The sequence below is a fragment of the Mycolicibacterium gadium genome, from assembly GCF_010728925.1.
In the GTDB taxonomy this organism is placed as follows: domain Bacteria; phylum Actinomycetota; class Actinomycetes; order Mycobacteriales; family Mycobacteriaceae; genus Mycobacterium; species Mycobacterium gadium.
In genome coordinates this window covers 5,868,468-5,925,481 of the sequence record NZ_AP022608.1, presented here as the reverse complement: position 1 = coordinate 5,925,481, position 57,014 = coordinate 5,868,468, and the positions used below count along the sequence as shown (strand labels likewise).

53 protein-coding genes, 2 tRNA genes and 1 pseudogene (2 of these 56 cut by a window edge) are annotated in these 57,014 nt (G+C 64.9%); 27 read left to right on the top strand and 29 right to left on the bottom strand.

Annotation, left to right across the window (positions count from 1 at the left end):
• A pseudogene (locus G6N36_RS30055) lies at positions 1–892 on the top strand (long-chain-fatty-acid--CoA ligase) (its annotated part extends 644 nt beyond the left edge of the window); the annotation flags it as partial.
• Between the two features lie 30 nt (positions 893–922).
• On the top strand, positions 923–2,527 hold the full coding sequence (locus G6N36_RS30050; RefSeq protein WP_372512368.1) for an AMP-binding protein: 1,605 nt from the start codon (positions 923–925) through the stop codon (positions 2,525–2,527).
• On the opposite strand, the gene G6N36_RS29180 is transcribed toward G6N36_RS30050, so the two are convergent.
• The 4 genes from G6N36_RS29180 to G6N36_RS29165 all read right to left on the bottom strand — a co-directional run bounded on the left by G6N36_RS29180 (position 2,524) and on the right by G6N36_RS29165 (position 5,674).
• Positions 2,524–2,676 carry a hypothetical protein gene (locus tag G6N36_RS29180; protein ID WP_163690255.1) on the bottom strand — a complete coding sequence of 51 codons (153 nt, stop codon included), beginning with the start codon at positions 2,674–2,676 and terminating at the stop codon, positions 2,524–2,526. The two genes, G6N36_RS30050 and G6N36_RS29180, sit on opposite strands and share 4 nt — an antisense overlap.
• Before the next feature lie 125 nt (positions 2,677–2,801).
• A complete protein-coding gene (locus G6N36_RS29175) occupies positions 2,802–3,626 on the bottom strand; it encodes an ATP-binding cassette domain-containing protein (protein WP_163690254.1) in 825 nt (274 codons plus the stop codon).
• A 3-nt stretch (positions 3,627–3,629) separates the two neighbouring features.
• A complete protein-coding gene (locus G6N36_RS29170) occupies positions 3,630–4,688 on the bottom strand; it encodes an ABC transporter permease (protein ID WP_163690253.1) in 1,059 nt (352 codons plus the stop codon).
• Positions 4,688–5,674 (bottom strand): substrate-binding domain-containing protein, encoded by a 987-nt coding sequence (locus tag G6N36_RS29165; protein WP_163690252.1) that lies wholly within the window; start codon positions 5,672–5,674, stop codon positions 4,688–4,690. Before G6N36_RS29165 ends, G6N36_RS29170 begins: the two co-directional genes overlap by 1 nt.
• A 156-nt stretch (positions 5,675–5,830) precedes the next feature.
• Between G6N36_RS29165 and G6N36_RS29160 the strand changes: the two genes are divergently transcribed.
• Complete coding sequence (locus G6N36_RS29160; protein ID WP_163690251.1) at positions 5,831–6,619, top strand: TIM barrel protein; 789 nt, start codon at positions 5,831–5,833, stop codon at positions 6,617–6,619.
• An 88-nt stretch (positions 6,620–6,707) separates the two neighbouring features.
• On the opposite strand, the gene G6N36_RS29155 is transcribed toward G6N36_RS29160, so the two are convergent.
• Entirely contained in the window at positions 6,708–7,439 is a 732-nt protein-coding gene (locus G6N36_RS29155; RefSeq protein WP_163690250.1) for a GntR family transcriptional regulator, read from the bottom strand.
• Positions 7,440–7,592: 153 nt separating this feature from the next.
• On the opposite strand from G6N36_RS29155, the gene iolC reads away from it, so the two are divergent.
• From iolC to G6N36_RS29110, 9 genes are read left to right on the top strand one after another with little or no spacing between them, the layout of a single operon-like run.
• Positions 7,593–8,564: a 5-dehydro-2-deoxygluconokinase gene (iolC, locus tag G6N36_RS29150; RefSeq protein WP_163690249.1), complete on the top strand. Its 972-nt coding sequence runs from the start codon at positions 7,593–7,595 to the stop codon at positions 8,562–8,564.
• A complete protein-coding gene (locus G6N36_RS29145) occupies positions 8,557–9,450 on the top strand; it encodes a Cgl0159 family (beta/alpha)8-fold protein (protein ID WP_163690248.1) in 894 nt (297 codons plus the stop codon). The genes iolC and G6N36_RS29145 overlap by 8 nt, the downstream gene beginning before the upstream one ends.
• A 2-nt stretch (positions 9,451–9,452) precedes the next feature.
• Positions 9,453–10,346: a 5-deoxy-glucuronate isomerase gene (gene iolB, locus G6N36_RS29140; RefSeq protein WP_163690975.1), complete on the top strand. Its 894-nt coding sequence runs from the start codon at positions 9,453–9,455 to the stop codon at positions 10,344–10,346.
• Positions 10,347–10,349: 3 nt separating this feature from the next.
• A complete protein-coding gene (gene iolD / locus G6N36_RS29135; protein WP_163690247.1) occupies positions 10,350–12,299 on the top strand; it encodes a 3D-(3,5/4)-trihydroxycyclohexane-1,2-dione acylhydrolase (decyclizing) in 1,950 nt (649 codons plus the stop codon).
• Positions 12,300–12,311: 12 nt separating this feature from the next.
• Positions 12,312–13,217: a sugar phosphate isomerase/epimerase family protein gene (locus G6N36_RS29130; protein WP_163690246.1), complete on the top strand. Its 906-nt coding sequence runs from the start codon at positions 12,312–12,314 to the stop codon at positions 13,215–13,217.
• An 8-nt stretch (positions 13,218–13,225) separates the two neighbouring features.
• Positions 13,226–14,245 (top strand): Gfo/Idh/MocA family protein, encoded by a 1,020-nt coding sequence (locus G6N36_RS29125; RefSeq protein WP_163690245.1) that lies wholly within the window; start codon positions 13,226–13,228, stop codon positions 14,243–14,245.
• A gap of 1 nt (position 14,246) precedes the next feature.
• Positions 14,247–15,137 (top strand): sugar phosphate isomerase/epimerase family protein, encoded by an 891-nt coding sequence (locus G6N36_RS29120; protein ID WP_163690244.1) that lies wholly within the window; start codon positions 14,247–14,249, stop codon positions 15,135–15,137.
• Between the two features lie 9 nt (positions 15,138–15,146).
• Entirely contained in the window at positions 15,147–16,658 is a 1,512-nt protein-coding gene (locus G6N36_RS29115) for a CoA-acylating methylmalonate-semialdehyde dehydrogenase (protein ID WP_163690243.1), read from the top strand.
• 11 nt (positions 16,659–16,669) lie between these two features.
• On the top strand, positions 16,670–18,055 hold the full coding sequence (locus tag G6N36_RS29110) for an aspartate aminotransferase family protein (protein ID WP_163690242.1): 1,386 nt from the start codon (positions 16,670–16,672) through the stop codon (positions 18,053–18,055).
• Between the two features lie 13 nt (positions 18,056–18,068).
• Here the strand turns inward: G6N36_RS29110 and G6N36_RS29105 are convergent, their stop codons facing one another.
• From G6N36_RS29105 to G6N36_RS29070, 8 genes are all read right to left on the bottom strand, one after another.
• Positions 18,069–19,415 (bottom strand): MBL fold metallo-hydrolase, encoded by a 1,347-nt coding sequence (locus tag G6N36_RS29105; protein ID WP_163690241.1) that lies wholly within the window; start codon positions 19,413–19,415, stop codon positions 18,069–18,071.
• A gap of 20 nt (positions 19,416–19,435) precedes the next feature.
• Complete coding sequence (locus G6N36_RS29100; RefSeq protein WP_163690240.1) at positions 19,436–20,209, bottom strand: sulfite exporter TauE/SafE family protein; 774 nt, start codon at positions 20,207–20,209, stop codon at positions 19,436–19,438.
• A 36-nt stretch (positions 20,210–20,245) separates the two neighbouring features.
• Complete coding sequence (locus G6N36_RS29095) at positions 20,246–20,659, bottom strand: DUF302 domain-containing protein (RefSeq protein WP_163690239.1); 414 nt, start codon at positions 20,657–20,659, stop codon at positions 20,246–20,248.
• 63 nt (positions 20,660–20,722) lie between these two features.
• Positions 20,723–21,412, bottom strand: a complete 690-nt coding sequence (locus G6N36_RS29090) for a peroxiredoxin (RefSeq protein ID WP_163690974.1) — start codon at positions 21,410–21,412, stop codon at positions 20,723–20,725.
• Positions 21,413–21,458: 46 nt separating this feature from the next.
• On the bottom strand, positions 21,459–21,638 hold the full coding sequence (locus tag G6N36_RS30045) for a DUF8730 family Cys-rich protein (protein WP_163690238.1): 180 nt from the start codon (positions 21,636–21,638) through the stop codon (positions 21,459–21,461).
• Between the two features lie 26 nt (positions 21,639–21,664).
• Positions 21,665–22,027 (bottom strand): thioredoxin, encoded by a 363-nt coding sequence (gene trxA, locus G6N36_RS29080; protein ID WP_163690237.1) that lies wholly within the window; start codon positions 22,025–22,027, stop codon positions 21,665–21,667.
• Between the two features lie 48 nt (positions 22,028–22,075).
• Positions 22,076–23,278 (bottom strand): NAD(P)/FAD-dependent oxidoreductase, encoded by a 1,203-nt coding sequence (locus G6N36_RS29075; protein ID WP_163690236.1) that lies wholly within the window; start codon positions 23,276–23,278, stop codon positions 22,076–22,078.
• Between the two features lie 21 nt (positions 23,279–23,299).
• Positions 23,300–24,679: an MBL fold metallo-hydrolase gene (locus G6N36_RS29070; RefSeq protein WP_163690235.1), complete on the bottom strand. Its 1,380-nt coding sequence runs from the start codon at positions 24,677–24,679 to the stop codon at positions 23,300–23,302.
• Between the two features lie 206 nt (positions 24,680–24,885).
• Between G6N36_RS29070 and G6N36_RS29065 the strand changes: the two genes are divergently transcribed.
• From G6N36_RS29065 to G6N36_RS29055, 3 genes are all read left to right on the top strand, one after another.
• Positions 24,886–25,473 carry a rhodanese-like domain-containing protein gene (locus tag G6N36_RS29065; RefSeq protein ID WP_163690234.1) on the top strand — a complete coding sequence of 196 codons (588 nt, stop codon included), beginning with the start codon at positions 24,886–24,888 and terminating at the stop codon, positions 25,471–25,473.
• A 5-nt stretch (positions 25,474–25,478) separates the two neighbouring features.
• Entirely contained in the window at positions 25,479–26,354 is an 876-nt protein-coding gene (locus G6N36_RS29060) for a sulfite exporter TauE/SafE family protein (protein ID WP_163690233.1), read from the top strand.
• A 74-nt stretch (positions 26,355–26,428) separates the two neighbouring features.
• A complete protein-coding gene (locus tag G6N36_RS29055; RefSeq protein ID WP_083125148.1) occupies positions 26,429–26,698 on the top strand; it encodes a metal-sensitive transcriptional regulator in 270 nt (89 codons plus the stop codon).
• Between the two features lie 116 nt (positions 26,699–26,814).
• Here the strand turns inward: G6N36_RS29055 and G6N36_RS29050 are convergent, their stop codons facing one another.
• Positions 26,815–28,989 (bottom strand): glutamine synthetase III family protein, encoded by a 2,175-nt coding sequence (locus G6N36_RS29050; RefSeq protein ID WP_163690232.1) that lies wholly within the window; start codon positions 28,987–28,989, stop codon positions 26,815–26,817.
• A 211-nt stretch (positions 28,990–29,200) separates the two neighbouring features.
• Here G6N36_RS29050 and G6N36_RS29045 point away from each other — a divergent pair, with 211 nt between their 5' ends.
• The 4 genes from G6N36_RS29045 to G6N36_RS29030 all read left to right on the top strand — a co-directional run bounded on the left by G6N36_RS29045 (position 29,201) and on the right by G6N36_RS29030 (position 34,589).
• The gene (locus G6N36_RS29045; protein ID WP_163690231.1) at positions 29,201–30,607 is read left to right on the top strand and encodes an HNH endonuclease signature motif containing protein; all 1,407 of its coding nucleotides are present in this window, start codon (positions 29,201–29,203) and stop codon (positions 30,605–30,607) included.
• 81 nt (positions 30,608–30,688) lie between these two features.
• A complete protein-coding gene (locus G6N36_RS29040; RefSeq protein WP_163690230.1) occupies positions 30,689–33,052 on the top strand; it encodes an FdhF/YdeP family oxidoreductase in 2,364 nt (787 codons plus the stop codon).
• Entirely contained in the window at positions 33,052–33,876 is an 825-nt protein-coding gene (gene fdhD / locus G6N36_RS29035; protein WP_163690229.1) for a formate dehydrogenase accessory sulfurtransferase FdhD, read from the top strand. Before G6N36_RS29040 ends, fdhD begins: the two co-directional genes overlap by 1 nt.
• A gap of 86 nt (positions 33,877–33,962) precedes the next feature.
• Positions 33,963–34,589: a TetR family transcriptional regulator gene (locus G6N36_RS29030; RefSeq protein ID WP_163690228.1), complete on the top strand. Its 627-nt coding sequence runs from the start codon at positions 33,963–33,965 to the stop codon at positions 34,587–34,589.
• Positions 34,590–34,626: 37 nt separating this feature from the next.
• Here G6N36_RS29030 and G6N36_RS29025 read toward each other — a convergent pair whose 3' ends face one another.
• Both G6N36_RS29025 and G6N36_RS29020 read right to left on the bottom strand, forming a co-directional pair.
• Positions 34,627–35,697 carry an NAD(P)H-dependent amine dehydrogenase family protein gene (locus G6N36_RS29025; protein WP_163690227.1) on the bottom strand — a complete coding sequence of 357 codons (1,071 nt, stop codon included), beginning with the start codon at positions 35,695–35,697 and terminating at the stop codon, positions 34,627–34,629.
• A gap of 77 nt (positions 35,698–35,774) precedes the next feature.
• The gene (locus tag G6N36_RS29020) at positions 35,775–36,278 is read right to left on the bottom strand and encodes a nuclear transport factor 2 family protein (RefSeq protein ID WP_163690226.1); all 504 of its coding nucleotides are present in this window, start codon (positions 36,276–36,278) and stop codon (positions 35,775–35,777) included.
• Between the two features lie 153 nt (positions 36,279–36,431).
• On the opposite strand from G6N36_RS29020, the gene G6N36_RS29015 reads away from it, so the two are divergent.
• On the top strand, positions 36,432–37,736 hold the full coding sequence (locus tag G6N36_RS29015) for a nucleotide disphospho-sugar-binding domain-containing protein (protein ID WP_163690225.1): 1,305 nt from the start codon (positions 36,432–36,434) through the stop codon (positions 37,734–37,736).
• Positions 37,737–37,941: 205 nt separating this feature from the next.
• On the opposite strand, the gene clpX is transcribed toward G6N36_RS29015, so the two are convergent.
• The 6 genes from clpX to G6N36_RS28985 all read right to left on the bottom strand — a co-directional run bounded on the left by clpX (position 37,942) and on the right by G6N36_RS28985 (position 42,838).
• A complete protein-coding gene (clpX, locus tag G6N36_RS29010; RefSeq protein ID WP_163690224.1) occupies positions 37,942–39,222 on the bottom strand; it encodes an ATP-dependent Clp protease ATP-binding subunit ClpX in 1,281 nt (426 codons plus the stop codon).
• Positions 39,223–39,512: 290 nt separating this feature from the next.
• Positions 39,513–39,839, bottom strand: a complete 327-nt coding sequence (locus tag G6N36_RS29005) for a hypothetical protein (RefSeq protein ID WP_163683914.1) — start codon at positions 39,837–39,839, stop codon at positions 39,513–39,515.
• A 121-nt stretch (positions 39,840–39,960) separates the two neighbouring features.
• Positions 39,961–40,608 carry an ATP-dependent Clp protease proteolytic subunit gene (locus tag G6N36_RS29000; RefSeq protein ID WP_163690223.1) on the bottom strand — a complete coding sequence of 216 codons (648 nt, stop codon included), beginning with the start codon at positions 40,606–40,608 and terminating at the stop codon, positions 39,961–39,963.
• On the bottom strand, positions 40,605–41,207 hold the full coding sequence (locus G6N36_RS28995; protein WP_179964975.1) for an ATP-dependent Clp protease proteolytic subunit: 603 nt from the start codon (positions 41,205–41,207) through the stop codon (positions 40,605–40,607). The genes G6N36_RS29000 and G6N36_RS28995 overlap by 4 nt, the downstream gene beginning before the upstream one ends.
• 107 nt (positions 41,208–41,314) lie before the next feature.
• The gene (gene tig, locus G6N36_RS28990; protein WP_220096934.1) at positions 41,315–42,715 is read right to left on the bottom strand and encodes a trigger factor; all 1,401 of its coding nucleotides are present in this window, start codon (positions 42,713–42,715) and stop codon (positions 41,315–41,317) included.
• A gap of 49 nt (positions 42,716–42,764) precedes the next feature.
• Positions 42,765–42,838, bottom strand: a tRNA-Pro gene (locus tag G6N36_RS28985).
• Between the two features lie 119 nt (positions 42,839–42,957).
• Here G6N36_RS28985 and G6N36_RS28980 point away from each other — a divergent pair.
• A tRNA-Gly gene (locus G6N36_RS28980) sits at positions 42,958–43,031 on the top strand.
• Between the two features lie 343 nt (positions 43,032–43,374).
• On the opposite strand, the gene G6N36_RS28975 is transcribed toward G6N36_RS28980, so the two are convergent.
• The 3 genes from G6N36_RS28975 to G6N36_RS28965 form a co-directional block, all read right to left on the bottom strand.
• A complete protein-coding gene (locus tag G6N36_RS28975) occupies positions 43,375–44,823 on the bottom strand; it encodes a hypothetical protein (protein WP_163690220.1) in 1,449 nt (482 codons plus the stop codon).
• A gap of 83 nt (positions 44,824–44,906) precedes the next feature.
• Positions 44,907–45,287: a hypothetical protein gene (locus G6N36_RS28970; protein WP_163690219.1), complete on the bottom strand. Its 381-nt coding sequence runs from the start codon at positions 45,285–45,287 to the stop codon at positions 44,907–44,909.
• A gap of 110 nt (positions 45,288–45,397) precedes the next feature.
• Positions 45,398–45,907 (bottom strand): hypothetical protein, encoded by a 510-nt coding sequence (locus G6N36_RS28965; RefSeq protein WP_163690218.1) that lies wholly within the window; start codon positions 45,905–45,907, stop codon positions 45,398–45,400.
• Positions 45,908–47,076: 1,169 nt separating this feature from the next.
• On the opposite strand from G6N36_RS28965, the gene G6N36_RS28960 reads away from it, so the two are divergent.
• Complete coding sequence (locus G6N36_RS28960) at positions 47,077–47,445, top strand: hypothetical protein (RefSeq protein ID WP_163690217.1); 369 nt, start codon at positions 47,077–47,079, stop codon at positions 47,443–47,445.
• A gap of 55 nt (positions 47,446–47,500) precedes the next feature.
• Here G6N36_RS28960 and G6N36_RS28955 read toward each other — a convergent pair whose 3' ends face one another.
• Positions 47,501–48,742: a PP2C family protein-serine/threonine phosphatase gene (locus G6N36_RS28955; protein ID WP_163690216.1), complete on the bottom strand. Its 1,242-nt coding sequence runs from the start codon at positions 48,740–48,742 to the stop codon at positions 47,501–47,503.
• A 147-nt stretch (positions 48,743–48,889) separates the two neighbouring features.
• On the opposite strand from G6N36_RS28955, the gene G6N36_RS28950 reads away from it, so the two are divergent.
• A complete protein-coding gene (locus G6N36_RS28950) occupies positions 48,890–50,020 on the top strand; it encodes a hypothetical protein (RefSeq protein WP_163690215.1) in 1,131 nt (376 codons plus the stop codon).
• 74 nt (positions 50,021–50,094) lie between these two features.
• Positions 50,095–50,850, top strand: coding sequence for a DUF1542 domain-containing protein (locus G6N36_RS28945; protein WP_163690214.1), 756 nt, complete (start codon positions 50,095–50,097; stop codon positions 50,848–50,850).
• 19 nt (positions 50,851–50,869) lie between these two features.
• Here the strand turns inward: G6N36_RS28945 and G6N36_RS28940 are convergent, their stop codons facing one another.
• Both G6N36_RS28940 and G6N36_RS28935 read right to left on the bottom strand, forming a co-directional pair.
• A complete protein-coding gene (locus G6N36_RS28940) occupies positions 50,870–51,664 on the bottom strand; it encodes an Fpg/Nei family DNA glycosylase (RefSeq protein WP_163690213.1) in 795 nt (264 codons plus the stop codon).
• A 3-nt stretch (positions 51,665–51,667) separates the two neighbouring features.
• Positions 51,668–52,147: a ribose-5-phosphate isomerase gene (locus tag G6N36_RS28935; RefSeq protein WP_179964889.1), complete on the bottom strand. Its 480-nt coding sequence runs from the start codon at positions 52,145–52,147 to the stop codon at positions 51,668–51,670.
• Here G6N36_RS28935 and G6N36_RS28930 point away from each other — a divergent pair.
• Positions 52,146–53,858, top strand: coding sequence for a molybdopterin-dependent oxidoreductase (locus tag G6N36_RS28930; RefSeq protein ID WP_235690201.1), 1,713 nt, complete (start codon positions 52,146–52,148; stop codon positions 53,856–53,858). The genes G6N36_RS28935 and G6N36_RS28930 overlap by 2 nt on opposite strands.
• 34 nt (positions 53,859–53,892) lie before the next feature.
• Here the strand turns inward: G6N36_RS28930 and G6N36_RS28925 are convergent, their stop codons facing one another.
• Complete coding sequence (locus tag G6N36_RS28925) at positions 53,893–54,504, bottom strand: mycothiol-dependent nitroreductase Rv2466c family protein (protein ID WP_163690211.1); 612 nt, start codon at positions 54,502–54,504, stop codon at positions 53,893–53,895.
• A 196-nt stretch (positions 54,505–54,700) separates the two neighbouring features.
• Between G6N36_RS28925 and G6N36_RS28920 the strand changes: the two genes are divergently transcribed.
• Together G6N36_RS28920 and pepN are read left to right on the top strand one after the other, a co-directional pair.
• A complete protein-coding gene (locus tag G6N36_RS28920; protein ID WP_163690972.1) occupies positions 54,701–55,078 on the top strand; it encodes a DUF732 domain-containing protein in 378 nt (125 codons plus the stop codon).
• Between the two features lie 37 nt (positions 55,079–55,115).
• A protein-coding gene (gene pepN / locus G6N36_RS28915) for an aminopeptidase N (RefSeq protein ID WP_163690210.1) crosses the window boundary here: on the top strand, positions 55,116–57,014 show its 5' portion. It continues 687 nt past the right edge of the window; the window shows 1,899 of its 2,586 coding nt (coding positions 1–1,899); it begins with the start codon at positions 55,116–55,118; its stop codon lies beyond the right edge, outside the window.

The following is a 57,014-nucleotide window of genomic DNA, read 5'->3' as shown; positions in this document are numbered from 1 at the left end:
TACGGCCGGTGTATCCGGGATGCTGCCGATGTTTCTCAACGGCGGCACCGCGGTCATTCCGCCCTCGGGGGGCTTCGACCCCGCCGCGATCGTCGCCACGATCGTCGATGAACGCGTCACCTCGTGCTGGATGACGCCGGCTCAGTGGCAGATCGTGTGCGCGATGCCCGATCTCGGTTCCCGGGATCTGTCCCGCTTGTGCCGCGTGTGGTGGGGCGCCGCACCCGCGTCGACGACGCTGCTGCGAACCATGATCGACGCGTTCCCGCACGCCGAGATCATCGCCGCGTTCGGTCAGACCGAGTGCAGCCCCATCACCTGTCTGCTCCGTGGCGAGGACGCGCTGCGCAAGATCGGGTCGGTGGGCACGCCGATGCTCAACGTGGAAACGCGGATCGTGGACGACCAGATGAACGATGTCGCGCCGGGTGACGTCGGCGAGATCGTCTACCTGGGCCCGCTGGTGATGAAAGAGTACTGGCACAAGCCCGACGAGACGGCAGAAGCGTTCCGCGGCGGATGGTTTCACTCGGGCGACCTGGTTCGCCAGGACTCCGACGGCTACATCTATGTGGTCGACCGCAAGAAGGACATGATCATCTCCGGTGGGGAGAACATCTACTGCGCCGAGGTTGAGAACGTGCTGGCCACCTGTCCCAAGGTCGCCGAGGTGGCGATCATCGGGGTACCCGATGCGAAGTGGGGCGAGACACCCGTGGCCGTGATCGTCCCGCGCGACGCTGCCGATCCCCCCACCCACGACGACATCGAAGCGCACTGCCGGCAGCACCTCGCGCCCTACAAGCGCCCGCGGCGCCTCGCGATCGTCGACGCGTTGCCGCGCAATGCGAGCGGCAAAGTGCTGAAGACCCGGCTGCGCGAGGAACACGGTGCCGCCGAGGCCGATACCCAGGCGTATGCCCTGGGACCGGCCGACACTCCCCTACTTGACGAGACGATCGGGGCGAACTTCGAGCGCACCGCCGCGACGTATCCCGACGCGGAGGCTCTGGTCGACGTCGCCGGCGGCCGCCGCTGGACCTATGCCGAACTGAACGCCGAAATCGACCTGGTCGCGCGGGCGTTGATCGCCAGCGGTATCGAGCGTGGAGATCGCGTCGGCATCTGGGCGCCCAACTGCCCGGAATGGACCATCCTCCAGTACGCGACCGCCAAGATCGGCGCGATCCTGGTCGCCGTCAACCCCGCCTACCGCACCCACGAGCTGGCCTACGTGCTCCGTCAGTCGGGCACGCGACTCTTGGTGTCAGCCAGCGCATTCAAGACGTCCGACTACCGCAGCATGGTCGGCGAGGTGCTGCCGGAAACACCCGATGTGACCGGGGTCGTCTTCTTGGACACCAGCGACTGGGACGCACTGCGGGGCCGCGCCGGTCAGGTATCGGCGGCCGACCTGCGGACGCGAATGGACAGCCTGCAGCCCAGCGACCCGATCAACATCCAATACACCTCGGGGACAACGGGTTCACCCAAGGGCGCCACCCTGTCACACCGCAATATCCTCAACAACGGGTTCTTCGTCACCGAGCTGATCAACCTCGGCCCCGGTGAACGGCTCTGCATACCGGTCCCCTTCTATCACTGCTTCGGCATGGTGATGGGCAACCTCGGGTGCACCACCCACGGCGCCACGATGGTCATTCCCGCGGCAGGATTCGACCCGGCCGCGACGTTGGAGGCGATCGAAAAGGAGCGCTGCACAGCCCTTTACGGCGTACCGACGATGTTCATCGCGATGCTCGGCCACCCCGATCTCGGCGAGCGTGACCTCTCGTCGCTGCGGACCGGGATCATGGCCGGGGCGACCTGCCCGATGGAGCTGATGAAGCGGTGCGTCAACGAGCTGAACATGTCCGAGCTGGCGATCGCCTACGGCATGACGGAAACGTCGCCGGTGTCCTGCCAGACGTTGATCGACGACGACCTGGACCGCCGCACCTCCACGGTGGGACGGGCGCATCCGCACGTGGAGATCAGGATCGTCGACCCCGAGACCGGCCACACCGTGAAACGTGGTCAGCCGGGCGAGTTTTGCACCAGGGGCTATTCGGTGATGCTGGGCTACTGGAACGACGACGACCGCACGCGCGAGGCCGTCGACGTCGACGGCTGGATGCACACCGGTGATCTGGCGGTGATGCGGGACGACGGGTACTGCATGGTGATCGGGCGCATCAAGGACATGGTGATCCGCGGCGGCGAAAACGTCTATCCGCGTGAGGTCGAGGAGTTTCTGCACACCCACCCCGACATCGACGACGCACAGGTGATCGGCGTCCCCGACGAGAAGTACGGCGAAGAGATCTGCGCCTGGATCAGGATGCGGGCCGGCCGCACACCACTGGACGCCGACGACGTGCGGGCGTTCGCATCCGGAAAGCTCGCGCACTACAAGATTCCGCGCTATGTACACGTCGTCGACGAGTTTCCGATGACGGTGACCGGCAAGGTCCGCAAGGTCGACATGCGGATCGAGACGGTACGGCTGTTGGGGTTGGAAATCTAGTTCGAAGGCTGCTGCGGCTGGGCAGGCGCGTCGCGGCGCGCATGCCAGCGCAACCGAAGCATCAGCAGGCCCCGGTGCGCACGCCACCCCGCAGACAGCGGGTCGCGCCATACCGGCGCGTGCCGTTTCGGATCGGGTTCGATATGCACGAATCCATTGTGCCGCCTGTTCCCGCTGCCGTCATTTGCGGCGCACTGCCCTCCAGGTGAACAGCGACCGAACTGTAATCCGAGCAGAGCCCCGCGACCTCGGCCACGGGCTCTGCTGAGCGCCGTTATGCACCTTTACCACGGAGTTCGTGCGACAACGCCTCGAGCTCGTCACCGCCGGCCATCTCCTGTGTGAGGTGCTCGAGCGTGATGTCGTCGTATGTACAGTCCAGCTTCTGGCGACCGCGATTGAGCAGGACGAAATGGTCACCTACCATGTGCGCGTGATGCGGATTATGTGTGATGAACACCACGCCGAAACCGGCCTCTTTGGCCGCGGTGATGTACTTCAGCACCACCCCCGACTGCTTGACGCCGAGCGCGGCGGTCGGCTCATCGAGGATCAGCACTCGCGCGCCGAAGAACACGGCCCGCGCGATCGCCACGCATTGCCGCTGACCACCGGAGAGCGAGCCGATCGGCACGTCGACGTCGGGCAGTTCGATGCCCATCTTCGCAAGTTCGGACAACGTGGTGGCACGCATCGCGTTCGAGTTCAACGAAAACGGAAAGGACTTCTTCCGAAGCTCTTGGCCGAGGAAGAAGTTGCGCCACACCGGCATCAGCGGCACGACAGCCAGATTTTGATAGACCGTCGCGATCCCCTTGCCCAGTGCGTCTTTCGGTGACGCGAGGCGGGCGGGCTCACCGTCGACGAGCAATTCGCCCTCGCTCGGCGGGTGGTACCCGGCGATGATCTTGATCAGCGTCGACTTGCCCGCGCCGTTGTCGCCGAGAATGCCCGTCACCTCACCGGCGTGTACCCGCAGCGAGATGTCTTTCAGCGCAGTGATGTTGCCATACATCTTGCCGATGCTCTTCAGCTCGACCAGCGGAACCTTGCCTCCGGACGGAGCTTCCTCGACATGTTGATCAACAGTTGCGGTCATGGGTCACCTCTTCGCGGCGTAGTTGCGGAATGCGTTGTTGGCGATGACCGCGAACAGCAGCATCACGCCCATGAAGAACTTGAACCAGTCCGGTTCCCAGCCTGCGTAAACGATGCCCTGCTGCACCATGCCGAAGATGAACGCGCCGATCGCGGCACCGATGGCGGTGCCGTATCCGCCGGTCAGCAGACACCCGCCGATAACGGCGGCAATGATGTAGATGAACTCCTGCCCCACGCCCTGGCCGGACTGAACAGTGTTGTACGAGAACAGAAGATGCATGCCGGAAAACCATGCCGCGAACCCGACGAACATGAAGAGCCCGATCTTCACCGCGGTGACGGGCACGCCGACCGCGCGCGCACTTTCCGCGTCGCCGCCGACGGCGAAGATCCAGTTACCGATCTTGGTCTTGAACAGCACGTAGGTCGCGATCAAGGTGAACAGCAGCCACCACAGCACCGTGATGCGCACGGGCACCCCGAAGATCGTCAGCGTCGACGCGAACACGGCACGGGCGGACTCCCAGCCCTGCATATCGCTCACGCTGGGCGTGGCGACAGCCCCGGAAACCCATTTGGTCACGGCGATGTTCGCCCCGGTCAACATCAACAGGGTCCCGAGGGTGATCAGGAAGCTCGGGATCTTGGTCTTCATCACCATGTACCCGTTGAAGAAGCCGACGGCGAGCGACAGGATGAGCGCCAAACCCGCTCCGGCCCAGAGGTTCAGATGAAAGTTCCACGCCAGCATGGACGCCGCGAGGGAACCTGTGGTGACCGCGACGCCGGCCGACAGGTCGAACTCGCCGCCGATCATCAGCAGGGCCACGGCGCACGCCATGATTCCGATGGTCGAGCTGCCGTAGAGCACGGTCGCCAGTGATTCGGCCGACCTGAACGGCGGCGCCATGATGAAGAAGAAGATGAAGATGACGACCGCGCCGATCAGTGCACCCATCTCGGGTCGAATCAGCATCCGCTGTACGCGGTTTCGCTCTTTGACGCGTTCATCGTGAACGACCTTGCGCTTGCCGAGGTCGACTTCGGTACTCGTACTCATCAGCGCGTTCCACCCTTCGCATACTCGGCCACGGCGTCGACGTTCGTGTTGTCGATGAACGCCGGACCGGTCAAGGTCTCCTTGCCGCCCCCGATCACGTTGCCGTTGTTCAGGTACAGCCACAGCGAGTCGATCGACAGGTAGCCCTGCAGGAACGGTTGCTGGTCGACGGCCCATTGCACACTGCCGTCCTGGATCGCGCCGACGAGCGCGGCGTTGGTGTCGAAGGTGCCGATCTTGGCGTTGCTGCCCGCGTTCTTCGCCGATTGCACCGCGGTCAACGCGAACGGCGCGCCCAGCGTCACCACGTAGTCGACGCTCGGGTCCTGTTGCAGCTTCGCCGTGATCGTCGATTCGACCGACGGCATGTCCTTGCCGTTGACGTTGAGGTTCTCGGTCGCGGGGAAATTGCTCTTCACACCGGCACAGCGGTCTTCGAGGCCGACGTGCCCCTGTTCCTGGATGACACAGAGCGCCTTCTTCGCGCCGTCCTGCTTGAGCCGGTCCCCAGCGGCCTGACCCGCGATGAACTCGTCCTGCCCGAAAAACTCCTTGACGCCCATCTGCTGCCAGGCGTCGCCGCCGGCGTTGAACGCGACGACGGGGATGCCCTTGGCCTCTGCGGCCGCGACGGCGGCACGCATCGCATCGGGCTTGGCAAGCGTGAGCGCAATGCCGTCGACGCCGCTGTCGATCGCGGTCTGTACGAGGTTGGCCTGGTTGGGCGCTTCAGGGTCGTTCGAGTAGCGGAGCTCGATGTTGTCCTTCTTCGCCGCCGTCTCTGCGCCCTTGCGGATCAGATCCCAGAACGAGTCACCCGGCACTTCGTGGGTGATCATCGCGATCGTCGCGCGCGGTGTGTCGACGGTGCCACCGCCCATCCCGCCTTCGCTCTCCCGCGGCTTACCGCCGGTGGACGAACACGACGCGATTCCCAGTACGAGCACGGTCACCCCGGCCATCGCCGCGAGCCGACTAATCCTCATTACTTCTCCTTGCCGTTTGCGTGCGACGCAGCACACCTCAGAATCGATGTAATACGCCTCACAGCAGAAAGTCAATAGTTTGTCCTGACATTAGGACTGCACATCAAATGTTAGGGTTCGGGTCGTGGTGCCCACAGCGAAGGAGGCGAGGTTGCCATGGCGGAGTTTGAGCTTGCGGTCTGTTCGGAGATGGTCTTCACGGAGCTACCGATCCTCGAACGGGTGCGCCGAATCGACGAGATGGGCTTCGCCGTCGAGATCTGGAGCTGGCACGACAAAGACCTCGCTGCACTCGCCGCCACCGGCGCGCGCTTCACCTCGATGACGGGCTATCTGCACGGTGATGTGATCGACCCCGCCGGCGCCGACGAGGTGATCCGCACCGCGGAGCTCTCGATCAAAGCGGCTGAGACACTGGGTGTTTCGCGACTCAACCTGCATACCGCCGAACTCGACGGCGAAGGCAATGCCGTGCGACCGCGGCAGCGCGCGACCGGCGAGATGTGGCTGACCGCGCTGCGCACCCTCGAGCGCATCGGCGATCTCGGAGCTGAGGCAGGCGTGCAGTTCTGCGTCGAGAATCTCAACACGATCGTCGACCATCCCGGCATCCCGCTGGCCCGCGCCAAGGACACATTGGCGCTGATCGAGGGGGTGGCGCATCCGAACGTGAAGATGATGCTCGACCTCTATCACGCACAGATCGGCGAGGGCAATCTCATCGAGCTCATTCGGCGCTGCGGCGACGCGATCGGCGAGATCCAGGTCGCCGACGTGCCGGGACGCTGTGAGCCCGGAACCGGCGAGATCAACTACCCCGCCATCGCGAAGGCGCTGTGCGAGATCGGCTTCACCGCCACCATCGGCATGGAGGCGTGGGCTTCCGGCGACAGCATCGAAGGCAGTGAAGCGGCGCTGGCAGCCTTTCGGGCGGCGTTTTATTAGATCGCCAGGAAACGCGCGAGCAGACGCAAACCTGCCCAAATCCGTGCGAGAAAGGGCAGTTTTGCGTCTGTTCGCCAGGAAAGGTGACCTAGCGGTCGACCAAGGTCGTGTCGAAGTAGTACCGCGACGCGCGGTAGCAGTGTGTACCGAACTCGACCGCAGTGCCGGAGTCGTCGAACGCCGTCCGCGCCATGGTCAGAAGGGGAGCGTTGAGTTTCTCGTCGAGCAGGCGAGCCTCGGTGCGAGTCGCAGCCTTTGCCCCGATGCGCTGGCGCGCCAAGCGGATGTGCACGCCGCGCGAACGCAGCGACTGATACAGCCCGACGCTCTCGAGCTCGTCCGCTTCGGGCGCGAGCTCGACCGGAAGGTGATTGATCATCACCGCGAGCGGTTCGCCGTTGGCACATCGCAGTCGGTGGATGGTGACGACCTCGCGGTCCTCGGGAATGCTGAGCTCGCGCGCGATCTCCTCGTCGGGCTTGCCGACGGTGTATCCGAGCAATTGCGTTGTCGGTTCCTGGCCGGCGCGGACGAGATCGTCGAAAAGGCTTGTCAGTTCGACCCGCCGGTGCACCGGATTCTGCACGACCTGGGTTCCCACCCCGCGCTTGCGGACCAGCAGCCCCTTGTCGACGAGTTCCTGTATCGCCCGCCTCGTCGTCGGCCGCGACAGCGTCAGTCGCTTCGCCAGAGCCAACTCGTTCTCGAAACGGTCACCGGGCGCGAGTTCGCCATCGCGTATCGCCGCCTCGATCGCCTGAGCTAGCTGATAGTAGAGGGGAACAGGGCTTGACCTGTCGAGCTCCACGGCCAGGGGCACGTCGTCTCCGATCTCGTGATGGACCAGACAAACAGTAGCTGAATACTAACACCCTATGATCGAAAGATAGAATGTCAGGACAAACTATTGACATGGCCGAGTGGTGACGGGCACAGTCATAGTCAGCCGTCCCTACTCGTGGAGAGCCGACCCTTGACGACTACACAGCCACATGACGTACTCGCCATCGGGCGCTGCGGCGTCGACGTTTATCCCCTGCAGATCGGGGTGGGCCTGCAGGATGTCGAGACTTTCGGCAAGTTCCTCGGCGGCAGCGCCGCCAACGTGGCGGTGGCCGCGGCACGCCTCGGTAACCGCTCGGCCCTGATCTCGGGTGTGGGCGCCGACCCGTTCGGCAAGTTCGTCAGCAACGAACTGGCCCGCCTCGGCGTTGACAACCGCCACGTGGTGACCAACGACCAATACCCGACGCCCGTTACCTTCTGCGAGATTTTTCCACCCGATGACTTCCCGCTGTACTTCTACCGTCGCCCCAAGGCACCGGACCTCCAGATCAGCGCCGACGACATCGATGCCGACGCCGTACGCTCGGCGCGGCTGTACTGGTCGACCGTGACCGGGCTGTCCGAAGAGCCAAGCCGCAGCGCGCATTTCGCGGCATGGGAGGTACGCGATAGGGCACCGCTCACGGTCCTCGACCTCGACTACCGCTCGATGTTCTGGGACTCCCCCGCCGCCGCCACCGAGCAGGTCCAGCGGGCCCTAAAGCATGTCACCGTCGCGGTGGGCAACCGCGAGGAGTGTCAGATCGCGGTCGGGGAATCCAACCCGCGCAAGGCCGCCGATGCGCTACTGGACCTCGGCGTTGAGCTGGCGATCGTGAAGCAGGGGCCGCGCGGTGTCCTCGGCAAGACCAAGCGCAGCTCGGTGACGGTGCCACCCAACGAGGTCGACGTCGTCAACGGTCTCGGCGCCGGGGATGCGTTCGGCGGCAGCCTGTGTCACGGCCTGCTACACGAGTGGCCGCTGGAGAAGACCCTGCGCTACGCCAACGCCGCGGGCGCCATCGTCGCGTCCCGGCTGGAGTGCTCGACCGCGATGCCGACCGCCGCCGAGGTGGCCGAGCTCGCCGAACGAACAGCGGCGGAGGCGGTCAATGTCTAGGTCACCGTCTGGCGCACTCTGCACCGACTACGCGGCGATCAACGAGCTGCGCGCCAGCGATCCCGGGGCGATAGCCCGTGCCTGGCAGAACCGCGTCACGCGGCCGACCATCCGGGGCGACGGTCGCCTGATGATCGTCGCCGCCGACCACCCCGCCCGCGGTGCTCTCGCCGTCGGCACCCGCCCGACCGCGATGAGCAGCCGCACCGACCTGCTCGATCGGCTGCGGGCGGCGCTCGCCGATCCCGGCGTCGACGGCGTCCTGGCCACCTCCGACATCCTCGACGACCTGGTGTTGCTCGGCGCGCTCGAGGACAAGGTCGTGTTCTCGTCGTTCAATCGGGGCGGGCTGGCCGGCGCGTCCTTCGAACTCGACGACAGGATGACGGCCGCCACAGCGGCGTCCACCGCCGCGGCGAAGATGAACGGCGGAAAAATGTTGTGCCGCATCGATCTCGATGACCCTGGGACAGTCGCGACCATGGTGGCGTGCGCACGCGCCGTGGACGAACTGGCCGCAAACGGACTCATCGCGATGCTGGAGCCGTTCATGTCCGCCCGCGCCGACGGGAAGGTCCGCAACGACCTGTCCCCAGACGCGGTGATCAAGTCAATCCACATCGCCCAGGGCATCGGTTCGACCTCGGCCTACACCTGGATGAAGCTACCGGTGGTCGACGAGATGGACAGAGTGATGGACTCCACCACACTGCCCACGCTGCTGCTCGGCGGCGACCCCGCGGACCCCGACGAGGCCTTCGCCAGTTGGGAGAAGGCCCTCGGACTGCCCTCGGTGCGCGGACTCATTGTCGGGCGCACGCTGCTCTATCCCCCGGATGACGACGTCGCGTCTGCCGTCGCCACCGCGGTTTCAATGGTGAGGTGACGATGCACAGCAAGCTCTACATACCGGCCCGCAGCGCCGTGCCGCCGTACACGGTCGACATCACGCCGGAATCCGCGGGTTGGACCGAATCCTCGCTGCAGGTGCTCGAACTGGACAATGGTCAACGCGCCGAGCTCACCACGGGCGGCACCGAGGTGATGATCCTGCCGCTGGCGGGCGGCGGCGCCGTCGCGTGCGACGGGACGACGTTCGCGCTGACGCCGCGCGCGTCGGTGTTCGACGGGCCGTCCGACATGGTGTACATCGGCGTCGACAAGGCGTACGTGATCGAGGGCGAAGGCCGTTTCGCGATCTGCGGCGCCCGGGCCAAGACGTCGTTTCCCAACCGCCGGGTCGCGGCCGCCGATGTGCCGGTCGAACTACGCGGGACCGGCAACTGCAGCCGCCAGGTCCACAACTTCGGCACCGCAGAGGTTTTCGAGGCGGATTCGCTGATCGCATGTGAGGTCATCACGCCCGGCGGCAACTGGTCGAGTTATCCGGCGCACAAGCACGACGAAACCACCCCCACCGAAACCGAACTCGAGGAGATCTACTACTTCGAGATCGCCGGTGGTCCGGACGGTTCGCGCGGCTTCGGGTACCACCGGGTGTACGGGACACCGGACCGTCCGATCGAGGTGCTCGAAGAGGTGCGGACCGGCGACGTGGTGCTGGTGCCGCATGGATACCACGGACCGTCGGTCGCGGCGCCGGGGTATCACATGTACTACCTCAACGTCATGGCCGGACCGGGCGCCGAACGTGCCTGGAAGATCGTCGACGACCCGGAGCACGCTTGGCTCCGCGGCACCTGGGAAGACCAGGCCGTCGATCCCCGCCTGCCCCTTCACCACCCAATTGCCGGCTCAGCCGGCGCGCCGACAGGAGGCTGATTCATGGTTTCCACCGCACCCAAGCGGGCCGAGAAGGCCGCCGACACCGAAGGCACCGTCCGACTCACCGTGGCGCAGGCGACCATTCGCTTCCTGGCCGCCCAGTACGTCGAGCGCGACGGCGAGCGCACCAAATTCTTCGCGGGCGCCTTCGGCATCTTCGGGCACGGCAACGTGGCCGGCCTCGGCCAGGCGCTGCTGCAGGACGAGATGGAGGCAGCCGAAGCCGGCAGAGACCCCGGAGTGAAGTACGTACTCGGCCGCAACGAACAGGCCATGGTGCACAGCGCCGTCGCCTACGCGCGGCAGAAGGACCGACTGCAGACCTGGGCCGTGACCGCGAGCGTCGGACCAGGGTCGACGAACATGCTCACCGGCGCTGCGCTCGCCACGATCAACCGCCTGCCCGTGCTGCTGCTGCCCGCCGACACCTTCGCGACCCGCGTGAGCGCACCCGTGCTGCAGGAGCTGGAATTGCCGTCGTCCGGCGATGTGACGGTCAACGACGCCTTCAAACCGTTGTCCCGCTTCTTCGACCGGGTGTGGCGCCCTGAGCAACTGCCCGCCGCGCTGCTCGGCGCGATGCGCGTGCTCACCGATCCCGTCGAGACCGGCGCGGCCACGGTATCCATCCCCCAGGACGTGCAGGCCGAGGCCCACGACTGGCCGGAATCGCTTTTCGCCGAACGCACGTGGCATGTGCCGCGGCCGCTACCCGAGAAGTCGGTCATCGCACGGGCGGCCGAGGTGATCCGTACGGCCCGCAAGCCGCTGATCGTCGCGGGCGGTGGCGTCGTATATTCCGGTGCGACAAAGGCGCTGGCCGCGTTGTGCGAGCAGACCGGCATCCCCGTGGGCATGAGCCAGGCCGGCAAGGGCGCGCTGTCGTACGACCATCCGCAATGTGTCGGCGCCATCGGATCGACCGGCACGACGGCGGCCAACGCACTGGCCACCGAGGCGGATGTCGTGATCGGAATCGGCACGCGCTACAGCGATTTCACGTCCGCATCACGTACCGCGTTCAACAACCCCGATGTCAGGTTCGTCAACATCAACGTTGCGTCGCTGGACGCGGTGAAGCAGGGCGGAATCAGTGTGGTGGCCGACGCCCGCGAGGCCATTGAGGCACTCGGCCCGGCGCTCGGCGACTACCAAGTGTCCGACGATTATCGGACTCGCGCCGCGGCACTGGCCAAGGAGTGGGACGACACCGTCACGGCCGCGTACGCGGTCGAGGACGGCGCGACGCTCAATCAGAGCCAGGTCATCGGTTTGGCGAACACGCTGAGCGAACCTCGCGACGTCGTCGTCTGTGCCGCCGGATCGATGCCTGGTGACCTGCACAAGCTCTGGCGGACAAGGGATCCCAAGGGATACCACGTCGAGTACGGCTATTCCTGCATGGGCTACGAGGTCGCAGGAGGTCTCGGCGTGCGGATGGCCGACCAAACCCGCGACGTGTTCGTCATGGTCGGCGACGGTTCCTACCTCATGATGGCCACCGAGTTGGTCACCGCAGTACAGGAGGGCATCAAGGTCATCGTCGTGCTGGTGCAGAACCACGGCTTCGCTTCGATCGGATCGTTGTCGGAGGCATTGGGATCTCAGCGCTTCGGTACGGCGTACCGTTACCGCACCGGTGACGGCCGTCTCGACGGCGACAAGTTGCCGGTGGATCTCGCGGCGAATGCGGCCAGCCTGGGCGCCGACGTCATCAAGGTCGGCACCGCCGCGGAGTTCGCCGACGCCGTGAAGGTGGCCAAGGCCAGCGAGCGCACCACCGTGATCCATGTCGAGACCGATCCGCTGATCGGCGCACCGGACAGCGAGTCATGGTGGGACGTCCCGGTATCCGAAGTATCCACCCTGGAATCCACCCGGTCCGCCTACCAGACCTACGCGGACTGGAAAAAGATCCAGCGCCCGCTCATCCGCCCCTCCAATTCCTGAGAGCCGAAGTCCGTGAGCACAATTCTAGTCGGATCTGCCCCCGACTCCTGGGGCGTATGGTTCCCCGACGATCCAGGCCAGACGCCGTACACCCGATTTCTCGACGAGGTCGCCGAGTCCGGCTACCAGTGGATCGAACTGGGACCCTACGGATACCTGCCGACCGACCCGAAGCAGCTGTCCGACGAGCTGGCCAAGCGCAACCTCAAACTGTCGGCGGGCACGGTGTTCGAACATCTGCACCAAGATGGTTCGTGGGACCCCGTGTGGAAGCAGATCGAGGACGTCGCCAAGCTGACTGCGGCGGTCGGCGGCAAGCACGTCGTCGTGATCCCGGAGATGTGGCGCGACCCATCCACCGGCGCTGTGCTCGAGGACCGCAACCTCACGACCGAGCAATGGCGCAAGAAGACCGAGGGCATGAATGACCTCGGCAGGGCGATGTACGAGAAGTACGGCGTGCGTGCGCAATACCATCCGCACGCGGACAGCCACGTCGATACCGAGGAGAACGTCTACCGCTTCCTCGACGGCACCGACGGGGAGTTCGTCAACCTCTGCCTGGACACCGGCCACATCAGCTACTGCGGCGGCGACAACATCGCGATCATCCGACGTGCCCCGGAGCGCATCGGCTACCTGCACCTCAAGCAGGTCGACCCCGAGGTCCGCGCGAAGGTGGAGGCCGAGGACCTTCCGTTCGGCGAAGCCGTCAAGCTCGGCGCGATGATCGAACCACCACTGGGCATACCGGAGATGCCGCCGCTGCTGGCCGAGATCGAGAAGCTCGGCATCGACGTGTTCGCGATCGTTGAGCAGGACATGTACCCCTGCGAGGTCGACGCACCCCTGCCCATCGCCCAGCGCACCCGGTCCTATCTGGGTTCGTGCGGCGTCCCGACCGTCCGATTCAGCTAGGAGAACCGTTGTCAGACTTGCGTGTAGCCGTCCTCGGGGTCGGCGTGATGGGCGCCGATCACGTCGCCCGCCTCAGCAGCAGGATTTCAGGGGCCCGCGTCTCGGTGGTCAACGACTACATCACCGAGAAGGCCGAACAGATCGCGGCGGGCATCCCAGGGTGCCGTGCCATCGTCGACCCGCTCGACGCGATCGCCGACCCGGACGTCGATGCGGTCGTCCTCGCCACGCCGGGTCCGACGCACGAGAAACAACTGCTGGCCTGCCTGGAGCACGGCAAACCCGTGCTGTGCGAAAAGCCGCTGACCACGGACATCGAAACATCGCTGGCCGTCGTCAAGCGCGAGGCCGAGCTCGGCAAGCGGTTGATCCAGGTGGGTTTCATGCGCCGCTTCGACCACGAGTACGCCCGGCTGAAGGCACTGCTGGACGGCGGCGAGCTCGGCCGCGCCCTGGTACTGCATTGCGCGCACCGCAACCCGGCTGTACCCCCGACGTTCGATAGCGCCATGGTGGTGCGTGACTCCCTTGTCCACGAGGTCGACGTCACGCGCTTCCTATTCGACGAGGAGATCGCGTCCATCCAGATCGTCAAGCCCGCGGCCAACCCCGCTGCGCCACAGGGGCTTGCCGATCCGCAGATCGCGATCATGCGCACCACGTCCGGCAAGCACGTGGACGTCGAACTGTTCGTCACGACCGGGGTGGCCTACGAGGTGCGCACCGAGGTGGTGGCCGAAAAGGGCAGTGCCATGATCGGACTCGATGTCGGGCTGGTGCGCAAGAGTGCACCAGGCCATTGGGGCGGCCAGATCACTCCCGGGTTCCGGGAGCGGTTCGGACAGGCCTACGACACCGAGTTCCAGCGCTGGGTCGACGCCGTGCATTCCGGAGTCAACGTCGACGGGCCCGACGCTTGGGACGGCTATGCCGCCGCCGCGGTGTGCGAGGCCGGCGTCGAGTCGCTCGACAGCGGACTGCCCGTCGAGGTCAAGATGGTCGACCGCGCGTCGATTCCGGGAGCCTGACATGAAAATCGCGCTCGACCCGACGCCGTTCCACCACGACTACGAACTGCTCGATTTCCCGAAACTGGTCGCGGAGTTGGGCTATGAGCACCTGCAGCTCACGCCGCACCGGGATTTCATCCCGTTTTTCAATCATCCGCGCGCCGACGACGATCTGGTCGCAAAGTTTCGCAAGGCCTGTGCGGCCGCGCGCGTCGGAATCGCCTCGGTGCTGCCGGTGCTGCGGTGGTCGGGGCCCGACGAGGACGCCCGCGAGGCTGCGGTGCGCAATTGGAAGCGCGTCGTGCAGATCACCGTCGACCTCGGGGTCAACGTGATCAACACCGAGTTCTCCGGCCGTCCCGAGAAGCCCGAGGAATCCGAGCGGGCGTTCTTCCGGTCGATGGAAGAACTCGTGCCAATCTTCGAACGCGAAGGCATCGACGTCCGTATCGACCCGCACCCAGACGATTTCGTCGAGGACGGCATGGAAGCGCTCCGGATCATCCGTGGCGTCAACTCGCCGAACATCGGTTTTGTCTTCGTAGCGTGCCACGCTTTTCACATGCAGGGCACGATGGGTTCCAGCGCGGCCGAGATCATGCGTGCCGCCGGTGACCGCTTGCGACTGGTGCACGTCGCCGACACGATGGACCACCACCGCAGCCACGGCCTGCGCTACATCACGAATCCACCGGGCAATCCGGTGCGGGTGCACCAGCACCTGAAAATCGGCGACGGCGACATCGACTGGGACGAGTTCTTCGGCAGTCTGGCCGAAATCGGCTTCTACGACCGGCCGGACACCGTGATGGTGTCGTCGGTATTCGCCGAGGACGAGGCCGCCCACGAAGTCTCGCGCTCCCAACTCAAGACCATGACCGAATACGTCGCCAAATTCACGGAAAGATAGTTCGCAGAAATGACACAGCGCAAGACCATCAGCCACTGGTTGAACAACGAGGCCTTCGCAGGCGCAAGCACCGCCACCGCCCCGGTGACCAACCCGGCCACCGGAGCCGTCACCGGCGAGGTGGCTCTGGCCACCATCGAGGACGCCCGCACGGTGATCGACGCCGCAGCCGAGGCATTCCCCGGGTGGCGAGATGCGTCGCTGGCCAAACGAACGCAGATCCTGTTCAACTTCCGCGAGTTGCTCAACGCGCGCAAGCAGGAACTGGCCGAGATCATCACCAGCGAGCACGGCAAGGTCGTCTCCGACGCGCTCGGCGAGGTCAGCCGGGGCCAGGAGGTCGTCGAGTTCGCCTGCGGCATACCGCATCTACTCAAGGGCGGTTTCACCGAGAACGCGTCGACCAAGGTCGACGTCTTCTCCATCCGCCAGCCGCTGGGTGTCGTGGGTGTGATCAGCCCGTTCAACTTTCCCGCTATGGTGCCGATGTGGTTCTTCCCCATCGCGATTGCGACGGGTAACACCGTGGTGCTCAAGCCGTCGGAAAAGGACCCGAGCGCGTCGCTGTGGATTGCCGAACTGTGGGCCGAAGCCGGTCTGCCGCCGGGTGTGTTCAACGTGCTGCAGGGCGACAAGACAGCGGTCGACGAGCTACTGACCAGTCCGAAGGTCAAGTCGGTGTCGTTCGTGGGCTCCACGCCGATCGCGAAGTACGTCTACGCCACCGGCACCGCACACGACAAGCGTGTGCAGGCCCTCGGCGGCGCGAAGAACCATGCCGTCGTCCTGCCGGACGCCGATCTGGACCTGGCGGCCGACGCGATGGTCAACGCCGGCTTCGGTTCGGCAGGCGAACGCTGTATGGCGATCTCCGCGTGTGTGGCCGTCGGGCCGATCGCCGACGACCTCGTCGCCAAGATCGCCGAGCGCGCGGCAGGTATCAAGACCGGTGACGGCACAAAGGATTCCGATATGGGCCCGTTGGTCACCAAGGCCCACCGCGACAAGGTGGCGTCCTACATCGACGCCGGCGAGGCCGACGGCGCGAAAATTGTGGTCGACGGCCGCAATGTCGGAAGCGAGGTAGGTACCGAGCGGGATCCAGCCGGGTTCTGGCTGGGCCCGACCCTGATCGACAACGTCACACCCGAGATGAGCGTCTACACCGACGAGATCTTCGGCCCGGTGCTGTCGGTGATCCGCGTCGAGAGCTACGACGACGCAATGGAGCTGGTGAACACCAACCCGTACGGCAACGGCACGGCGATCTTCACCAACGACGGTGGGGCCGCACGTCGGTTCCAGAATGAGGTCCAGGTCGGGATGGTCGGCATCAATGTGCCGATCCCGGTGCCAATGGCGTACTACAGCTTCGGCGGCTGGAAAGCGTCGCTTTTCGGCGACAGTCACGCGCACGGGATGGACGGTGTGCAGTTCTTCACCCGGCAGAAGGCGATCACTAGCCGCTGGCTCGACCCCAGCCACGGCGGAATCGAGCTGGGCTTTCCGCAGAATCAGTAGGCTTTGCTGCCATGACAGGCACCAGCAGTTCGGAACAGCTACCCAACGGGCAGGATCTCGCCACAGCGATCGCCGAGGGCGTGCGCGCACACGAACTCGACCGCGCCCATGTCTTCCACTCGTGGTCGGCGCAGGCCGCGCTGAAACCGATGACCGTGCTCGCCGCACAGGGCTCCTACGTCTGGGACGGCGACGGCAACAAGCTGCTCGACTTCTCGTCACAAATGGTCAACACCAACATCGGTCACCAGCACCCGAAAGTCGTTGCCGCCATTGCCGAACAGGCCGCAAAGCTGTGCACCGTCGCGCCCGCGCACGTCAACTCCGCCCGCTCGGAGGCGGCACGGCTCATCGCGGAACGGACGCCCGGCGATCTGAACCGGGTCTTCTTCACCAACGGCGGAGCCGACGCCGTCGAACATGCCGTTCGCATGGCCCGGCTGCACACCGGCCGGTACAAGGTGCTGGCCCGCTACCGGTCGTACCACGGCGGCACCGATACCGCGGTGAACTTGACCGGCGACCCACGCCGCTGGCCCAATGACTACGGGACCAGCGGCGTCGTGCACTTCAACGGCCCCTTCCTGTACCGATCCTCGTTCCATGCGGACAACGAGGAGCAGGAGACGCAACGAGCACTCGAACACCTCGAGCGGCTGATCCAGATGGAGAACCCGCTGTCGTTCGCGGCCCTGATCCTGGAATCGGTGCCGGGCACCGCGGGCATCATGGTGCCGCCACCCGGCTACCTGAAGGGGGTCCGCGAGATCTGCGACCGATACGGCATCGTCTTCATCGCAGATGAGGTGATGGCCGGGTTCGGACGCACCGGAAAGTGGTTCGCCATCCAGCATTTCGACGTTGTGCCCGATCTCATCACGTTCGCGAAGGGAGTCACCTCGGGTTACGTGCCGCTCGGTGGCGTGGCGATCAACGAGCCGATCGCCAAGACGTTCGCCGACCGGCCATATCCGGGCGGCCTCACCTACTCAGGTCATCCGCTGGCGACGGCCTGCGCGGTCGCGACCATCAACGCGATGGAGGACGAGGGCATGGTCGGCAACGCCGCGCGCATCGGCAGCGACGTGCTCGGCCCTGGACTGCGCGAATTGGCGGCCCGGCACCCATCGGTCGGCGAGGTGCGCGGCCTCGGTGTGTTCTGGGCGATCGAACTCGTCACCAATCGGCAGACGCGCGAACCACTGGCGCCGTACGGCGGGTCGAGCCCCGCGATGGGCGAAACGCTCGCGGCGTGCAAGGCCAACGGCCTACTCCCCTTCGCGAACTTCAACCGAATTCACGCGGTGCCGCCGTGCAACGTCGGTGACGCCGAGGTCGCAGACGGGTTGCGCATGCTCGACGCCGCACTGGCTGTCGCAGACGGCCACACCACCTGACTACGTCCTGGTATCAAGCGGTGAGTCCGAGCTTCTCGGCGTTCTCGTACTCGTCGTCGACGAGCACGACGGTGCGCCCCGGCCGGTCGATCAAGGAGGCCGCGATAGAGGACCGGTAGCCCGATGCGCAGTGCACCCAAACCTCGCCTTCGGGCAGGTCGGACATCCGCTCGATGAGCTTGTGCAGAGGGATGTTCATCGCGCCCGGGATGTGACTGCTTTCGAATTCCGGTTGCTGACGGACGTCGAGAATCGTGACGTCCCCGGATTCGAGGATCTCGGCGAGGTCGTCGAAGGCCGCGACGCGGTAGGAGCGCAGCTCGGCCCCGGCGCTTAGGCTGCCGATCTCCCCGACCGCTGCACCGTCGAGCTCGTCGATACCAATACGAACGAGTTCCCTTCTGGCCTCGGCAATCTGGTCGACGTTCTCACCGATCAAAGTAAGCGGTTCGCCCCATTCGTACAGCCAGCCCAGGTAGGCGACGAAGGAGTCCGACAGCTCGAAGCCACGGGTGCCGGCGAGATGACCGGCAGCGAAAGCCGTGCGGTGGCGTAGGTCGACAACCCACTCTCCTGCCTCGATGCGTCCACGCAGTTCGTCAGGGTCGACCGGGTCGGGCAACGACAGGTCCACGGGCGCCGGTCCGGCCTTGTTGATGACGCCCATGTGCGCGTAGTAGGCGGGGTAGTCGGCGAGACCCGCGAGCAAATCGGTGACGTAGGTTTGCTCGTCTTGGGTCAACGCCGGGTTGGTGACCAACTCGTCGGCGATGGTGGAGTCGTCACCACTCGCCGGTGTGGCGGAACAGAAGCTGCCGAAGCCATGGGTCGGGAACACCTTTGTTTCTGCTGGCAACTCGTCTGCGAGGCGCCGCACCGAGTGGTACTGCGCGTGGGTCAGCGTTTCAGTGTGTTCGGCGCCAAGCAGGTCGGTACGACCGGTCGTGCCATACAGCATCGATCCGCCGGTGAACACACCACGGACGTTCCCGGCGGTGTCGCGCAACACGTAGCTGACGTGGTGGTGAGTGTGACCCGGAGTATGCATGACCTGCAACTGAATTGGCTCAGCGTCGATGACGTCACCGTCGCGGACCGCCCGCCGGTCGTAGGCCACGTCGTCGCCGGCGGGGACCACGTACTCCGCCCCGACAGTGTGCGCCAACTCCAATCCGCCGGTGACGTAGTCATTGTGGATATGGGTCTCCACCACGTGAGTGATCGTCACCCCGCGGTCCCGGGCAAGCGACAGTACTCGGTCGATGTCCCGCTGGGGGTCGATGACGACGGCGGTGCCACCGTGGTCGACCAGATAGCTGCGGTCGCCCAGACCGGAGGTTTCGATGATGGATATGTTCATGGGCTCTCCTTCCAGAGGTCTCAGCGAAGAACGATGGTGTCCAGCAGCACGTAGGCCGCGACAGCGAAAACGAGGTAGGCGAACCAGCGCTGGAGTCTGGTTGTTTCGAGCTTGGTGCCGTAGTGACCGGCGACGAGCGAGCCGACGATCGCGGTGCCGACGAACGCGGCGGTGATCGGCCAGTCGATGCCGCCCCCGCCCAGATGCGAAACCACACCGGCAGCGGAATTGGCGACGATGATGAGGAGTGAGGTGCCGACGGCGATCGGCATCTCCACGCCGAGCATCAGCACCAACGCCGGGATGATCAGGAAGCCGCCCCCGACACCGAACAGCCCCGTCAACAGGCCAACGGCGAATCCGGCGGGTATCGACCGCGGGGCGCAACGACGCCAGTTGATTCCGGATTCACCTACGCTGCAGGCTGTTCCGGTGTCTCCCGCTTCCTGCAACATACGGATTCCGGCCACGACCATCACCGACGCGAAGCCGATCAGGAGGACCGACTGCGGCAGGTGCTTGCCGATCGCGGTTCCGATGAACGTGGCCGGGATACCGGCAGCCGCGAAGATTCCTGCCAGTCGCCATTGCACCTGGTGCGCTCGCAGCTTCGGTAGCGCGCCGACCGCGGAGGCGATGCCGATCACGATCAGCGACATCGGAATCGCCTGTTCGACACCAAGTCCCAGTACGTACACCAATGCCGGTACCGCAAGGATGGATCCGCCACCGCCGAGCAGGCCCAACAACACACCGATCACGGCGCCGAGCGCGAGGGCGATCCCGATGCTCACTTTGTCGACCTTCGCCCGCACATCGCGGGGCCCCGATTATTTCGCGGGCGCGGTTTGCGACAGCGCGTCGATCGCGGCATGCAGCTTTTCGGCGGCGTCGTCCGCGACCTCTCGCAGGCCTGGCTCGTCGGCTACCTGAACCATGATCTGGGGGTCCATCGCGTCGACGATTACGGTGCCGTCGTCGGCGGGGTCCGAGCGAACCACGACGTTGCACGGCAACAACAAGCCGATCTTTCGATCGACGTTGACCGCACGGTGTGCCAGTGGCGGGTTGCACGCCCCGAGAATCAGATAGTTCTCCATGTCTTCGCCCAGCTTTTCTTTCAACGTGGCCTTGACGTCTATCTCGGTGAGAACTCCAAACCCCTGATCAGAAAGCGCCTTTCGGGTCATCTCCACCGCGTCCTCGAACGATGCCCGCAGCGTGGTCGATATGGCCAGCGTCATTTTCTGCCTCCTTTCACATCCTGGACCCAGGTTACCCATGGGGGTATTTGATGTCCAGCCTGCCTATTGGTTACCCCGGATGGCGGACTCGACCTCCTGCGCGGAGATCTCCTTGGTGCAGAAGAACCAATCCTCACACTCAACGCCGTCCACGTGCCCGTCCATGCGCTCTTGGGCAGTTCCGCAAGAGCCGGCGGGCGGCACGATGACCCGGTCGCCCGGGCGCCAGTCGGCCGGTGTCGCGACCGAGAAGTGGTCGGCTGTCTGCAGCGCCTGGATGACGCGCAACAACTCGTCGAAGTTGCGGCCCAGGCTCAGTGGGTAGTAGATGACGGCGCGGACAGTGCCAGTGGGGTCGATGACGAACACCGCGCGCACGGCCTTGGTCGAATCCTCGCCCGGCATGATCATCCCGTACTTGCGCGCGACCTCCATCGAGACGTCCTCGATCAGCGGGAAGGTGACCTCGACGTCCTTCATGTCGCGGTAGGAGATCTTGTCCTTGATGGTCCGCAGCCAGGCGATGTGGCTGTACAACCCGTCGACGGACAGGCCGACGAGTTCGGTGTGGTAGGCGGCGAACTGCTCCTGCATGGTGGCGAACGTCATGAACTCGCTGGTGCAGACCGGGGTGAAGTCGGCTGGGTGGGAGAACAAGATGACCCACTTGCCGGCGTAGTCGGCGGGGAAGTTGATTTCGCCCTGGGTGGTATGGGCGGTGAAGGCCGGGGCCGGATCACCGATGCGCGGCATGGTGGTCACGGCAGCGGGGGTTTCGATGGTGGTCACGTGGGTTCCTCTATCTTGGTCGGCGGCGAAATGGCGAGTCGGTGATGGTAGATCCGGGCTTGAACGCGGAATCGCCGTCGCAGGTGCATCGTTGGGCCGGGGGCACCGAGCGCATCACCTCGTCGACGTGTTGACCGCAGCCGGCCCAGCCCGTCTTTCCGCAGCGGGGGCACTTCTCGGGGTAGCACATTTCTTCGTCCCTCCTTGTAAATGCGATCAGGGCTTCGCCGCGGCGATCTTGGCGCGGACCTCGGCCATGTCGAGCGCCTTGACCCGGGTGATCAGGTCCTCGAGCGCGGCCGCGGGCAGGGCGCCCGGCTGGCGGTAGACGAGCACGCCGTCACGGAAGGCCATGACGGTCGGGATCGACTGGATCTCCAACGCCGCGGCCAGGTGCCCCTCCGCTTCGGTGTCGACCTTGGCGTGCACGACGTCGGGATGCGACTGCGCCGAGCGGTCGAAGACCGGGGCGAAGGATCGGCACGGTCCGCACCACGATGCCCAGAAGTCGACCAACACGATCGGGTTGTCGGTGATCGTGGATTCGAAGTCGGCTCCGGATAGGTTCTTGATTGTCATTGCAGTGTTCCTTCCTATTGGTCTTTGGTGGCGGCACAGTCGAATTTGCTAGGCAAGTCCCTTGAGCATCAGGTTCCAGTACATGTACGGGAGCCCGTACTTCTTGAGGTACCAGTACGCCCGGTGCGGCTTCGTCGGGTCGAGCACCGGGAACGAGGGTTCGAGGTTCAGGTCGTAGTCGAACTCGGCGAGCAGCATCGCGTGCGACGAGGTGACGATCGGGCACGACGAGTAACCGTCGTACGACGCCCGCAGCGGCTGGTTCTTCAGGAACGAATCGACGTTGTCGACGACGACTGGTGCCTGCTTACGAATTGCGGCGCCCGTCTTCGAGTTCGGCGACGAGCCTGCGTCACCGAGGCTGAACACGTTGGCGTAGCGCGCGTGCTGCATGGTGTGCTTGTCGATCTCCACGTAGCCGGCCGCGTCCCCCGTCGACAGCGGGCTGGTTTTGATCCAGTCCGGCGCTGACTGCCGCGGGACGGCGTGCAACACGTCGTAGGGCAGCATCGTGTCGGTGCCGCCGGAGCCGACGCTGGTGATGCCGACCTTGTGCGAAGATGCGTCGACGGAGGTCAGCTCGGAGCTGCTGTGCAGATGGATCCCGTAGTCGGCGATGACCGCATCGAGGCTGTCGGCGATCGCGGGGATGCCGAAGGGCCGCGGTCCCGGCATGACCAGGTGGACGTCGATGTCCTTGAGCACGCCTTGTTTTCGCCAGTAGTCAGCAGCCAGGTACGCGATCTTCTGCGGGGCGCCCGCGCACTTGATCGCCCCGGAGGGAACCGTGAAAACTGCGGTGCCCGACCTCAGGGTGCGGATGAAGTCCCAGGTGCGCGGCGCGAGGTCGAACCTGTAGTTCGACGACACGCCGTCGCGGCCCAGGGCCTCGTCCAGTCCTTCGGTGGCCTTCCAGTCGAGCTGAATGCCGGGACAGACCACGAGCACGTCGTAGCCGTAGGTGGCTCCGTCCGCACACGTGACCGTGTTGTTCTCTGGATCAAAGGCGTTGGTGGCCTTCTTGATCCATGTCGCGCCCTTCGGCATGACCGAGGATTCGGCACGCTCGGTGGTCGAGGCCTTCGCCTGCCCGCCGCCCACCAGGGTCCACAGCGGCTGGTAGTAGTGCGTGCTCGACGGCTCGATCACCGCGACGTCGCGGTAACCCTTGCGCAACAAGCGGGCCGCGACGGTGATGCCCGCTGTCCCGCCGCCGACGATCAGGATCTGGTGCTTGGCGGTGGTGTTCATGATGCTCGTCTCCTTGGTTGCTCAGGCGTTCTGGTGGGATTCGTCCCAGGCGCCGAACCCGCCCAGGATGTCGCTGACGTCAGTGAAGCCGTTGTGCCGCAGCAGGCTCGCCGCGACCGAGGACCGGTAGCCGCCTGCGCAATACACGACGGTCGGCTTGGTGGCGTCGAGCTCGCCCAGCCGAGCAGGCAACTGGCCCACCGGGATCGGGATCGCGCTCGGGATCGCGCCTGCCTCGACCTCGCCCGGGTTGCGGACGTCGACGATCTGCAGATCGGTGAGCTCGGATGCCCGCTCGTCGAACGCCTTCGCGGTCAGCCGAGAGGCCACCTGGACGTCGTCCTGGTGGGAGAACATCACCTCGAACGGGTCGGCCAGGTAGCCGATTACCCGGTCGAACCCGATCCGGGCGAGCCGGTTCTTGCCTTCGAGCTCCTGGCCTGGTTCGGTGAACAGAACGATGTCGACATCGGACGGCAGAACCGATCCGGCGAATTCCGCGTAACGGCCTTCGAGTCCGATGTTGATCGCGCCACGTAAGTGGCCTAGGGCGAACTCTTCGGGGGTCCGCCCGTCAACCAGGACGGCGCCGTCGTCGATCGCGTTGCGGACCTGCTCATATGTCATCGCCGCCGGCATCTTGGTTTCATCGAGCAGTTCGCGGTCCTTGCGGTTGAGGATCGCGTCATAGACGAAGTAGCCCGGCGCGGGCGGCTGACCCTCGGTGACGAGGTTCATGAAGGTTGCCTTGTCGGGAGCCCGCAGAGCGTAATTCGTCGCCTTCTGATCGCCCATCGTCGACCACAGGTCGGTCGAGAGATTCTTGCCGCACGCCGAGCCCGCGCCGTGTGCGGGATACACCCGGGTGGCGTCAGGCAGCGTCATCAACTTGTTGTGCAGCGAGTCGTAGAGCTTGTCCGCCAGTTCCTCGCGGGTGAAGCCGATCGAGGCCAGCAGGTCCGGTCGGCCGACGTCGCCGATGAAGAGGGCGTCGCCGGTGAGGACGCCGTACGGGATCTGGTCGTCGGCGTGCTCGTAGACCACGATCGACAACGACTCCGGCGTGTGGCCAGGGGTGTGCCGGAACTCCAGTGTGACGTCACCGAGCGAATAGCGTTCACCGTCGGCGACCCCCATTGACTCGAACTCGGTTTCGGCGACCGAGGAGAACACGATCTTCGCGCCTGCCGCCTTGGCCAACTCGAGGTGGCCGGACAGGAAGTCGGCGTGGAAGTGGGTCTCGATGACGAGTTCGATCGTGACACCCAGTTCCTTGGCGTCGGCCAAGTACTCGGCGATGTCGCGTTGCGGGTCGACGACGACTGCGCGGCCTGTTGTTTCGTCGGCCACCAGATATGAGGCGTGGGACAGACAATCCAGGTAGTACTGGACGAATTTCATGGCGCGAGTCCTTTCGTTCCGTTGCGGGTAGAGCCATCCTGGCATATACCCCTATGGGTATGTCAAGTACCCTAGGGGGTATCTTATTCCTTGCTTGACAATACCCATGGGGGTATGTCTAACATGATGGTAAATATACCCCTGGCGGTATCAAGGGCCCTAGAGGCTTTGGTCACCGCCGGCTAGCCGGAAGGACGCTGAACACCATGACCGCTCCCACCACCATCGATTCGCAGGACCTCAGCGAGCGCCTCACTTCGGCTGCGCCGCCGCGAGTTCTCGATGTCCGAACCCCGGGCGAGTTCGAGACCGCGCACATCGCAGGCGCCTACAACGTTCCGCTGGACCTGCTGCGCGAACACCGCGACGAGATCATCAGGCACCTCGACGAAGATGTAGTGCTGGTATGTCGCTCCGGTCAACGCGCCGCACAGGCCGAAGAGACCCTGCGCACAGCCGGCCTCGACAACGTCCACATCCTCGACGGCGGCATCACCGCCTGGGAAGCAAAGGGTTTCGCGGTCAACCGCGGCGCGCAGCGCTGGGACCTCGAGCGCCAGGTGCGCCTTGTCGCCGGCTCTGTCGTGCTGACAAGCGTCCTCGGCAGCATTGCCGCGCCGAAGCTCAAGTGGCTGGCAGCCGGCGTCGGCGGCGGGCTCGCCTTCGCGGCGCTGTCCAACACCTGCGCTATGGGCATGCTGCTGTCGAAGCTGCCCTACAACCGCGGAGCCACCTGTGACGCCCAGACCGTCGTGGCGCAGCTCGTCGGGTCACCCGACCGGAAGGTCGGGTAGTCGACATGATCGCCTTGACGGTTTCGCTCGCGGTCTTCGTCGGGATCGCACTGGGTCTGCTCGGCGGTGGCGGCTCGATCCTGACCGTCCCGCTGCTCGCCTACGTCGCGGGCATGGACGCCAAACAGGCCATCGCAACGTCGTTGTTGGTGGTCGGCGTCACCAGTGCGGTCGGCGCCGTCTCGCACGCGCGCGCCGGCCGCGTCCAATGGCGAACGGGCCTGATATTCGGGGCCGCGGGGATGGCCGGCGCCTACCTGGGCGGCGTCCTGGCCCGGTTCATTCCGGGCTCAGTGCTACTCATCGGGTTCGCGGTGATGATGATCGCCACCGCCGTCGCCATGCTTCGCGGACGGAAGAATATCGCGGAATCCGATGGCCCGCGTCGCATTCCAGTCGTCAAGGTCGTTGCGGAAGGCCTCGGCGTCGGGTTGGTGACAGGGCTCGTCGGCGCAGGCGGCGGATTTCTTGTCGTCCCGGCCCTGGCGCTCCTCGGAGGCTTGCCGATGCCCATCGCCGTGGGCACCTCGTTGGTTGTGATCGCGATGAAGTCCTTCGCAGGACTGGGCGGATATCTGTCGAGCGTCCAGATCGACTGGACGGTGGCGCTAATGGTCACCGCCGCAGCAGTGGTCGGTGCGCTGATCGGCGCACGACTGACGGCAATGGTCAATCCCGATGCGTTACGCAAGGTATTCGGCTGGTTCGTCTTGGCGATGTCCTCGGTCATCCTGGCCCAAGAGATCCACCCCGCTGTGGGTATCGGCGCCGCGGCATGTACGGCCGTCGCCGGTGCGCTGTACCTCGCATGCGCCCGACAGGATTTCTGTCCACTGCGCCGACTCGTCGGCCGGAGCCGGATAGGGCTGGCGACAGGCTGACGCGCGACCAGCTGGGGTATACCCCGGAGGGTACGATGGAATGAACCGATTCACGCGAATGAAAGGGCACTTCAATGGTGGGTGATCAAGACAGCATCGCCGCAGTGCTTAACAGGCTCCGGCGCGCCCAAGGGCAACTGGCCGGGGTAATCGCGATGATCGAGGACGGCCGCGAATGCAAAGACGTGGTCACGCAGCTGGCCGCGGTGTCCAAGGCCCTCGACCGTGCAGGGTTCAAAATCGTTGCCACCGGCCTGCGTGAATGCGTCACCGGGTCTACCGCCGATGGCGATCCGCCCATGAGCGAGGCAGAACTCGAGAAGCTCTTCCTGGCACTGGCCTGACGCGCCATTCAGGGTGGTCGCCGAGTGTGGGGGTTGCGGTTACCAGTGGCCGAGTGGCTCGGACTGAACCCCCACACTCGGCGGGTCTCATGTCGCCGCCAGTGCGGCTTCGTGCCTCACAGGATGTAGAGCATCTCCTGATACGTCGGCAACGGCCAGAGATCGTCGGCTACAACGCCTTCGAGCGTGTCGGCAGCGGCGCGAACCGCGTCCATCTTCGGCAAGAGGCTCTGCGCATGAGCGGCTTCCTCGGCGGCGGAGTCTCCCCCATGCTCGGCCAGTCCCGCTTTCAACGCTGCCAGCGCCGCCGTCAGCTCCGAGATCGGAGTGCTGACGTCCTGAAGCAGGGTCAAGTCCGGCTCGACACCTGCCGCCTTGAGCGCAGCGACGTTCTGCGCCAGCTCGGTTTGGTAACGCACGGCCGCAGGCAGAATCACCGTCGACCCCAGTTCCAGCGCGAGTTTGGCCTCCACACCGATGGTCAGTGCGTACATCTCGAGGCGGACCTCGTAGCGGCTGTGTAGCTCGCGCTCGTTGAACACGGAGTACTTCTCGAACAGCTCGATGGACTCCGGCTTGATCAGCTCTGGCAGTGCGTCCAGGGTGGTCTTCAGGTTCGGCAGTCCCCGTTCGGCGGCCTCGATCTGCCAGTTCTCGGAATAGCCGTCACCGTTGAACACCACGGCACCGTGCTCGGTGATGATGTCGGTCAGCAGCTTCTGGACTGCCTCGTCGAAGTCCTCGCCCTCCGCTACGGCCTTCTCCAGGATGGTCGCCATGTAGTCGAGCGACTCAGCCATGATCGTGTTCAGCATCATCATCGGCACCGCCACCGTCTGACCCGATCCCGGCGCGCGGAACTCGAATCGATTGCCGGTGAAGGCAAACGGACTGGTGCGGTTTCGGTCACCCGCGTCGGTCGGCAACACCGGCAGCGTGTCACAGCCGATGATCATGCTGCCCTTGCCCTTTGACGACGTCGCCGCACCCTTGGCGATCTGCTCGAACACGTCGGCCAGCTGATCGCCCAGGAAGATCGAGATGATGGCCGGTGGTGCCTCGTTGGCACCGAGACGGTGGTCGTTGGTGGCCGACGCCACCGACACCCGAAGCAGGCCAGCGTATTTGTGGACAGCGCGGATCACCGCGGCGCAGAAGACCAGGAACTGTGCGTTCTCGTGGGGGGTATCGCCGGGCACGAGCAGCGAGCCCAAGTCGGCGTTGCCCAGCGAGAAGTTCACGTGCTTACCCGACCCGTTGACGCCGGCGAACGGCTTCTCGTGGAACAGGCACTCCATGCCGTGCTTCTTGGCGATCGTCTTGAAGACGGTCATCAACAGCTGTTGGTGGTCCGAGGCGACGTTGCCGCGCTCGAACATCGGGGCGATCTCGAATTGTCCTGGCGCAACCTCGTTGTGGCGGGTCTTGGCGGGGATACCGAGCTTGAACAGTTCACGCTCGGTGTCCATCATGAAGCCGAGCACCCGCTCCGGCACCGCACCGAAGTAGTGGTCGTCGAACTCCTGACCCTTCGGCGGCTTCGCACCGAACAGCGTGCGGCCCGCGTTGACGAGGTCGGGTCGAGCCAAGAAGAAGTGCCTGTCGACCAGGAAGTACTCCTGCTCCGGCCCGCAGAACGCGACTATCTTCGCCACATTGTCGTGGCCGAACAGCTTCAGGATCCGCTCGGCGTGGGTGCCCATCGCCTGCTGGCTGCGCAGCAGCGGAGTCTTGTAGTCCAGCGCCTCGCCGGTCATCGACACGAAAACCGTTGGGATACAAAGCGTGTTGCCGTTCGGGTTCTCCAGGATGTAGGCCGGGCTCGTGACGTCCCAACCCGTATAGCCGCGGGCCTCGAACGTGCTGCGCAGGCCGCCGGATGGAAAGCTGGAAGCATCCGGCTCGCCCTGGATCAGCGTCTTACCCGCGAACTCTGCAAGTGTCTGGCCGTCGGAAACGGGCTCGAGGAAACTGTCGTGTTTCTCGGCGGTGAGCCCGGTCATCGGATAGAAGACGTGGGCGTAGTGGGTGGCGCCCTTGGACAGTGCCCAGTCCTTCATCGCGGACGCGACCGAGTCCGCGACCGCCGGATCCAGCTTCGCGCCCTTCTCGATGGTGGCGACCACGGATTTGTACACCGACTTGGGCAACCGCAGCCGCATCTCGGCCATGGTGAAGACGTTGGAGCCGAAGATCGAGCCAGGCTCCTCACCCGGTACAAAGCTGATGGCTGGAGGCACGTACGCCTCGACGTTGTTGATCGCCTGCAGACGCACTGCATTTCCGCTCACTGAAAACTTCCTATCGCTCTTGCCCGCACCCTCTGCGGACCGTGACCGGCCCACAGTAGGAACGTCGCGTTCCGGGACTGTTACGCCGCCGTCAACGACAGAATTTGTTTGCTCGGGCCGTTTCGGACGATTCGGCGCGCAAATTCACTCAAACCCGTTGCGTCACTTTGGTTTCAGTTGTCACAGCGCGGTCGGACTTGTCGGTGGTCGAATGTATGTTCGACTCATGTTGGCGACTCGGGTTCAGGTGGCGATGGCCGCGCTGCGGTCCGCGCACGACTCGCTGGCCGCGTGCGATCTGGACATGCTGACCGACCGTGAACTGCTCGACGTGCTGGATGGGTTGGAGCAGTTGACCTGTCAGCTGCCCGCGCAGTGGCATCGGGGGTTGGCCCGGCTCCAAGCCGAAACCACCCCCAAGGAGCTGGGCGCCAAAAACTGGAAAGACGTCCTGACGATCCGGTGGCGGATCTCGGCGACCGACGCCCACCGCCGCCTGGCCGAAGCTGCCGAGTTGGGCCCACGGCGTGCGCTGACCGGCCAACCGCTGGCGCCGGTGCTGGCCGCCACCGCCGCCGCCCAAGCGCGCGGGTTGATCAACGGTGAACATATCGACAAGATCCGCGACGCCATGGGCCGCCTGCCCGGCTGGGTCGACGCACCGACCCGCGAGCAGATCGAAACCGACCTGGTGCGCATCGCCGCCGGGGTCGGGCCCACCGAGCTGAAGAAAGCCGCCGACATGATGCTGTTCCTCTTGGATCAGGACGGCCCGGAACCCGATGACACCGAACGCCAGCGCAAGCGCGGCCTGACCGCCGGTCCGCAGGGCCGCGACGGGATGGTCGCCATCAAAGGCGACCTGACCCCCGAAGCATGGGCGGTCCTGGAACCCATCTTCGCCAAGTGGGCCGCACCGGGGATGTGCAATCCTGACGACGAGAACCCCTGCATCTCAGGCACCCCGTCCCAGGAACAGATCGACACCGATCAGCGCAGCCTGGCCCAGCGCCAGCACGACGCGCTGATCGCGGTCGGGCGCCACGCCCTGGAGTCCGGTGTGCTTGGCCAGCACAACGGGTTGCCGACCTCGATCATCATCCGCACCACCCTGCAAGACCTCGAAAGCCGCGCCGGAATCGGTGTCACCGGCGGCGGCACGATCATCCCGATCACCGACGTCATCCGGATCGCTGCGCATGCGAACCATTACCTGGCGGTGTTCGATAACGCCACCGGGTCAGCACTGGACTTGTTTCGTGCCCGCCGCACCGCGTCCCCGGCGCAGCGGATCATGCTCATCGCCCGCGACGGGGGCTGCACCAAACCCGGCTGCACCGTTCCCGCCTACGGCAGCCAAGTCCACCACGCGGCCTGCGACTGGGCCGATGACGGCCAGACCAACATCGACGACCTCGCCCTGGCCTGCGGCCCTGACAATCGCCTCGTCGACAACAACGCCGGCTGGACCACCACCATCAACGAGCGCGGCGACGCCGAATGGCACCCACCACCCGACCTCGACACCGGCCAAGCGCGGGTGAACCACTACCACCGCCCCGAACGCCTCCTCCGCCCACCACACGAGCCGGACGGAAACCCCGAGCGCGGACCCTAGGCCACTGTGGACGAGGCACCGCATACACCCGAGGTTGCATGGGTAGCCAGGAGCGAAGACACCACGACCTAGGCTGGATTTATGCGGTTAGGCAGACGACGCGACGTCACCCGCGACTTCGATGCGAGTTACCACGAGCATGCGGTCGTCGCAACCGGCCCCGAGCGGGAGGCCGCCGGAGTCAAGGCCGTCATGGTGTCACTGCAACGCGGCCTCAAGTCGATGGGAGTTTGGCGCACAGGCGCGTCACTGGTCCGACTCAACCAACGCCACGGCTTCGACTGCCCCGGCTGCGCATGGCCCGAGGAGCATGGTGGCCGCAAGTTCGCCGAGTTCTGCGAGAACGGTGCGAAGGCCGTCGCCGAAGAGGCGACCAAGCGCGTCGTCACCCCGGACTTCTTCGCGCGGCACTCAATCTCCGACCTCGACGGTCGACCGGAGTACTGGCTCTCGCAGCAGGGCCGACTCACCCACCCGATGGTGCTGCGCCCCGGGGACGACCACTACCGCGCCATCGAATGGGACGAGGCCTACCGCCTGATCGCTGACGAGTTGCGCGACCTCGATCACCCGGACGAAGCCGTCTTCTATACCTCTGGGCGCACCAGCAACGAGGCGGCGTTTCTCTACCAGCTGATGGTCCGCAGCTTCGGCACGAACAACCTGCCCGACTGCTCCAACATGTGTCACGAATCGTCGGGCGCGGCATTGGTCGAAGCCATCGGCGTGGGCAAGGGCTCGGTCACCGTCGAAGACGTCGCCAACGCTGACTTGATCGTGATCGCGGGTCAGAATCCCGGCACCAACCATCCCCGCATGCTGTCGGTGCTGGAAAAGGCGAAAGCCAACGGCGCGAAAATCATTGCGATCAATCCGCTACCAGAGGCCGGGCTGATCCGATTCAAGGACCCGCAGAAGGTGCACGGCGTCGTGGGCCACGGCGTGCCCATCGCCGACGAGTTCGTGCAGATCCGCCTCGGCGGGGACATGGCGCTTTTTGCGGGGCTGGGCCGCCTGCTACTGGAGGCCCAGGACGAGGCCGGTCCGCGCGCTCAGATCATCGACCGCGGTTTCATCGAGCAGCACTGCGCGAACTTTGCCGCGTACGAAGCCCAGACGCGGGCCGTCGACCTCGACACCGTGCTGGAGGCGACCGGGATCGAGCGCGCCCAACTCGAGAAGGTCGCGCAAATGATGATCGACTCCGAACGCATCATCGCGTGTTGGGCCATGGGACTGACCCAGCACAAGCACGCTGTTCCGATGATTTCGGAGATCACCAACGTGCTGCTGATGCGCGGCATGATCGGTAAGCCCGGCGCCGGATTGTGCCCCGTGCGTGGACATTCCAACGTGCAGGGCGACCGAACGATGGGCATTTGGGAGAAGATGCCCGAGAATTTTCTGGTCGCGCTCGACAAGCACTTCGGTATCGTCAGCCCGCGCAAGCACGGCGTCGACACCGTCGATGCGATCCGCGCTATGCGCGACGGGCACGCGAAAGTCTTCATGGGGATGGGCGGTAACTTCGCGACGGCGACTCCCGACACCGCCGTCACCGAGGCCGCACTGCGCAACTGCTCACTTACCGTCCAGGTTTCGACGAAGCTCAACCGCAGCCACGTGGTGCACGGCCGCTCGGCGTTGATCCTGCCGTCACTCGGCCGCACCGACCGCGACATCCAAAGCGGCGTCAAACAGCAAGTGTCCGTCGAGGATTCGATGTCGATGGTGCACCTGTCGCGCGGCAGCCTGAACCCGCCGTCCGATCACGTCCGCAGCGAGGTCGCGATCATCTGCCAACTGGCGCGGACACTGCTCGGACCCGACCACCCCGTGCCGTGGGAAGTGTTCAACGACGACTACGACACCATCCGCGGCGCGATCGCCGCCGTGGTGCCCGGATGTGAGGACTACAACCACAAGGTGCGCGCACCCGATGGCTTCCAGTTGCCGCACGGGCCTCGTGATTCACGCATATTCCCCACGAGCACAGGCAAAGCCAACTTCGCCGTGAATCCGCTGCAGTGGGTGCCGGTTCCCGAAGGCAGGCTGATTCTGCAGACTCTGCGCAGCCACGACCAGTACAACACCACGATCTACGGCCTTGACGATCGCTACCGAGGCGTGAAGGGCGGCCGCCGAGTCGTGTTCGTCAACAAGGCGGACATCGATCGGTTCGGACTCCGCGAAGGTGACCGGGTCGACCTCGTGTCGGAATTCCCCGGGGGCGACGGCGAACTCCAGGAACGCCGCGCCAAGGACTTCATGGTGGTGGCGTACGAGACCCCAGTGGGTAATGCCGCCGCCTACTATCCGGAGACCAACGCCTTGGTTCCGCTCGATCACGTTGCCGAGAAGTCGAATACACCGGTGTCCAAGGCCGTGGTGATCCGGCTGGAGCGCTCCGCCGGCGTCCGCGCCGAAGATCGGGTGGTCAGCTAGTGGGCCGCGTGACAGCGCGCCGCCGCGTCCAGCACGTCACCGCCGGCGACAGCGTCGCGCGGCCCGACACCCTGGTGGTCGAGGAGCCGCTCGAGATCCGGATCGATGGCAAACCGCTGACGGTCACGATGCGGACCCCTGGATCGGATGTCGAACTCGCCCAAGGCTTCCTGCTCACCGAAGGTATCATCGCGCGCCGTGAGGATGTGTTGACGGTGCGCTACTGCAAGGGAGCAGGACCCGATCAAGTCAACACGTACAACGTGCTCGACGTGGCACTGGCGCAGGAGGTCCCGCCGCCTGACGTTGATATGACCCGGAACTTCTACGCGACCTCGTCGTGCGGCGTGTGCGGAAAAGCCTCACTGGAGGCGGTCCAAACAATCAGCAAACACGGCCCCGGCGACGACCCGACCACGGTTACCGCCGAAACACTTTCCGGCCTTCCCGACCGCTTGCGCGACGAACAGAAGGTGTTCGCCAGCACCGGCGGACTACACGGTGCGGCGCTGTTCGACGTCGACGGCACCACATTGGCGGTGCGCGAAGACATCGGCCGCCACAACGCCGTCGACAAGGTCATCGGTTGGGCACTGGAGAATGACCGGATACCCCTGAGCGCCACCGTCCTCCTGGTCAGCGGGCGCGCCTCCTTCGAACTCACCCAGAAAGCCGTGATGGCCGGCATCCCGGTGCTCGCCGCGGTGTCCGCGCCGTCGTCGCTGGCCGTCGACCTCGCCAGCCAGTCCGGTCTGACGCTCGTCGCGTTCCTGCGCGGTGACTCGATGAACGTCTACACCAGACCCGACCGCGTGACGCATTAGGCGCGCCCTCACGGCCGCGAAAGCCTTTGGCCGAAAGTGACTTCGAACTTGACAGCTACTGTCATGTTCTGAAGACTGTTGGTCCCATGCCCGACTCGATTCCGCTGCGCGAGCGGCAACGCGTTGCGCTACGCGCCGACATTCAGCATGCTGCGCTGCGACTATTCGCCGCAAAGGGTTTCGACAACGTCAGCACCGAAGCGATCGCCGAAGAGGTGGGCATTTCGCCGAGTACATTCTTCCGGCACGTACCGAGTAAGGAGCACCTCTTGCTCGGCGCCACCCAGCGGGGACGCGAGCAAATCGTCGCCAACTTCCGTTCCCGCCCCGCCGACGAGGACGTCGCGGACTCCATCGCCGCGGCCATCCTCGCCCGCACCTCGCAGTTCCTGGACGACGACGAGACACTCGAACTGTGGCGCCGGTCAATGGCGTCGGCACCCGCAGAGTTGCGGCGAGCCTCCCTACTGAGCCGCGAGGACTGCGACGAGCTCATCGACGCAGTTGCCCTCCGCCTCGACAACACCGCTGCCGGGTCGGACATCCGGGCCGGCGTACTCGTCCGCGCTACCGTCGCCGCGGCCGAGTATGCCTATGAGTGGTGGCTCAAATACGATCAGAACGAGTCACTACACACACTCACCCATCGGGCTCTCCAGCTGGTCACCCATGGACTAAACAGTCCGGCGCGGACCACACGGCGTCGGCGATAGCGAGAACCTCGGTCTTTCGGTGGTTCTCATGGGAGGATCACCTGCTGCGATCACGCCCGAACTGCGGGGCTGCGCGGCCGGCCAGCAAGGGCAGATCGAGATACGTTTTGATGCCGGGATCGGCATCCACGACGTACGGGATCGCGCTGACACAGTGGTTGGCGGTGGCGACGATACCGGGGTTGCGCACCAGGCCCTGCTCGATGGTGTCGGGCTGCAGACCCTTGAAGGTGAGCAGGACGTCAGGATCGCCGGTGATCTCGACCTCGAACCGTTCCCCCTCGGGTCCGAAACTCCACGCCGGATCGAAGTTCTCCTCCCCCATGAACCAGTTGACTGTTGCCGTGACGACCGGTGTCCCATCCACGACGGCGCGCCAGTGAAACTTCCTGGCGGCGACCTGACCCGGCTCGATGACACCGACGGGGGTATCGAGCGGCGCAGTCGCCACGGCAACCTCCTGCACGGACTCGAGTTCGGGATCGACGTCGAAACCCATCTCCGCCACGATCATTCGAACCGACGCCTTGAATCCGGCACCCAGCAATTCGACGATCGGACCTGCCATCGCTTCTGCGGGCGAGACGCCGAAACCCATGATGTAGCGCACCACGTCGGGCGCGTTGTAGGTGCGGATGTCACTGAACTCCTCCGAGCGCACATGCGTGACCCCCGCACTCAGCGCCGAGATCATCAGCGGGAACCGTTCGGTGATGCCTCCCGGGTGAATACCCGTGCCGTGCAGCGTACTTCCACCTTCGGCGCACGCATCGAGGATGGCCGTGCAGTTATCCAGATCGGGGTAGACCCAACCGACGGGGGTGACCACATTCTTGCCGGAGCGCAGCAGCGCTACGACCTCGTCCTCGTTCGGCAGCAGCGGACTGTAGACCACGCAGTCGGCGTCGAGAGCGAGGACGTCTTCCATGCTGGTGGTCGCCGTGACACCGATCGGGTCGCGGCCGACGAGTTCGCCGATGTCCTTGCCGTGCTTGCCCTCTGAGTGCACCCAGGCGCCCACCAACTCGAGGTCGGGATGCGCGAGCACCCCCTCGATCGCCGCTCGCCCCACGCCACCAGTCGCCCACTGCACCACTCGGATCGCCATGATGACCATTCAAGTCGTTTTTGACAGTGACTGTCAAGATAGAAGTCGCTATCACACAGCGGCGTGAGTTCACCGCGTCACGGGGTGTCGAGACGCGGCGGGGTGATATTTCGGTCGGGGTGTGGCTCTGGAACGCACATACCCGGACTCGGCAGCCAGCCGGACTCGACAAGCAGCTCGCCCACTTCGGCGATGTTGATCAGATCGAGTTCGTAGTCGAAAAGCCCGTCGCCCGCGTAGTGCAGCACCGAGAACGCCGGCGTTTGATACGGCGTGCCGTCTGCGCGTGTCCCGGCCAAGCGATTCCACCAGTACGTGACGAGGCGATCACCGTCGACCATGGTCCATTCCTCTGGGAAACTCCATCCCTCGAAGCCGACCATCGAGCGGTCGAAGAACGCCGCGATTTCGTCGCGACCCTGAACCCGGCCAAAGGCCGGGTCGATGAAGACCGCATCCTCGGTGAACCACTCGCCGATAGTTGACCAAGGCGCCGTGCCAGCGACACAACGTTCACGCTGTGCGACATAACGCCGGTATGACTCCAGCGCCTCGCGCTCGCGCTCGTTCAGCTCTGCCATGGACTCCCTAACTGTGGGTGTGAAGTGCCCGACTCGAAGAACGAGCCAACTCCGACAACCGAGAGCCCGACCTTAACGCTTCTACCTGCGATCTCCACCTGTTCTCCAGATAACCTCCAAGCTTGCGCCCGCGCGGATCGCGAGCATCGATGCATGCCAGAAATCCTCATCCCCTCGCTTTCCCCCACCGGCCACATCGGACCACTGCTGAACGTCGCACGGGGTCTGGTCGACCGCGGCGACCGCGTCACCGTCCTGACGGCCGCCGCACATGCCGACAAGATTCGCGCCGTCGGCGCCACCCCCGCCGCGATTCCCGCCGAAGCCGATTTCGACACGACCCGCCTCGACCTCGACCTTCCCGGACGGGCCGACACCTCCGGCATCAAGAGGATCAATTTCGACATCCAGCGGATCTTCGTGCAGCCGATGCCATTGCTCACACGCGCACTGTCGGACGCGATGGCGCGGACGCGATTCGACGCGATCCTCGCCGACTCGGCATTCTTCGGGATCCTGCCGTTCCTGCTCGGTGACGCCTCGGCCCGCCCGCCGGTGCTGAGCTACAGCACGACGCCGCTGATGCTGAGTAGCCGCGACACCGCCCCCGGCGGTCTAGGCATGACACCGTCCTCGACCATGTTGGGACGGCTGCGCAATCGGGCACTGACGGTGCTGTCGCACAAGGTGCTGTTGCGCGAGTGCCAGAACGCCGCCAATCTGCAACTCGATCGCTTGAACAGCCGCCAGCTGCCGACGTTCGTTCTCGACTCCGGTGTCCTGGCGGATCGCTACATCGCACCCACGGTGCCCGACTTCGACTATCCCCGAAGCGATCTACCGTCGAATGTGCGGTACGTCGGTGCTGTGCATCCCGGTCCGTCGCGGGGGTTTCGCCGTCCACCGTGGTGGTCGGAACTCGACGGCGACCGGCCCGTCGTGCATGTCACTCAGGGCACCATCGACAACGCCGACCTCGGTCGGCTGCTCGAACCCACCATCGATGCGCTCGGCGGCGAGGACGTCATCGTGGTGGCCACCACCGGCGGACGCGAACTGTCTCAGCTGAAGGTCCCGCTTCCGTTGAATACGTATGTCGCCGAATACATCCCGCACGACGTCCTGCTGCCCAAGGTCGACGTCATGGTCACCAACGGCGGCTACGGCGCGGTTCAGCGGGCGTTGTCGATGGGTGTTCCGCTGGCGGTCGCCGGCAACACAGAGGACAAGCCCGAAGTCGCGGCGCGCGTCGCGTGGAGCGGTGCCGGCGTCAACCTCAAGACCGGGACGCCGAGCCCGAGGGCGATCCGGGCGGCGGTCCGCACGGTGCTGGGCGACGGCAGCTATCTGCGTGCTGCGCGGAAGCTGGAGGCGGCCTTCGCGAGACGCGACGGGGTGGCCGAGATCGCCGCTCTGATCGACGAGGTCATCACGGAGCGTCAGGCGGTGCAGCGATGAGCCCGTGCGCGGACCCGTTCGGCCGCCCACCCATCCCTGCGCAAAAGGAACCCAGGATCAGCTGGCGTAGGCGGCTACGCGTGCCGCTGGCGAGCATTTGGACGACGGTGAAGCCATGGTCGAGCAGCTGCAGTACATCGCGGTAGCGACGTTCCTCGTGTGGGGGCTGGTGAGCTCGCTGGCCCACACGCCGCGGCGCTGAAGGCTAAGCGCTCTTCTCGCGACGCTCGTTGCGAGGCGGCTTGCGGGGAACGATCGTCGGAAGCACGTTGTCTTCGACGGTCTCCCTGGTCACGACCACCTTGGCGACGTCGTCGCGGCTGGGGATGTCGTACATCACCGGCAGCAGGACTTCTTCCATGATGGCGCGCAGGCCGCGGGCACCGGTGCCGCGGTGGATGGCCTGGTCGGCGATGGCCTCGAGCGCCGCTTCGTCGAACTCGAGCTCGACGCCGTCCATCTCGAACAGCCGTGTGTACTGCTTCACCAACGCGTTCTTCGGCTCCGACAGAATCGTGACGAGCGACTCCTTGTCGAGGTTCGTCACCGACGCGACTACCGGGAGACGACCGATGAACTCGGGGATCAAGCCGAACTTGATCAGGTCCTCGGGCATGACCTCGGCGAAGTGGTCCTGGGTATCGATCTCGGCCTTGGAATGCACCTCGGCACCGAAGCCCAGACCGCGCTTGCCGACGCGGTCGGAGACGATCTTCTCCAGACCCGCGAACGCGCCCGCCACGATGAACAGGACGTTGGTGGTGTCGATCTGGATGAACTCCTGGTGCGGGTGCTTGCGGCCACCCTGCGGGGGTACCGAAGCCTGCGTGCCCTCGAGAATCTTCAGCAGCGCCTGCTGCACACCCTCACCGGAGACGTCGCGGGTGATCGACGGGTTCTCGCTCTTGCGGGCGATCTTGTCGACCTCGTCGATGTAGATGATGCCGGTCTCGGCGCGCTTGACGTCATAGTCGGCGGCCTGGATCAGCTTGAGCAAAATGTTCTCGACGTCCTCGCCGACATAGCCCGCCTCCGTCAGCGCGGTGGCATCGGCGATGGCGAACGGGACGTTCAGCATCTTCGCCAGTGTCTGCGCGAGGTAGGTCTTGCCGCAGCCGGTGGGGCCGAGCATCAGGATGTTGGACTTGGCCAGCTCGACGGGCTCGGCGCGCGAATCGCGCATCTTCTCGCCGGCCTGGATGCGCTTGTAGTGGTTGTAGACGGCGACGGCCAGGGTGCGCTTGGCGGTGTCCTGTCCGATGACATATCCCTCGAGGAACTCGCGAATCTCCGCAGGCTTTGGCAGTTCGTCGAGTTTGACGTCGTCGGCGTCGGCCAGTTCCTCTTCGATGATCTCGTTACACAGGTCTATGCATTCATCGCAGATATATACGCCGGGGCCGGCAATGAGTTTTTTGACCTGCTTCTGACTCTTCCCGCAGAACGAGCACTTCAGCAGGTCACCGCCGTCTCCGATGCGCGCCATGTGGTGAAGTCCTACTTTCCTGTTCGCAATAAGATCTGGTTCGATTCGCTCGAGATCCCACTGGGTGTTGATCCCGACGCTACCCGCTTGTTCCGGCACGAGGCGACCGATAAAGCCGAATCGCGTAGTTGGTATTCACTTGTGTGGGCAGAACATATCGCCTAACCACCCCGCAACCCTCTCGAACGCGCTGCCGCGCCCCTGGCGTGTCGCCGCCGTTACCCGTTCGGGAGCCGTCCGCAACCAAAGTACCCGTTGCCGGCAACCGCGCGTTCCCGGTGCCGCACCCCTTACCGGCGACCCGGGCCGACCGGCCCCGGACCCACCGGGCCAGGACCCACCGGACCTGGACCCACCGGACCGACGACTCCGCCGACACCAACGGGCCCGACCGGCCCCACCACCGGGTTCGGCGGGTTCACGTACACGGTCGCGTCGACCGGCACGCAAACGAGGGTGTACACGTCCCAGTACATCCCGTAGGGGCACGGTGGCGGTGGCGGCGGCGGCGGTGGCTGCGCACCGCCGATCGCGGACGATCCGAACTGCACCAATACCGCGGCGGCCGCCGAAGCGATTACCGCGAGCACCGCCCCGCGAAGTCGTACCCCCACCATCGTGGCCCTTCCCCTGTCGCCGTATCCAGTCTGCACGGTGTCGACAGCTTGCCATGCACGGCGGGTCCCGGACCCCGATTCGGCGGCATTACTGACGCCGGCGCAAGCCCTGGCAGCGGGCTCAGACGGTCTGAGCGGACAGCTTGCGGTACTCCAGGACGGTATCGATCACGCCGTACTCCTTGGCCTCCTCGGCTGTCAGGATCTTGTCGCGGTCGGTGTCCTTACGGATCTGCGCAGCGTCCTTGCCGGTGTGGTGGGCCAGCGTGGTCTCCATCAGCGTGCGCATCCGCTCGATCTCCTTGGCCTGGATCTCCAGGTCGGAGAACTGGCCCTGGATGACGCCGGACAAAGCGGGCTGGTGGATCAGGATGCGGGCGTTGGGCAGCGCGAGGCGCTTACCGGGGCTGCCCGCGGCGAGCAGCACGGCGGCGGCCGACGCGGCCTGGCCGAGGCAGACGGTCTGGATGTCCGCGCGAACGTACTGCATGGTGTCGTAGATCGCCATCAGCGACGTGAAAGAGCCACCCGGCGAGTTGATGTACATGGTGATGTCGCGGTCGGGATCAAGCGACTCGAGCACCAGCAGCTGGGCCATGATGTCGTTCGCCGACGCGTCGTCGACTTGCACGCCGAGGAAGATGATGCGCTCCTCGAACAGCTTGTTGTACGGGTTGGACTCTTTGACACCGAAGCTCGAATGCTCGATGAACGACGGCAGGATGTAGCGGGCCTGCGGCTGGAGGCGTGAGTCAGTGTGGTCGGTCATTTGTCCAGTCCTGCGCTCGGGCCAGAGCCGTTGATGCTGGCGCTGGTGATGATGTGGTCAACGAAGCCGTATTCGAGGGCTTCCTGCGCGGTGAACCAGCGGTCGCGGTCGGAGTCGGCTTCGATCCGCTCAAGCGTCTGCCCGGTGAACTCCGCGTTCAGCCGGAACATCTCCTTCTTGATGACCGTGAACTGCTCGGCCTGGATCGCGATGTCCGCGGCGCCGCCGGTGATGCCACCGAGTGGCTGGTGCATCAGGATGCGGGCGTGCGGGAGCGCGTATCGCTTGCCCTTGGTGCCCGCGGCGAGCAGGAACTCACCCATCGACGCGGCCATGCCCATCGCGTAGGTGGCGACGTCGCACGGCGCGAGGACCATGGTGTCGTAGATCGCCATGCCCGCGCTGATCGATCCGCCCGGCGAGTTGATGTAGAGGTGGATGTCCTTGGTTGGATCCTCGGCCGACAGCAGCAGAATCTGCGCGCACAGCCTATTGGCGATGTCGTCGTCGACCTGTGATCCCAGGAAGATGATGCGCTCGGAGAGCAACCGTTCGTAGACAGAGTCGACGAGGTTCAGACCGGGCGATGCACCACGCATGTCAGTCACGACTGGATACCTGCTTTCTTTCAAGTCCTAACACTCACCGACACTAACCAACCTGTGCGAGCGCGCACTCCCCAGACAGGCCGCTTTCGCTCACAGCGTCACTTGGCGTCGGCGGTTTCCTCGTCGGCCTCCGCCGTTTCGGCCGAGGTCTCGGGGGCTTCAAGCGCCTCCGAATCGCCGCCACGGGAGAAGAACTCCGAGGTGTCCACGACCTCACCGTTCGAATCGGTGATCGTGGCGCCCTCGACGACCTGCGCCACGGCCAGACCGCGACGGACGTCGGCGAACAGCGCCGCCAACTGGTTGTTCTCCTGCAGGGCGGCCAGCAGCTGCTGCGGCTCCATGCCGTACTGCTGCGACATCAGCATCAGACGCTGGGTGATGTCGTCCTGACCGACCTGGATGTCGAGCTTGTCGGCGATCGCGTCCACCAGCAGCTGGGTGCTGACGGCCTTCTCCGCGTTGGTGCGGTTCTCCTCGTCGAACTTCTCCCGGCTGCCGCCCTGAGCTTCGAGTGCCTCCGCGAACCGCGCCTCGTCATGGTCCAGCCCGTGGATGGCGTTGTGCAGGGCTTCGTCCACCTGCGCCTGCACGACGTTCTCAGGCAGCGGTACCTCGACCTGGTCAAGCAGAGCCTCGAGCACCTTGTCCCGGATCAGTTCGGCCTGCTGGACGCGCTTGCGGGTGCGCAGCTGCTCGGTGAGGCTGTTCTTGAGCTCGTCGATGGTGTCGAATTCGCTTGCCAGCTGGGCGAATTCGTCATCGGGCTCGGGCAGCTCGCGCTCTTTGACCGACTTCACGGTGACGGTGACCTGAGCGTCCTCGTCGGCGTGCGCGCCGGCGGCCAGCTTGGTGGTGAAGACGCGGGTCTCCCCCTCCTTGAGGCCGATGATGGCTTCGTCGAGGCCCTCGATCAGCTGGCCGGAACCGATCTCGTGTGAGAGTCCCTCGGTCTTGGCCTCGGGCAGGTCCTCGCCGTCGACGGTCGCGGACAGGTCGATGGAGACGAAGTCGCCGTCCTCGGCGGCACGGTCGACACCGGTCAGCGTGCCGAAGCGGGCACGGAGGTTTTGCAGCTCGGCGTCCACCTCGTCGTCGCTGATCTCGATGGCGTCGACCGTGAGCTCCAGCGCGTCAAGGTCCGGGAGGTCGATCTCGGGGCGGACGTCGACCTCGGCGGTGAACTCGAGGTCCTCGCCGTACTCCTTCTTGGTGACCTCGATGTCCGGCTGGCCGATCGGGCGCAGATCCGAAGACGTCACCGCCTCGCTGTAGCGGCCGGGAAGTGCATCGTTGACGACCTGATCCAGCATGGCCTCGCGGCCGAAACGGGCCTCGAGCAGCTTGCGCGGCGCCTTGCCGGGCCGGAAGCCGGGCAGCCGAACCTGGCTGGCCAGCTGCTTGAAGGCGCGATCGAACTCGGGTTCGAGCTCGGTGAAGGGCACCTCCACGTTGATGCGAACCCTGGTCGGGCTCAACTTCTCGACGGTGCTCTTCACGCTCATGCTCCTCATTGGTCCTGGGTGGTCTTGTCTATCTAGGGTGCAGTCGGGGTGACAGGATTTGAACCTGCGGCCTTCCGCTCCCAAAGCGGATGCGCTACCAAGCTGCGCTACACCCCGCGCCGATGCAGTCGCCCTCGAAACACAGAACGACCACGCGAGATACTACGGCCTGGACGCGCCCTGCCTTTAATTGGATGATTCCGCGGGCGCCGGTACAGTCTCCTGGTGCAACACACGCGGGCGTAGCTCAATGGTAGAGCCCTAGTCTTCCAAACTAGCTACGCGGGTTCGATTCCCGTCGCCCGCTCCAACAAAACTGGTGGTAGTGGCGTTGCCGCTGGTCGCGCGCGCTTTTCGCGCCCTGGCCGCTGCGCCGCTATCTCGATGAATCCCATGGTTCCGACCACGAACACGACGGCAGAAGCGAACTGGGCGCCGATCGCGCCTCCTGACGCCACGATGAGTCCCACCACCAAGTACTGCTCGTTTTAGCCCAGCCGCCGCTCGATCATGCTCGGTGGCGGATCACGGTCAAGCGCCATGGTCGACCCTTGCTCCGCCGTTGAAATCCGCCGGATCTCTATTTGCCCGACGGAGCGACGGTCTACCGGTGGAGTTCGAACTGGCCAGACGCCTAGCGACGCGCCAACTCCCTACGGCTGCAGAGGAATTGGTATCGGCGGTCCGGCGTAGTTGTTGCTGCCGCCCTCGATGTTCTGGTTGTTCTGGGTGACCTGGGTGATGTTCCCGCGGCCGAACTCGAACGTGTTGTTGGCGATGCCCCCGCCGATGTTTCCGCCTGCCGCGCCGGGGCTGTTCTGCTGTCCGCCCCAGCGAACTGGGATCATCCATGGAGCGTTGCCGGTGACGACGCCGGGCAGAATGTTCACGGCGTTGGTGTCGCCACCGATGTAGTTCTGGTTGGTCTGCGTGACCTGGGTCGCGTTGTTCTGGCCGACGACGTAGGTGTTGTTGGCGAAATTCAGGCCGATTTTGTCGCCGCCTGCGGCACCGGGGCTGTTGTTCTGACCCGCGATCTGGATGGGCGCCAACAGTGGGTTGTTCGGGGCGCCTGCAGGACCGACAGTGTTGCCGCTGCCGGCAATGGAGTTCTGGTTGACCTGGGTGACCTGGGTGGCGTTGCCACTGCCGACGACGAAGGTGTTGTTGGAGAGATTGGCGCCGATCCTGTTGCCGCCCGCGGCGCCTGGGCTGTTGTTCTGCCCGCCCCACTGCGCCGTGCTGCCGGAGTCTCCGCCCGGCGCGACGGTGTTGCCGCTGCCGCCGACGGAGTTCTGGTTGAACTGATTGACCGTCGTGGTGTTTCCGCGGCCGGCGACGAACGTGTTGTTGGAGAAGCTGAGTCCGGTCTTGTTGCCACCTGCGGCCCCCGGGCTGTTGCTCTGGCCGCCCAACTGAGCAGAGTCGCCGCCGCCGCCCCCGCCCGGGTTGACGGTGTTGCCGCTTCCGCCGATCGAGTTCTGGTTGAACTGATTGACATTGGTCGTGTTGTCCCGCCCAACCACGTATGTGTTGTTGGAAATGTCGAGTCCGGTGGTGTTGCCGCCCGCGGCACCGGGGCTGGTGCTCTGCCCACCGACCTGCATCGCTCCGCCGCTGCTGCTGCCTCCACTGGTCGAGCTGTTACCGCTGCCGCCCGTGTCGTTCTCGTTGGCTTGATTGACCGTCGTGTTGTTGTTGCGGGCCACGACGATCGTGTTGTTCGACACCCGGAGCATCGTCTTTCTGCCGCCTGAGGCGCCTGGGCTGTCCTTCTGCCCGCCGACCTGGACGTCCGGTATGCGGATCACCCGCCCGCTGGCGGTGTTTCCGTTGCCGCCCACCGAATTCTGGTTGGTCTGATTGACATTCGTGGTGTTGCTGCGGCCGATGACGTAGGTGTTGTTCGAGATGTTGACCGCGGTGTGATTGCCGCCTGCGGCGCCGGGACTGTCGGCCTCGCCACCTACCTGAACATCGGCGTTCGCGGTTGCCGGGAGCAAAAGGCCTGCGCCGCTTAGCGTTAGGCTGCCGGCGATGATACCGACGCCGAAGGTGTGATTCAGCGGCTTCCGGTGGCACGGCATCCGGTGATCGGCCATTCTGATGTTCTCCTGACGAGATAGCCACTAAAGCGGGTCGCTGAAGCGGGTCGACGAGTGTTGGGTTTGTGGCGCGGCGGTAGCTAGCCGCCGAGGTTGATGACGACGTTGCCGCTTCCGCCTTGGGTGTTCTCGCCAGTGGCGGCCCCCGGGCTGTTTCGCTGTGTATCGAAGAGCGGCGACAACCAGATTGGTAGCTCTTCGCCCACGGTCACGACGGTGTTGTTGTCGCCTCCGCGGTAGTTGCCGTCATTGGTCGGAGTACCGATGTTGCCCCCGGCGGCACCCGGGCTGTTGTTCTGGCCGCCGATCTGCACCCCGTCGGCACGAAGATCGGTCGGCTGCCAATCCTGCTGCCCGTCGGCGAACCCGGCCCAGGCGGCAGCGCCCCCCAATACGGCGAAGCCGAAGCACGCCGACCAACCGAGCGTCGTTCGCATGCGCGCTTTCTCCGGCTTGCTCATGGTTGTTTTCCTTTCACTCCGAGCGAGGACAACGCTGAACCGCCGTCGTGAAACGACGGTTCAGCGTGTCCTGTTGGTTGAGCCCGAGCGATCTCGGCCTCAACCCTCGATCACGGAAGGCCGAGTTTGATCGGAATGTGGACCGACGTGTTGCCGGTGCCACCCTGGAAGTTGCGATTGCTTTGAATGACTTGCGTGAAGGACCCTCGGAAGTTGACCGTGTTGCCGGACCCTGAGGACCCGCCCATGGTGCCGCCCGCCGCACCCGGGCTGTTGCGTTGGCCGCCCCACCGGAAGCTCGGGATGTTGGGGCCGCCGACCGTGACCGGGATGTGGACGGAGGTGTTTCCGTCGCCGCCGGTGTAGTTGCCGTTCGTCTGGTTGACGGTAGTGATGCTTCCGACACCGCTGGTGAACGTGTTGTTCGACGCGGTTGATCCGCCCATGGTGCCACCGGCAGCACCCGGGCTGTCGCTCTGCCCGCCGACCGAAACATCGGCACTTGCCGTGGCCGGAGCGAGAAGGCCGATCGCCCCTAAGGCGAGGCCGCTTGTCACGATTCCCGCACCGAATGTGCGAGTCAGCGGAGACCTCCGACTTGGCGTCCTGTGCTTGCTCATATTGCGCTCCTTTGCTGTTTTTGAGCAGATTGAAACTAGCCGTCCACGGAGAAATTCCGCCGAACGGCAGCTATGAATGAATGGCGCACAACAGGGTGATTCCGGTGTTTTCACCGCAGCATCCGGTTGTATCTCGAAAGGCGCCTAACCGGGCGCCTACCGAACCGCACGCGTTTGGTCCTGTCCTAAGCCACTCCCCCTTTCCCCACCGACCCCACTCAGTTCGGAGAACTGGGGAGAACATATTCCTTTGCTGGAGGGTGTGTCAAGCATCACAGACCGGAATTCTGAGCGAACCTGAAGGTCACCTGTCCGACGCGGTGATCGGGCTGCCACCGCCGGTCGGGCGACGGATCTCGTTGTCACATAGTCCAGTGTTGGACTGCTGACGCCGGCTTGCTGGTGTGGGCTGCGACGGGAGGGATTGCCTGTTCATCCGTGCTCTCATGACCACCGCCCTCAGTCGAGTGGCGCGAAGTCGCAGAATCCGAATAATGGCCGAGCGCTCGTCGGCTGCGGAGCCTTCCGAGCACGAATCCGCAGTGTTCGGCAGCGGCCGCCGAGCAATGCCAGATGACGAAGGATCCCAAAATAAGAATGGTTGCTCAGCAGCTTGGAAGCCTAGGTTTGGGCGGTGTTGACAACCCCTCCTGTCCGGGAAGCGAACGCGACCGCCCCCTCGCCGGGGTTGCCATCGCAGTCAGACGAGCGCCAAAAATGCTATTGACCTCCTCAAGCGAATGAAGAAACGATTTGCTGACTTATTTACGCGTAAATTAAAACATGTTGGCGAGGTCCTTCCTGTCGCAACAATTCGAAACAGATATGAAATGGGTCGATCGCCATTATTCGAATAATTTCTCGACGTTTATCGCGCGTGTAACGGACGTTGAAATCAACGATTATGGAGTTGGCCCAATTTGACCGTGATAATCGGCTGCACCACGCGCGCTCCGACACCGCCTATGGCAACGCGGCCGAGCACCCGGCGGGCGGCGGGTCACTCGGATGTGCGCGCATGTCGGGCATCATGGGCTTCTGCCGCGACCGGGATTCAGAACGCACCGAAACGACAAACCAAACGGTGGAATCGGTAAAGCATGTGGCGGCCATGTCGCGCGGCCTACAGTCGTCATTCATCAGTGACGCGCGGGGGAAGGTGACGAAATATGCGGGCTCTGCGGGTACTTGCTCACCGACTGATGACCGCCGGGGGCTTTGCGTTGGCGATCGTCGCTCCGATCGGCGTCATCGGCGCCTCAGCCACCGATCTCCCCGCCTACCTTGCGCAGTGCAACGGCGGCGAGGAGCCGGATTCTTTTACCACGACGTGTGTTCCGTTCATGACGCCGAATACCCGCACAACGGCCGCTACCGGCGCCAGCGCCGGAGTGTGTCCCCCGGGGGTCACCGGTGCAGAGTGCGACGCGCCGGGCGGAAATACGGAGGCCACCAATCCGCAAGCGAGCGAGGCGGAACGGATGGCGGCCGAAGCCGAGCAGATCGGGCAGGACGTTGCGGGAGCAGACAGCACCTAGGACGGTCGGCTCCGATAAGCGGGGCTACCAAACGTCGTGACGACGCTCATGTCCTTTAATCGGCGGGCGTCTTCTGGATTGCGACCAGGGTGACGTCGTCGAGTGCGGCGCCCGCCTCGGCGAGCGCACGGGCTCGAGAGCACAGTTCGACGGGATCGGGGTATTGGGCGACGAGTTTCAACGCCGGACGGACGTCGGCGCCGTCACCGATCAGATCCAGCACGCCGTCGGACGCGATGACAAGCGTTTCTCCGTCTTCCAACATCACGTCGTGCGATATCCACTTCTCGTCGTCCAGCACCCCGAGCGGCAGACCCTCGCTCGACAACCGCTCGACGACACCGGTTTTACGCACTATTACGGCGAGACCATGTCCGGCGTCGACGTAGCGCACTGCCCCCGTGGCGGTATCCAGTCGCGCGTGAAACAGCGTGACGAAGGTTTCGGTGCTGGTGAGATCGTCGGACAGTTGCGCCGAAACGGAGTTCACGGCGTCGGCGAGGTCGGCACCGTGATCCAATTCGTCGACCGCCCGCGACGCCGCGCGAAGGGCTGACCGCACGCTGGCGGTCAGGATCGCCGCGCCGAGTCCCTTGCCCATCACGTCGGCGACGGTGAAGATCACACCGCGCTGCGAGCTGTAATGGTCGTAGAAGTCGCCGCCGACCGCGAAGGCGGGTAAACACAAGGCGCACATCGTGTAGCCCGGCAGATCGCCGAGGGGTCGCGGCAGCAGATGACTTTGCACCTGTGTTGCACGATCCATCTCGTCGAACCGTTCCAGTTCCCGCTGAACCCAACCTGCCAACTCGCGAAACGTCTCCACCTGCTCGCTGTCGAGCGAGCGCGGTTCGGTGTCGTAGATGCAGAACGTGCCGACAGGGTGACCGCCGGGGCCGAACAGTGGGTAGCCGGCGTAGAACCGGACACCGCCTTCGGCCTTGATCGCGGGCAACTCGCAGAAATCCGGCTCCTGGCGCGCATCCTCGATGATCAGGGCCGGTTCATCGACGTTCATGTACACGCGTGCGATGGTCGCCCGACAGATGGTCTGCTCCCGGGGTACCGTGCCTGCCAGGTCAAGACCGTCGTTCTGTTTGAACCACTGGCACTCGCGATCGACTAGCGACACCGCGGCCATCGGCACACCGAACACCTGTCGCGCCATCCGGGTGATGCGGGAAAATCGCTCTTCGGGTTCTGAGCCCAGCAAGTGCAGCTGCTCGACAGAGCGCATCCGGGCATCTTCGACCTCGGGAGCGAGCACGAAGCCGTCACGGACGACTTCGGCTGACATGGCCTCACACTCGAACTCTTGAACCACGCGTCCCCCATCGCTCGATCCCCGCGTTAGGCGAAACGATATTTGGCAGAGCAGGGTGGTGGTCGAGAATTCATCGGGATCGCGGACTCTCCTCGCGACACAACAGTCTTAGAAGGTGACATGGCAGCGGAGGACCCGGGACGCACAGCGGTCGTCGTCGTGCATGGAATGGGCGAGATCCGCCCGATGGAGACGTTCGACACTTTCGTGAGAACGGCCGTGCATCCAGTCGACGGGAAATGGGACTACCATCCGCGTCCGGCCGAGGTCACCGACACCTACGAAGCGCGCCGCTACGTTGCCCCTGGTCCGGTCGACTTCTTCGAATACCACTGGCCATTCCTGATGACGGCGGGCAAGTACGCCGGCGTTGCGTCGACGGCGCTGCGGCTCTTTCTGCGACGGCCCGGCAACGTGCCCGACGCCCTCCTCGGCATTTGGCGTCGCGTCTGGATCGTGGTTCTGGCAGCCCTGTTGCTGATCCCCATACTGTTCGTGTCCGGCTACGCGCTGAATTCGGATGTTCCGGCGTGGATCATCGGGTTGACCATCAGCGCGGTCGTGTTGATCTTCTGGTTCGGCCTTTACCGCATGCTGGCGCGAGCGTTGGTGAACAAGAAGACCGCGCCCCTGGTCGACTCCGCCCGCTACCTTGACCCGTCGCCGTCGTCGTATGTGGCGCGACGAGCCGTTCGCGGCGGCCTGGTCGACCTTCTCCGCGATTTGCACGGGGAGGGGTACACGCGCATCGTCGTGGTTGCCCACGGCATCGGCACCTTCATCGCCTATGACGCGCTGACGCTGTTCTGGGCTCAGCTTCACAAGCAGGGAAAGCGCTCGTGCATAACCGATTTCGTCACCATCGGTGCACCACTGACCCTTGCGGATCTGTTGCTTACTCGGCCGCCGTTGCTCAGCGGCATGAAGACGTCGGACGTCACCACGCGGCGTGAGCTGTTCGAGGAACTGATCCGGCGCGGCGTAGTCGTCGGTTGCCAACCCGAGTCTCCGTTCGCCGGCACGCGGTGGACGAACATGTGGTTTCCCGTGTCTCGGGGCAGTCGCCGCGGCGACTGGTTCGGCGGCGCGTTGGGTCCGTTGTTCGGCGCCGGCATCCGCGATATCGCGGTGAGCGGCAATCAGCCCGAGCGGCTCGAACCCGGTTCCGCGCACACCGAGTACTTCAGCCATCCTGACAAGGACGCCGACGGTGATGTCGCCTGGCACCTGCGCAGGACTCTCGCGCTGTAGGTCTCCGCTCTGGGCGTAACTCGCTGCATGTTCGCGACCGATCTTGACTGTTTCCTGTCGGTACGCTGGAGGCCATGAACGGCGTGCTGCTTGTCCTCGTTGTCGTGGTCGTCGTCGCTCTCGGGGCGGTGGTGTACGGAGCGATGAGGGCCTCCGACCGGCGCAACGCCGCTTCACTGGAGGACGCGAAAGCCGACGCGCGTCGCGTGATCGAACGTCTCGGCGGCCAGGTCATCAACTTGACCGGCACCGACGACGCCTCCAAGCAGGCGCTTGCCGACGCTTCGGAGCGGTATACGGCCGCGGGTTCGCAGATCGAGCAGGCAAACACCGCCAAGCAGGCGCTGCTTGCCAAGGAGAGTGCGCTCGAAGGCCTCTACTACGTGCGCGCTGCCCGCACCGCGATGGGCATCGACCCGGGCCCCGAGCTCGAGACGCTTGCCGGCCAACGTTCGGCCGGCACCGTCACCGAGGACCGGAGGGTCAACTTCGAAGGTCGCGAGATCGAGGCGTCACCGGCTCCGTCCGAGCGCACACCGAACTACTACCCCGGCGGCCGCGTAGCCGGCCGCCCCGTGCCCGCCGGCTGGTACTCCGAGCCGTGGTGGAAGCCCGCGTTGGTCGCCGGCGCCTGGGGTGTGGGATCGATGTTCCTGTTCAGCGCACTGTTCTCGGGCATGGCCGGCAGCGGATATGAGCAGGGATTCGCGGAGGGCTACGACCAAGGATTCGATCAAGGCGGGGATCCGGGCGGGGACTATGGAGGCGACGGCGGCGGCGATGGCGGCTGGGGCGGCGACTGGGGCGGCGGCGACTTCGGCGGCTTCTAGCCTCCAGCAGATTCGATCCCTATCTCTGGCAGGTCGGACACCAGAACAGGTTGCGCCCCTCCAACTCCGCAGTGCGAATCTCGGTGCCGCACACCCGACATGGCTCTCCCGCGCGCCGGTACACGTAGGTGCGCGGCCGGCCGGGGCCGTATGACGGCAGTCCATGGTCGTCCTCGGGGCGGATCGCGATGATCTTGCCTCGCCGCACACCCACTTTCATCAACGCGACGAGATCTGTCCACATCGCGAAGAATTCGCTGTCGTCGATGTGCGTGCCCGGCCGGTACGGATCGACGAGATGTCGGTACAACAGCTCGCTGCGGTACACGTTGCCCACGCCTGCAATCACCGACTGGTCCATCAGCAGTGCACCGATGGGTCTGCGCGACTTGCGGATTCGGTTCCACGCCAATGTCCCGTCGGCGTCGCGGCGCAACGGGTCTGGGCCAAGACGCGCGACGATGTCGGCGATCTCCGGCTCGTCGATCACCTCGCACACCGTAGGGCCGCGCAGGTCGGTGCCGTACTCGGCACCGAGCATCCGCATCCGCACCTGACCGACGGGCAGTGGCATGGGCAGCGGGAGTTCGCTGAACGTTCCGTACAACCCGAGGTGAACGTGCACGACGCGGCCGCCGTCGTAGTGGTGGAACAGGTGCTTACCCCACGCACTGGCCTTCTTGAGGATGTGTCCGTTCACCGCCGCGGCCCCTTCGGCGAATCGGCCCTGCGGGCTAGACACCATAACCGGTGCCCGGCCGAAGCGGCGCTGATGCAGCCGGGCAAGCCGGTGCAGCGTGTGCCCTTCCGGCATCGCCTAGCTCGGCGCGCCGGGCACGGGCGGCGCGACGTGGGTGAGCTCGTACTCGGAGAGGATGTCGATACGACGTTGATGCCGTTCGGCTTTCGACCACGGCGTGGTGAGGAACGCATCGACGATCGCGAGCATCTCCTCTTCCGTGTGCATGCGCCCGCCGATGCCGATCACCTGCGCGTTGTTGTGCTCGCGCGCGAGTTTGGCCGTCTCGACGCTCCACCCCAACGCACACCGCACCCCGGGCACCTTGTTCGCGGCGATCTGCTCGCCGTTGCCCGAGCCGCCGAGCACGATGCCAAGGCTACCCGGGTCGGCGACCGTCTTCGCCGCGGCCGCGATGCAGAACGCCGGGTAGTCGTCGTCGGCGTCATACGCGTACGCCCCGCAGTCGACGGGCTCGTGCCCATTGGCGTTGAGGTGCTCGATGATCCGCTGCTTGAACTCGAAGCCCGCATGGTCGGCTCCCAGGTAGACGCGCATGACGGCCATTCTGGCAGAGCGGCCCAACCCGCCCCTCGCGAGCCCGACGTCAGCTTTGAGTCACGTCGGCGGCAATCCCGAACCGCTTCGGCAACGAATGAGTCGTATGACGCCGACGTCTCGCCTGCCCGCCGTCCGCGCCGCGCTCACCGGCCTGATCGCGGTGTTCGCCGCCCTCGGCGTCGGCCATCTCATCTCGGGACTGATCCTGACGCCCGCCGCGTCACCGTTTCTCGCGGTGGGCAACGCGGCGATCGACCGAACCCCCGCGGCGGTCAAGGACTTCGCAATCACGCACTTCGGCACCAATGACAAGCCGGCGCTGCTGGTGGGCATGGCGGTCGCGCTCGTCCTGTTCGGAGTCCTGCTCGGGCTGATGTCGCGCCGCAGCGTGGTACCCGGCCTGGCCGCGATCGTCTTCCTCGGTGTCGTCGGTACGTTGGCCGTGGCCGAGCAGTCCACCGGGTGGCTTGGGCTGCTGGCACCGCTGGCATCGCTGTTGGCCGGGGTGGGAGCGTTCTGGTGGTTGCATCGGCGCGCGCAACCCCGGCCCGTCGATGCGATCCACGACGCTGACGCAGGAGCGGGCGAAGCTGCCGATGACGTTCCCACCCGCGGACTGGGCCGGCGTCGATTCGTGCTGAGCTCGCTTGCCGCGGCGCTGGGTGCGCTGGTCGCTGGTGCAGGCGGATTCGCCCTCGGGAAACGGATCGACGTCACGGCGTCGCGACGCGCCGTCGGCGAACTTGTCCCGACGACGCCTGCTCCGCCGATACCGGCCGGTGCCGCGTTCCCCAAGCTGGGAACACCAACGTTCATCACGCCCGCCGCGGACTTCTACCGAATCGACATCAACCTGACGGTGCCCCAACTGCGGGCCGAGGACGCCGTGCTGCGTATAACCGGGATGGTCGACACGCCCGTCGAGTTCACCTTCGACGAAATCCGCTCGATGCCGTTGGTGGAAAAGACAATCACGATGACCTGCGTCTCCAATGAGGTTGGCGGGCCCTATGTTTCGACGGCGAACTTCATCGGTGTGCCTTTGCTGGACCTGCTCGATCAGGCGGGAATACAGGACGGCGCTCAGCAGGTGGTCGGCCATTCGGTAGACGGCTTCACGCTAGGCACACCGCTGGACCTGCTCCGAAACGCCGGCAAAGAAGCGCTGCTCGCGATCGGCATGAACCGGGAGGCGCTGCTGCCTGAACACGGATTTCCGATGCGGACCGTGGTTCCCGGCTTGTACGGCTACGTATCGGCGACGAAATGGCTCACCGAACTTGAACTGGCTACCTACAACATCAAGCCCTATTGGGTGGAACGAGGCTGGGACGGCCAACCACCTGGCGTCGTGCCGATCAAGATCTCGTCGCGCATCGACGCCCCCAGCTCGTTTCAGCGGGTGCCGAGCGGCGACGTGACCGTGGCGGGCACCGCCTGGGCGCAGGGGCGCGGAATCAGCAAGGTCGAACTACGCTTCGACAACGAAGAGTGGCAGCCGGCCGAGCTGGCCACCGAAGTCAACCGCAACACCTGGCGGATGTTCCGACTGACCAGGCCACTGGCGCCGGGCCAACACACCGTGACGTCTCGCGCGTTCGATGGGTCAGGGGTGATGCAGGCAGAGGACCGGCTTCGCCTGATCAACCCCGGACCGGTGCCCGACGGGTCGACCGGCTGGCAATCGATGTTTTTCACCGTCGGATAGCGGGATCATCTCGGTCGAAGGCGACCGCGAGCGGTCAGTCGAATACCGGTGGCTCCGTGCGGGTGCGCTTCAGCTCCCAGAAGTGCGGGTAGGACGCAAACGTCACCGACGCGTCCCACAACTTTCCGGCCTCTTCGCCGCGTGGGATCTTCGACAGCACCGGGCCGAAGAAGGCAACACCGTTGACGTGAATCGTCGGGGTGCCGACGTCGTCGCCGACGGCGTCCATACCCGCGTGATGGCTCTTGCGCAGCGCCTCGTCGTACTTGTCGGTGTCGGCGGCCTCGGCCAGCTCGGCCGGCAGTCCGACCTCCTCCAGCGACTCCTTGATCACGACATCGAAGTCCTTGTTGTCCTGGTTGTGGATGCGTGTGCCCATAGCGGTGTACAGCGGCGCCAGGATCTCCTTGCCCTTGGCCTGCTCGGCGGCGATCGCCACCCGGACCGGCCTCCACGCCTGCTTGAGGCCTTCGCGGTACTGCTCAGACAGGTCTTCCTTGTTCTCGTTGAGGACCGCAAGACTCATCACGTGCCACTGCACCTCGATATCGCGTACCTTTTCGACCTCGAGGATCCAACGCGACGTGATCCAGCACCACGGGCATAGCGGGTCGAACCAGAAACCGGCGACAGACTTCTCGGGCATGAACACCTCTCGGTAGTTGGTCAGACGTCTTTTTCAGACAACCTTGCACCCCGCCCGCATGTTCCCGCTGCCACGTATTGCGCCGTACCGGCGCACAGGACACGCATAGTGTGCAAACAGTTATACAAGCGTGTTGTCGATGTGACTGTTGTCAATCAGTGTTTCACCTGTGATTAAAACGAAACGCATGATCGCCATGACCCTGGCCGGACCCGCGGTGGCACTCTGTCTCGCGGCACCGGCGTCCGCCCAGCCGGTGGACAGGACGTTCCTCAACGCGTTGAACGACGCCGGCATCGGGTACGGCGATGCCGCAAGCACCGAAAGGCTCGGACAGTCGGTCTGCCCGATGCTCGTCGAACCGGGCAAGAACCTGGCGTCGGTGTACTCCACCGTTTCCAACAACGGCATCAACCCCGACATGGCGGCGTTCTTCACCGGGATCGCCATATCGATGTACTGCCCATCGATGATGGCGCAGATCGGCAACGGCACCATCCTGGAGGGGCTCGACGGACTGGGCGCGCTGAACGGCCTCACCGGACTCAACGGGTTCGGGATACCGGGGTTCTAGCGCGCCTCACCACGAGACCGACCACTAGGTTGGACTCGTGGCACTTCCCAACCTCACCCGTGACCAAGCCGTCGAACGCGCCGCACTGGTCACCGTCGGCAACTACCGCATCGACCTCGATCTGACCGACGGCGCCGGCAAGCCCGGCGAGCGCACGTTCAGATCGGTGACGACCGTCGACTTCGAAGCGCTGCCCGGCGCCGACACCTACATCGACATCGCCGCCGATAGCGTCCGCAGTGCGGTCCTCAACGGCCGCGATATCGACGTGTCGAGTTACGACGAGTCCACCGGTATTCCGCTGACCGGCCTGGCCGAAAGCAACGTCCTCGTCGTCGACGCCGATTGCCGCTACTCCAACACCGGCGAAGGCCTGCACCGGTTCGTCGACCCGGTCGACGACGAGGTCTACCTGTACTCGCAGTTCGAAACCGCCGACGCCAAGCGCATGTTCGCGTGCTTCGACCAGCCCGACCTCAAGGCGACCTTCGAGGTGACGGTCACGGCCCCGTCGCACTGGGAGGTCGTCTCCAACGGCGCGACCACCGACACCGCAGATGCGGGCACCGGAAAGCGGCACACCTTCGCCGTCACACCGAAGATGAGCACCTATCTCGTCGCGCTGATCGCCGGCCCGTACGCGCGCTGGGACGACAACTACAGCGACGAGCACGGCGACATCCCACTCGGTCTGTTCTGCCGCAAGTCGCTCGCCGAATTCATGGACGCTGAGCGGCTGTACACCGAGACGAAGCAGGGATTCGGCTTCTACCACAACAACTTCGGCGTGCCGTATGCCTTCGGCAAGTACGACCAGCTCTTCGTCCCGGAGTTCAATGCGGGCGCGATGGAGAATGCCGGCGCCGTGACCTTCCTCGAGGATTATGTTTTTCGCAGCAAGGTGACGCGGGCGTCGTACGAGCGACGCGCGGAGACCGTCCTGCACGAGATGGCGCACATGTGGTTCGGCGATCTGGTCACGATGCAGTGGTGGGACGACCTGTGGCTCAACGAGTCGTTCGCGACGTTCGCCTCCGTGCTGTGCCAGGCCGAGGCGACCGAGTACAAAGAAGCATGGACGACGTTCGCGAACGTCGAGAAGTCCTGGGCGTACCGGCAGGATCAGTTGCCGTCGACGCATCCGGTGGCCGCCGACATCCCCGATCTGCACGCCGTCGAGGTGAACTTCGACGGCATTACTTACGCCAAGGGTGCCAGCGTCCTGAAGCAGCTCGTGGCGTACGTCGGACTCGAGTCGTTCCTGGCCGGCCTGCGGGATTACTTCCGCGACCACGCTTTTGCGAATGCGACGTTCGGCGATCTGCTGGGCGCGCTGGAGAAGGCGTCCGGACGCGATCTGTCCGGCTGGGGCAGGCAGTGGCTCAAGACCACCGGACTCAACACGCTGCGCCCTGAATTCGACCTCGACGCCGACGGCAATTTCACCCGATTCGCGATCGCCCAGAGCGGGGCACAGCCGGGCGCCGGAGAGACGCGCGTGCACCGGCTCGCTGTCGGAATCTATGACGACGACGGCAACGGCAAGCTGGTGCGAACGCACCGCGAGGAGCTCGACATCGAGGGTGAGGTGACCGAAGTTTCTGCGCTGCAGGGAGTTTCGCGAGGACGGCTCATCCTGGTCAACGACGACGACCTGACGTACTGCTCGCTACGCCTCGACCCGCAGTCGCTGCAGACGGCGCTCACGAGGATCGCCGACATCGCCGATCCGCTCCCCCGCACGCTGGCGTGGTCGGCGGCGTGGGAGATGACTCGCGACGCCGAACTGAAGGCCCGCGACTTCGTCGCGCTGGTCATCAGCGGTGTGCACGCCGAATCTGAAGTCGGTGTCGCGCAACGCCTCCTGTTGCAGGCGCAGACCGCGCTCGGCTCCTACGCCGACCCGGTCTGGGCGAAAGAGAATGGCTGGCCGGCA

Coding starts and splice junctions, on each gene's coding strand:
- G6N36_RS29175 (WP_163690254.1), bottom strand. CDS start 3,626: ATGACCGCAACTGTTGATCAACATGTCGAGGAAGCTCCGTCCGGAGGC.
- G6N36_RS29170 (WP_163690253.1), bottom strand. CDS start 4,688: ATGAGTACGAGTACCGAAGTCGACCTCGGCAAGCGCAAGGTCGTTCAC.
- G6N36_RS29165 (WP_163690252.1), bottom strand. CDS start 5,674: ATGAGGATTAGTCGGCTCGCGGCGATGGCCGGGGTGACCGTGCTCGTA.
- G6N36_RS29160 (WP_163690251.1), top strand. CDS start 5,831: ATGGCGGAGTTTGAGCTTGCGGTCTGTTCGGAGATGGTCTTCACGGAG.
- G6N36_RS29145 (WP_163690248.1), top strand. CDS start 8,557: ATGTCTAGGTCACCGTCTGGCGCACTCTGCACCGACTACGCGGCGATC.
- iolB (WP_163690975.1), top strand. CDS start 9,453: ATGCACAGCAAGCTCTACATACCGGCCCGCAGCGCCGTGCCGCCGTAC.
- iolD (WP_163690247.1), top strand. CDS start 10,350: ATGGTTTCCACCGCACCCAAGCGGGCCGAGAAGGCCGCCGACACCGAA.
- G6N36_RS29120 (WP_163690244.1), top strand. CDS start 14,247: ATGAAAATCGCGCTCGACCCGACGCCGTTCCACCACGACTACGAACTG.
- G6N36_RS29115 (WP_163690243.1), top strand. CDS start 15,147: ATGACACAGCGCAAGACCATCAGCCACTGGTTGAACAACGAGGCCTTC.
- G6N36_RS29110 (WP_163690242.1), top strand. CDS start 16,670: ATGACAGGCACCAGCAGTTCGGAACAGCTACCCAACGGGCAGGATCTC.
- G6N36_RS29105 (WP_163690241.1), bottom strand. CDS start 19,415: ATGAACATATCCATCATCGAAACCTCCGGTCTGGGCGACCGCAGCTAT.
- G6N36_RS29095 (WP_163690239.1), bottom strand. CDS start 20,659: ATGACGCTGGCCATATCGACCACGCTGCGGGCATCGTTCGAGGACGCG.
- G6N36_RS29090 (WP_163690974.1), bottom strand. CDS start 21,412: ATGCCGCGCATCGGTGATCCGGCCCCGGCCTTCACCGCCCATACCACC.
- G6N36_RS30045 (WP_163690238.1), bottom strand. CDS start 21,638: ATGTGCTACCCCGAGAAGTGCCCCCGCTGCGGAAAGACGGGCTGGGCC.
- trxA (WP_163690237.1), bottom strand. CDS start 22,027: ATGACAATCAAGAACCTATCCGGAGCCGACTTCGAATCCACGATCACC.
- G6N36_RS29075 (WP_163690236.1), bottom strand. CDS start 23,278: ATGAACACCACCGCCAAGCACCAGATCCTGATCGTCGGCGGCGGGACA.
- G6N36_RS29070 (WP_163690235.1), bottom strand. CDS start 24,679: ATGAAATTCGTCCAGTACTACCTGGATTGTCTGTCCCACGCCTCATAT.
- G6N36_RS29065 (WP_163690234.1), top strand. CDS start 24,886: ATGACCGCTCCCACCACCATCGATTCGCAGGACCTCAGCGAGCGCCTC.
- G6N36_RS29060 (WP_163690233.1), top strand. CDS start 25,479: ATGATCGCCTTGACGGTTTCGCTCGCGGTCTTCGTCGGGATCGCACTG.
- G6N36_RS29055 (WP_083125148.1), top strand. CDS start 26,429: ATGGTGGGTGATCAAGACAGCATCGCCGCAGTGCTTAACAGGCTCCGG.
- G6N36_RS29045 (WP_163690231.1), top strand. CDS start 29,201: ATGTATGTTCGACTCATGTTGGCGACTCGGGTTCAGGTGGCGATGGCC.
- G6N36_RS29040 (WP_163690230.1), top strand. CDS start 30,689: ATGCGGTTAGGCAGACGACGCGACGTCACCCGCGACTTCGATGCGAGT.
- G6N36_RS29030 (WP_163690228.1), top strand. CDS start 33,963: ATGCCCGACTCGATTCCGCTGCGCGAGCGGCAACGCGTTGCGCTACGC.
- G6N36_RS29025 (WP_163690227.1), bottom strand. CDS start 35,697: ATGGCGATCCGAGTGGTGCAGTGGGCGACTGGTGGCGTGGGGCGAGCG.
- G6N36_RS29020 (WP_163690226.1), bottom strand. CDS start 36,278: ATGGCAGAGCTGAACGAGCGCGAGCGCGAGGCGCTGGAGTCATACCGG.
- G6N36_RS29015 (WP_163690225.1), top strand. CDS start 36,432: ATGCCAGAAATCCTCATCCCCTCGCTTTCCCCCACCGGCCACATCGGA.
- clpX (WP_163690224.1), bottom strand. CDS start 39,222: ATGGCGCGCATCGGAGACGGCGGTGACCTGCTGAAGTGCTCGTTCTGC.
- G6N36_RS29005 (WP_163683914.1), bottom strand. CDS start 39,839: ATGGTGGGGGTACGACTTCGCGGGGCGGTGCTCGCGGTAATCGCTTCG.
- G6N36_RS29000 (WP_163690223.1), bottom strand. CDS start 40,608: ATGACCGACCACACTGACTCACGCCTCCAGCCGCAGGCCCGCTACATC.
- G6N36_RS28995 (WP_179964975.1), bottom strand. CDS start 41,207: ATGCGTGGTGCATCGCCCGGTCTGAACCTCGTCGACTCTGTCTACGAA.
- G6N36_RS28975 (WP_163690220.1), bottom strand. CDS start 44,823: ATGGCCGATCACCGGATGCCGTGCCACCGGAAGCCGCTGAATCACACC.
- G6N36_RS28970 (WP_163690219.1), bottom strand. CDS start 45,287: ATGAGCAAGCCGGAGAAAGCGCGCATGCGAACGACGCTCGGTTGGTCG.
- G6N36_RS28965 (WP_163690218.1), bottom strand. CDS start 45,907: ATGAGCAAGCACAGGACGCCAAGTCGGAGGTCTCCGCTGACTCGCACA.
- G6N36_RS28960 (WP_163690217.1), top strand. CDS start 47,077: ATGCGGGCTCTGCGGGTACTTGCTCACCGACTGATGACCGCCGGGGGC.
- G6N36_RS28955 (WP_163690216.1), bottom strand. CDS start 48,742: ATGTCAGCCGAAGTCGTCCGTGACGGCTTCGTGCTCGCTCCCGAGGTC.
- G6N36_RS28950 (WP_163690215.1), top strand. CDS start 48,890: ATGGCAGCGGAGGACCCGGGACGCACAGCGGTCGTCGTCGTGCATGGA.
- G6N36_RS28945 (WP_163690214.1), top strand. CDS start 50,095: ATGAACGGCGTGCTGCTTGTCCTCGTTGTCGTGGTCGTCGTCGCTCTC.
- G6N36_RS28940 (WP_163690213.1), bottom strand. CDS start 51,664: ATGCCGGAAGGGCACACGCTGCACCGGCTTGCCCGGCTGCATCAGCGC.
- G6N36_RS28930 (WP_235690201.1), top strand. CDS start 52,146: ATGACGGCCATTCTGGCAGAGCGGCCCAACCCGCCCCTCGCGAGCCCG.
- G6N36_RS28935 (WP_179964889.1), bottom strand. CDS start 52,147: ATGCGCGTCTACCTGGGAGCCGACCATGCGGGCTTCGAGTTCAAGCAG.
- G6N36_RS28925 (WP_163690211.1), bottom strand. CDS start 54,504: ATGCCCGAGAAGTCTGTCGCCGGTTTCTGGTTCGACCCGCTATGCCCG.
- G6N36_RS28920 (WP_163690972.1), top strand. CDS start 54,701: ATGACCCTGGCCGGACCCGCGGTGGCACTCTGTCTCGCGGCACCGGCG.